General features: G+C 29.6%; 60 protein-coding genes and 1 riboswitch (1 of these 61 running past the window's edge). Of the genes, 31 read left to right on the forward strand and 29 right to left on the reverse strand.

What is annotated here, in order from left to right; genetic code table 11:
• Positions 1 to 6 precede the first annotated feature (6 nt).
• From AMN95_RS04255 to AMN95_RS04300, 10 genes are all read left to right on the forward strand, one after another.
• Positions 7 to 792 (forward strand): ABC transporter ATP-binding protein, encoded by a 786-nt coding sequence (locus tag AMN95_RS04255; RefSeq protein ID WP_075522886.1) that lies wholly within the window; start codon positions 7 to 9, stop codon positions 790 to 792.
• Positions 792 to 1,496, forward strand: a complete 705-nt coding sequence (locus tag AMN95_RS04260; RefSeq protein WP_075522726.1) for an AzlC family ABC transporter permease — start codon at positions 792 to 794, stop codon at positions 1,494 to 1,496. Before AMN95_RS04255 ends, AMN95_RS04260 begins: the two co-directional genes overlap by 1 nt.
• The gene (locus AMN95_RS04265; RefSeq protein ID WP_075522727.1) at positions 1,486 to 1,809 is read left to right on the forward strand and encodes an AzlD domain-containing protein; all 324 of its coding nucleotides are present in this window, start codon (positions 1,486 to 1,488) and stop codon (positions 1,807 to 1,809) included. Before AMN95_RS04260 ends, AMN95_RS04265 begins: the two co-directional genes overlap by 11 nt.
• Complete coding sequence (gene glaH, locus AMN95_RS04270; RefSeq protein ID WP_075522728.1) at positions 1,806 to 2,720, forward strand: glutarate dioxygenase GlaH; 915 nt, start codon at positions 1,806 to 1,808, stop codon at positions 2,718 to 2,720. The genes AMN95_RS04265 and glaH overlap by 4 nt, the downstream gene beginning before the upstream one ends.
• Before the next feature lie 167 nt (positions 2,721 to 2,887).
• A complete protein-coding gene (locus AMN95_RS04275) occupies positions 2,888 to 3,568 on the forward strand; it encodes a hypothetical protein (protein ID WP_075522729.1) in 681 nt (226 codons plus the stop codon).
• 92 nt (positions 3,569 to 3,660) lie between these two features.
• Positions 3,661 to 4,428, forward strand: a complete 768-nt coding sequence (locus AMN95_RS04280; RefSeq protein ID WP_075522730.1) for a pyrroline-5-carboxylate reductase — start codon at positions 3,661 to 3,663, stop codon at positions 4,426 to 4,428.
• A gap of 3 nt (positions 4,429 to 4,431) precedes the next feature.
• Positions 4,432 to 5,217: an ABC transporter ATP-binding protein gene (locus AMN95_RS04285; RefSeq protein WP_075522731.1), complete on the forward strand. Its 786-nt coding sequence runs from the start codon at positions 4,432 to 4,434 to the stop codon at positions 5,215 to 5,217.
• Between the two features lie 2 nt (positions 5,218 to 5,219).
• Complete coding sequence (locus tag AMN95_RS04290) at positions 5,220 to 5,927, forward strand: ABC transporter ATP-binding protein (RefSeq protein ID WP_075522732.1); 708 nt, start codon at positions 5,220 to 5,222, stop codon at positions 5,925 to 5,927.
• Between the two features lies 1 nt (position 5,928).
• Positions 5,929 to 6,939, forward strand: a complete 1,011-nt coding sequence (locus AMN95_RS04295) for a branched-chain amino acid ABC transporter permease (protein ID WP_075522733.1) — start codon at positions 5,929 to 5,931, stop codon at positions 6,937 to 6,939.
• A gap of 35 nt (positions 6,940 to 6,974) precedes the next feature.
• A complete protein-coding gene (locus AMN95_RS04300) occupies positions 6,975 to 8,306 on the forward strand; it encodes a branched-chain amino acid ABC transporter permease (protein ID WP_075522887.1) in 1,332 nt (443 codons plus the stop codon).
• Between the two features lie 121 nt (positions 8,307 to 8,427).
• Here the strand turns inward: AMN95_RS04300 and AMN95_RS04305 are convergent, their stop codons facing one another.
• The 4 genes from AMN95_RS04305 to AMN95_RS04320 form a co-directional block, all read right to left on the reverse strand.
• The gene (locus AMN95_RS04305; RefSeq protein ID WP_075522734.1) at positions 8,428 to 9,618 is read right to left on the reverse strand and encodes an ABC transporter substrate-binding protein; all 1,191 of its coding nucleotides are present in this window, start codon (positions 9,616 to 9,618) and stop codon (positions 8,428 to 8,430) included.
• Between the two features lie 121 nt (positions 9,619 to 9,739).
• Positions 9,740 to 10,351, reverse strand: coding sequence for a YjbE family putative metal transport protein (locus AMN95_RS04310; RefSeq protein WP_075522735.1), 612 nt, complete (start codon positions 10,349 to 10,351; stop codon positions 9,740 to 9,742).
• Positions 10,352 to 10,436: 85 nt separating this feature from the next.
• Positions 10,437 to 10,928: a tetratricopeptide repeat protein gene (locus tag AMN95_RS04315; RefSeq protein WP_075522736.1), complete on the reverse strand. Its 492-nt coding sequence runs from the start codon at positions 10,926 to 10,928 to the stop codon at positions 10,437 to 10,439.
• Positions 10,925 to 11,701, reverse strand: coding sequence for a 5-oxoprolinase subunit PxpA (locus AMN95_RS04320; RefSeq protein ID WP_179850352.1), 777 nt, complete (start codon positions 11,699 to 11,701; stop codon positions 10,925 to 10,927). Before AMN95_RS04320 ends, AMN95_RS04315 begins: the two co-directional genes overlap by 4 nt.
• Positions 11,702 to 11,728: 27 nt before the next feature.
• Between AMN95_RS04320 and AMN95_RS04325 the strand changes: the two genes are divergently transcribed.
• The 10 genes from AMN95_RS04325 to AMN95_RS04370 all read left to right on the forward strand — a co-directional run bounded on the left by AMN95_RS04325 (position 11,729) and on the right by AMN95_RS04370 (position 22,509).
• Entirely contained in the window at positions 11,729 to 12,403 is a 675-nt protein-coding gene (locus tag AMN95_RS04325) for a carboxyltransferase domain-containing protein (RefSeq protein ID WP_075522738.1), read from the forward strand.
• Positions 12,396 to 13,340: a 5-oxoprolinase subunit C family protein gene (locus AMN95_RS04330; RefSeq protein WP_075522739.1), complete on the forward strand. Its 945-nt coding sequence runs from the start codon at positions 12,396 to 12,398 to the stop codon at positions 13,338 to 13,340. Before AMN95_RS04325 ends, AMN95_RS04330 begins: the two co-directional genes overlap by 8 nt.
• Complete coding sequence (locus AMN95_RS04335; protein ID WP_075522740.1) at positions 13,340 to 14,218, forward strand: DMT family transporter; 879 nt, start codon at positions 13,340 to 13,342, stop codon at positions 14,216 to 14,218. The genes AMN95_RS04330 and AMN95_RS04335 overlap by 1 nt, the downstream gene beginning before the upstream one ends.
• 22 nt (positions 14,219 to 14,240) lie before the next feature.
• Positions 14,241 to 14,331, forward strand: a riboswitch (glycine riboswitch).
• Positions 14,332 to 14,408: 77 nt separating this feature from the next.
• Positions 14,409 to 15,512, forward strand: coding sequence for a glycine cleavage system aminomethyltransferase GcvT (gene gcvT / locus AMN95_RS04340; RefSeq protein ID WP_075522741.1), 1,104 nt, complete (start codon positions 14,409 to 14,411; stop codon positions 15,510 to 15,512).
• Complete coding sequence (gene gcvH, locus AMN95_RS04345) at positions 15,512 to 15,892, forward strand: glycine cleavage system protein GcvH (RefSeq protein WP_075522742.1); 381 nt, start codon at positions 15,512 to 15,514, stop codon at positions 15,890 to 15,892. The genes gcvT and gcvH overlap by 1 nt, the downstream gene beginning before the upstream one ends.
• The gene (gene gcvP / locus AMN95_RS04350; RefSeq protein WP_075522743.1) at positions 15,892 to 18,762 is read left to right on the forward strand and encodes an aminomethyl-transferring glycine dehydrogenase; all 2,871 of its coding nucleotides are present in this window, start codon (positions 15,892 to 15,894) and stop codon (positions 18,760 to 18,762) included. Before gcvH ends, gcvP begins: the two co-directional genes overlap by 1 nt.
• A 6-nt stretch (positions 18,763 to 18,768) precedes the next feature.
• Positions 18,769 to 20,007: an NAD(P)/FAD-dependent oxidoreductase gene (locus AMN95_RS04355; protein WP_075522744.1), complete on the forward strand. Its 1,239-nt coding sequence runs from the start codon at positions 18,769 to 18,771 to the stop codon at positions 20,005 to 20,007.
• Entirely contained in the window at positions 20,000 to 20,764 is a 765-nt protein-coding gene (locus AMN95_RS04360) for a DUF1365 domain-containing protein (protein WP_075522745.1), read from the forward strand. The genes AMN95_RS04355 and AMN95_RS04360 overlap by 8 nt, the downstream gene beginning before the upstream one ends.
• Positions 20,764 to 21,942 carry an SAM-dependent methyltransferase gene (locus AMN95_RS04365; protein WP_075522746.1) on the forward strand — a complete coding sequence of 393 codons (1,179 nt, stop codon included), beginning with the start codon at positions 20,764 to 20,766 and terminating at the stop codon, positions 21,940 to 21,942. Before AMN95_RS04360 ends, AMN95_RS04365 begins: the two co-directional genes overlap by 1 nt.
• Positions 21,943 to 22,041: 99 nt before the next feature.
• Positions 22,042 to 22,509: a DUF3833 domain-containing protein gene (locus AMN95_RS04370; protein ID WP_256997947.1), complete on the forward strand. Its 468-nt coding sequence runs from the start codon at positions 22,042 to 22,044 to the stop codon at positions 22,507 to 22,509.
• On the opposite strand, the gene AMN95_RS04375 is transcribed toward AMN95_RS04370, so the two are convergent.
• From AMN95_RS04375 to AMN95_RS04395, 5 genes are read right to left on the reverse strand one after another with little or no spacing between them, the layout of a single operon-like run.
• Positions 22,499 to 23,803: a hypothetical protein gene (locus tag AMN95_RS04375; RefSeq protein ID WP_075522748.1), complete on the reverse strand. Its 1,305-nt coding sequence runs from the start codon at positions 23,801 to 23,803 to the stop codon at positions 22,499 to 22,501. The two genes, AMN95_RS04370 and AMN95_RS04375, sit on opposite strands and share 11 nt — an antisense overlap.
• A complete protein-coding gene (locus AMN95_RS04380; protein ID WP_143323766.1) occupies positions 23,796 to 24,236 on the reverse strand; it encodes a hypothetical protein in 441 nt (146 codons plus the stop codon). The genes AMN95_RS04375 and AMN95_RS04380 overlap by 8 nt, the downstream gene beginning before the upstream one ends.
• Before the next feature lie 20 nt (positions 24,237 to 24,256).
• Complete coding sequence (locus tag AMN95_RS04385; RefSeq protein ID WP_075522750.1) at positions 24,257 to 24,943, reverse strand: glycosyltransferase family 2 protein; 687 nt, start codon at positions 24,941 to 24,943, stop codon at positions 24,257 to 24,259.
• Positions 24,943 to 26,262, reverse strand: a complete 1,320-nt coding sequence (locus AMN95_RS04390) for a B12-binding domain-containing radical SAM protein (RefSeq protein ID WP_075522751.1) — start codon at positions 26,260 to 26,262, stop codon at positions 24,943 to 24,945. The genes AMN95_RS04385 and AMN95_RS04390 overlap by 1 nt, the downstream gene beginning before the upstream one ends.
• A 15-nt stretch (positions 26,263 to 26,277) precedes the next feature.
• The gene (locus tag AMN95_RS04395; RefSeq protein ID WP_075522752.1) at positions 26,278 to 27,042 is read right to left on the reverse strand and encodes an SDR family NAD(P)-dependent oxidoreductase; all 765 of its coding nucleotides are present in this window, start codon (positions 27,040 to 27,042) and stop codon (positions 26,278 to 26,280) included.
• Between the two features lie 21 nt (positions 27,043 to 27,063).
• Here AMN95_RS04395 and AMN95_RS04400 point away from each other — a divergent pair, with 21 nt between their 5' ends.
• On the forward strand, positions 27,064 to 27,531 hold the full coding sequence (locus AMN95_RS04400; RefSeq protein ID WP_075522753.1) for a TspO/MBR family protein: 468 nt from the start codon (positions 27,064 to 27,066) through the stop codon (positions 27,529 to 27,531).
• Positions 27,531 to 28,634: an NAD(P)/FAD-dependent oxidoreductase gene (locus AMN95_RS04405; RefSeq protein WP_075522754.1), complete on the forward strand. Its 1,104-nt coding sequence runs from the start codon at positions 27,531 to 27,533 to the stop codon at positions 28,632 to 28,634. Before AMN95_RS04400 ends, AMN95_RS04405 begins: the two co-directional genes overlap by 1 nt.
• On the opposite strand, the gene AMN95_RS04410 is transcribed toward AMN95_RS04405, so the two are convergent.
• The 7 genes from AMN95_RS04410 to AMN95_RS04440 are packed head-to-tail and all read right to left on the reverse strand — an operon-like array spanning position 28,631 to position 37,058.
• Positions 28,631 to 29,437, reverse strand: coding sequence for an FkbM family methyltransferase (locus AMN95_RS04410; RefSeq protein WP_075522755.1), 807 nt, complete (start codon positions 29,435 to 29,437; stop codon positions 28,631 to 28,633). The genes AMN95_RS04405 and AMN95_RS04410 overlap by 4 nt on opposite strands.
• 9 nt (positions 29,438 to 29,446) lie before the next feature.
• Positions 29,447 to 30,895: a protein adenylyltransferase SelO gene (locus tag AMN95_RS04415; protein WP_075522756.1), complete on the reverse strand. Its 1,449-nt coding sequence runs from the start codon at positions 30,893 to 30,895 to the stop codon at positions 29,447 to 29,449.
• A 5-nt stretch (positions 30,896 to 30,900) separates the two neighbouring features.
• A complete protein-coding gene (fdhF, locus tag AMN95_RS04420; RefSeq protein ID WP_075522757.1) occupies positions 30,901 to 33,669 on the reverse strand; it encodes a formate dehydrogenase subunit alpha in 2,769 nt (922 codons plus the stop codon).
• On the reverse strand, positions 33,669 to 35,324 hold the full coding sequence (locus AMN95_RS04425; RefSeq protein WP_075522758.1) for an NADH-ubiquinone oxidoreductase-F iron-sulfur binding region domain-containing protein: 1,656 nt from the start codon (positions 35,322 to 35,324) through the stop codon (positions 33,669 to 33,671). Before AMN95_RS04425 ends, fdhF begins: the two co-directional genes overlap by 1 nt.
• Before the next feature lie 15 nt (positions 35,325 to 35,339).
• Positions 35,340 to 36,179 (reverse strand): formate dehydrogenase accessory sulfurtransferase FdhD, encoded by an 840-nt coding sequence (gene fdhD, locus AMN95_RS04430; RefSeq protein WP_075522759.1) that lies wholly within the window; start codon positions 36,177 to 36,179, stop codon positions 35,340 to 35,342.
• A 3-nt stretch (positions 36,180 to 36,182) separates the two neighbouring features.
• A complete protein-coding gene (locus AMN95_RS04435; RefSeq protein WP_075522760.1) occupies positions 36,183 to 36,659 on the reverse strand; it encodes an HPP family protein in 477 nt (158 codons plus the stop codon).
• Positions 36,660 to 37,058, reverse strand: coding sequence for an iron-sulfur cluster assembly scaffold protein (locus AMN95_RS04440; protein WP_075522761.1), 399 nt, complete (start codon positions 37,056 to 37,058; stop codon positions 36,660 to 36,662). It abuts the gene before it with no gap.
• A gap of 42 nt (positions 37,059 to 37,100) precedes the next feature.
• On the opposite strand from AMN95_RS04440, the gene AMN95_RS04445 reads away from it, so the two are divergent.
• Genes AMN95_RS04445 through AMN95_RS04470 form a run of 6 tightly spaced genes read left to right on the forward strand, consistent with a single transcriptional unit; the run spans position 37,101 to position 42,692 of the window.
• Positions 37,101 to 37,712, forward strand: coding sequence for a molybdenum cofactor guanylyltransferase (locus tag AMN95_RS04445; protein ID WP_075522888.1), 612 nt, complete (start codon positions 37,101 to 37,103; stop codon positions 37,710 to 37,712).
• Entirely contained in the window at positions 37,699 to 38,946 is a 1,248-nt protein-coding gene (locus tag AMN95_RS04450; RefSeq protein ID WP_075522762.1) for a molybdopterin molybdotransferase MoeA, read from the forward strand. The genes AMN95_RS04445 and AMN95_RS04450 overlap by 14 nt, the downstream gene beginning before the upstream one ends.
• A gap of 50 nt (positions 38,947 to 38,996) precedes the next feature.
• Positions 38,997 to 39,902 (forward strand): DMT family transporter, encoded by a 906-nt coding sequence (locus AMN95_RS04455; protein WP_075522763.1) that lies wholly within the window; start codon positions 38,997 to 38,999, stop codon positions 39,900 to 39,902.
• 15 nt (positions 39,903 to 39,917) lie between these two features.
• Positions 39,918 to 41,135, forward strand: coding sequence for an aminopeptidase P family protein (locus tag AMN95_RS04460; RefSeq protein ID WP_075522764.1), 1,218 nt, complete (start codon positions 39,918 to 39,920; stop codon positions 41,133 to 41,135).
• A complete protein-coding gene (locus AMN95_RS04465; protein WP_075522765.1) occupies positions 41,136 to 42,248 on the forward strand; it encodes a serine/threonine protein kinase in 1,113 nt (370 codons plus the stop codon). It abuts the gene before it with no gap.
• Between the two features lie 3 nt (positions 42,249 to 42,251).
• Positions 42,252 to 42,692 carry an MOSC domain-containing protein gene (locus tag AMN95_RS04470; protein ID WP_075522766.1) on the forward strand — a complete coding sequence of 147 codons (441 nt, stop codon included), beginning with the start codon at positions 42,252 to 42,254 and terminating at the stop codon, positions 42,690 to 42,692.
• On the opposite strand, the gene AMN95_RS04475 is transcribed toward AMN95_RS04470, so the two are convergent.
• Positions 42,689 to 42,916 carry a hypothetical protein gene (locus tag AMN95_RS04475; protein ID WP_075522767.1) on the reverse strand — a complete coding sequence of 76 codons (228 nt, stop codon included), beginning with the start codon at positions 42,914 to 42,916 and terminating at the stop codon, positions 42,689 to 42,691. The genes AMN95_RS04470 and AMN95_RS04475 overlap by 4 nt on opposite strands.
• A 100-nt stretch (positions 42,917 to 43,016) precedes the next feature.
• Positions 43,017 to 43,580, reverse strand: coding sequence for a TetR/AcrR family transcriptional regulator (locus AMN95_RS04480; protein WP_072090165.1), 564 nt, complete (start codon positions 43,578 to 43,580; stop codon positions 43,017 to 43,019).
• Positions 43,581 to 43,663: 83 nt separating this feature from the next.
• Here AMN95_RS04480 and AMN95_RS04485 point away from each other — a divergent pair, with 83 nt between their 5' ends.
• The gene (locus AMN95_RS04485; RefSeq protein WP_218836524.1) at positions 43,664 to 44,230 is read left to right on the forward strand and encodes an ABA4-like family protein; all 567 of its coding nucleotides are present in this window, start codon (positions 43,664 to 43,666) and stop codon (positions 44,228 to 44,230) included.
• On the forward strand, positions 44,227 to 45,033 hold the full coding sequence (locus AMN95_RS04490) for a hypothetical protein (protein ID WP_075522768.1): 807 nt from the start codon (positions 44,227 to 44,229) through the stop codon (positions 45,031 to 45,033). Before AMN95_RS04485 ends, AMN95_RS04490 begins: the two co-directional genes overlap by 4 nt.
• Before the next feature lie 261 nt (positions 45,034 to 45,294).
• Here the strand turns inward: AMN95_RS04490 and AMN95_RS04495 are convergent, their stop codons facing one another.
• Positions 45,295 to 46,779, reverse strand: coding sequence for a hypothetical protein (locus AMN95_RS04495; RefSeq protein WP_075522769.1), 1,485 nt, complete (start codon positions 46,777 to 46,779; stop codon positions 45,295 to 45,297).
• A gap of 96 nt (positions 46,780 to 46,875) precedes the next feature.
• On the reverse strand, positions 46,876 to 47,622 hold the full coding sequence (locus AMN95_RS04500; RefSeq protein WP_179850353.1) for a hypothetical protein: 747 nt from the start codon (positions 47,620 to 47,622) through the stop codon (positions 46,876 to 46,878).
• A 145-nt stretch (positions 47,623 to 47,767) separates the two neighbouring features.
• Between AMN95_RS04500 and AMN95_RS04505 the strand changes: the two genes are divergently transcribed.
• Positions 47,768 to 48,409, forward strand: a complete 642-nt coding sequence (locus AMN95_RS04505) for a (d)CMP kinase (RefSeq protein ID WP_075522771.1) — start codon at positions 47,768 to 47,770, stop codon at positions 48,407 to 48,409.
• On the opposite strand, the gene AMN95_RS04510 is transcribed toward AMN95_RS04505, so the two are convergent.
• The 9 genes in view from AMN95_RS04510 to AMN95_RS04545 are tightly spaced (at most 37 nt apart) and all read right to left on the reverse strand, a layout consistent with a single transcriptional unit that may run on beyond the window.
• Positions 48,406 to 49,731 carry an MFS transporter gene (locus tag AMN95_RS04510; protein WP_075522772.1) on the reverse strand — a complete coding sequence of 442 codons (1,326 nt, stop codon included), beginning with the start codon at positions 49,729 to 49,731 and terminating at the stop codon, positions 48,406 to 48,408. The genes AMN95_RS04505 and AMN95_RS04510 overlap by 4 nt on opposite strands.
• A 37-nt stretch (positions 49,732 to 49,768) precedes the next feature.
• A complete protein-coding gene (locus tag AMN95_RS05730) occupies positions 49,769 to 50,257 on the reverse strand; it encodes a DMT family transporter (protein ID WP_256997948.1) in 489 nt (162 codons plus the stop codon).
• 2 nt (positions 50,258 to 50,259) lie between these two features.
• Positions 50,260 to 50,649 (reverse strand): DMT family transporter, encoded by a 390-nt coding sequence (locus AMN95_RS05735; RefSeq protein WP_256997949.1) that lies wholly within the window; start codon positions 50,647 to 50,649, stop codon positions 50,260 to 50,262.
• Complete coding sequence (gene gshB / locus AMN95_RS04520) at positions 50,646 to 51,572, reverse strand: glutathione synthase (RefSeq protein WP_075522773.1); 927 nt, start codon at positions 51,570 to 51,572, stop codon at positions 50,646 to 50,648. Before gshB ends, AMN95_RS05735 begins: the two co-directional genes overlap by 4 nt.
• The gene (locus AMN95_RS04525) at positions 51,562 to 52,857 is read right to left on the reverse strand and encodes a glutamate--cysteine ligase (protein ID WP_075522774.1); all 1,296 of its coding nucleotides are present in this window, start codon (positions 52,855 to 52,857) and stop codon (positions 51,562 to 51,564) included. The genes gshB and AMN95_RS04525 overlap by 11 nt, the downstream gene beginning before the upstream one ends.
• 30 nt (positions 52,858 to 52,887) lie before the next feature.
• On the reverse strand, positions 52,888 to 53,445 hold the full coding sequence (locus AMN95_RS04530) for an HD domain-containing protein (protein WP_075522775.1): 558 nt from the start codon (positions 53,443 to 53,445) through the stop codon (positions 52,888 to 52,890).
• Positions 53,445 to 54,926 (reverse strand): amidophosphoribosyltransferase, encoded by a 1,482-nt coding sequence (gene purF, locus AMN95_RS04535; protein WP_075522776.1) that lies wholly within the window; start codon positions 54,924 to 54,926, stop codon positions 53,445 to 53,447. The genes AMN95_RS04530 and purF overlap by 1 nt, the downstream gene beginning before the upstream one ends.
• Positions 54,880 to 55,425 carry a CvpA family protein gene (locus AMN95_RS04540; RefSeq protein ID WP_075522777.1) on the reverse strand — a complete coding sequence of 182 codons (546 nt, stop codon included), beginning with the start codon at positions 55,423 to 55,425 and terminating at the stop codon, positions 54,880 to 54,882. The genes purF and AMN95_RS04540 overlap by 47 nt, the downstream gene beginning before the upstream one ends.
• Positions 55,425 to 57,671 carry the 3' portion of an efflux RND transporter permease subunit gene (locus tag AMN95_RS04545; RefSeq protein ID WP_075522778.1) on the reverse strand. 141 nt of this gene lie beyond the right edge of the window, so the window shows 2,247 of its 2,388 coding nt (coding positions 142-2,388); its start codon lies beyond the right edge, outside the window — the gene reads right to left on this strand; the stop codon is at positions 55,425 to 55,427. Before AMN95_RS04545 ends, AMN95_RS04540 begins: the two co-directional genes overlap by 1 nt.

The following is a 57,671-nucleotide window of genomic DNA, read 5'->3' on the forward strand; positions in this document are numbered from 1 at the left end:
TCAATAATGTCTAATCAATATGAAGTTTTAGGAAAAGCTCCAGGTGCTGAGGATTTAAAAAAACTTTCACCGAATAATGTCCATTTAACAATAAAAAATATGAATGCAGGTTACGGAAAAATGGAAATACTCCATAATTTTGATCTTTTTGTAAGTAAGGCTCAATCACTTTGTTTAATTGGCCCTAATGGAGCTGGTAAATCTACAATACTTCATTCTATTTATGGTTTTACAAATATATTTTCTGGTCAAATAGAAATTGATGGGAAAGAAATTACTGAACTTAGTCCAGCTGAAAAATTAAAATCTGTTGGAATTGCTTATATACTTCAAGATAATTCAGTTTTTCCAGATATGACAGTTGAAGAAAATTTATTGATGGGTGGTTTTATTAAAGAAAAAACAGAGGAATCTTATAAGGAAGCAGAGAGAATTTTCGAAAAATATGAAAGATTAAGAAATAGAAGAAATCAACCTGCTAAGGTTCTATCTGGGGGTGAGAGAAGATTGTTAGAAATTTCACGAGCATTAGTTATGAAACCTTCAGTTTTGTTAGTTGATGAACCTTCAATTGGTTTAGAACCAAAATATATTGATATGGTATTTGAAATTTTAAAAGACCTTCAACATAATGAAAAAAAAACAATTATTTTGGTAGAGCAAAATGCAAAAAAAGGTCTAGAGTTTGCGGATATAGGCTACGTTCTTGTTTCTGGTGAAACAGCAATTGCTGGAAAAGGAGATGATCTATTAAATAATCCAGATGTTGGTCGCCTATTTTTAGGTGGTTAATGATAGACACCAAATATTTTTATAAAGGATTTAAATCTATTAAAGGTGTTGGAAGTCCTGCAATAGCATTAGGTGCAAGTTTTATAGCTATAGGCGCCTTACTTAAAAATTTAGGTTTTACAATTCAAGAAAGCATTTTTTCCACTTTTTTAACTTATGCATTACCAGGCTCACTAGTGATGGCAGAGTCAATGCTGATTGGTGCATCTTTAATAAATATTTTTATAGCAGTATGGTTGGTTAATGCCAGATTATATCCAATGACTGTAGCATTAATGCCATTATTGATGCATGAAAATCAACCAAGGTGGAAATATTATTTATCATGTCACTTTATAGCAGTTTCATCATGGCTAATTATGAAAGATAATTACGAGCAAATAGAAAAAGAAAATAGAATAGATTTTTGGATTGGAATTGGAACAGCAACTTGGACAGTTGCAATTTTTTCTACAGTTATTGGTTATATTGCATCTGACTTTTTAAATAATGATATTATGATCGGACTTGCAATTGTAAATCCAATTTACTTTATATGTATGATGATAGGCGCAATGAAGACAATGCAAATAATTCTATCTGTAATTTTTGGTGCAGTTTTAGGTCCTGCTTTTTATTTCCTGTCTCCTGAATGGTCGATTTTATTTGGTGGTTTTTTCGCTGGGACAATTGCATTTTTCATAGGAGAAAAAAATGACAAGTAATATTGTAATAATTATAATTGTTACATCATTAGCAACATACCTCTCAAGATTTTTAGGAGTTGTAAGTGCTGAAAAAATAAAAGAGACATCTAAAATGTTTAGATGGTTTAATTGTCTTGCATATTCTACTTTAGCAGCTTTAATTTCAAGAATAGTAATTTTCCCTTCAGGATCATTACAAGAAACAGATTATTCAGTGAGATTTATTATAGTTTTTCTGTCTATTTTAGTTTTTTATTTAACAAAAAAAAATTTAGTTTACCCTACTATTTTCTCTGCTATCATGTTGTCAATTTTTAGTAGTGCTTTATGAAAAAAAAAATTGAAGGTTTTGATATTTATACCAATGAACACTCTTCAAGAATAGTAAATATTGACATTACCAATGAAGTCTTAAATAAATTAATTTTTCAATTCAATAAGTTTGATATTACTGCATTAGAGTATAAACCATTTACTAGATTTAGTGTTTCTAAAAGTTTGGATGATTTGAGTAAAAACGAATTATCAAAGTTTTTAAATCAAATTTTAAATAACCGTGATTATGGATGTTTCATAATAAAACCAAAAAAAATAAGTTTAAAAATTGATAAGATTTTTTTAGTCAAATTATCAACTGCTATAGCACATCTAATTGGATTACCAAACCATGATGCGATGGCTGGAAAGTATTATGCTAGGTTTCATGTAAAACATGAGGATAAAAGTGACTCTTACCTTAGAAAAGCATATAAAAATATGGATCTTCATACTGATGGCACATATGTTAAAGAAAAAACTGATTGGCTATTAATGTCTAAGCTAGAGGAAAGAAATGCCGAAGGTGGTGAAACTGCGATGTTACATCTTGATGATTGGGAGCATTGTAGTGAACTTTTTAATGATCCTATTGCAAAAGAAAATTTTATATGGGGATCGCCAAAAAGCAAAAACATTAGTTATAAAGTTGAGCATCCAGTGTTTTCTGCAGACAAAGAAGGAAGAGCACAAATTTCTTACATTGATCAATTTCCTGAGCCAAAAAATATGAAACAAGGTGTTTTTTTACAAAAATTATCTGATTGTTTGGAAGAGAGTGAGAAAAAAATTATTACAAAACTTCCTGTAGGCTCCTCAATTGTTGCAAACAACTATTTTTGGCTTCATGGAAGAAAACCTTTTAAGGAGAATCGCCATTTATCAAGGGAACTGTTACGAATTAGAGGCACTTTTTTTGAGGAATAATTTAAACTAAAAGTGGTATAAATTCGTGATTTATTGAGTATTTGTTGCAAATTTACAACATATTAAAACTATTTTTTCAATATAATAGTGTTCAGTGCTTTTTTTTTGATTTTTTCAAAGTCAAATAGTACTTTACGACAATTAACTTTTAAAAAATAGGAATAATTATGAAGAAATTAATATTAGCATTAGCTATCTCTTTATTTACCTTTGCTACGGCACAGGCCGAAAGAGGAGTTAATATGGGAATATCAGTATTAGGCGGAGTATTTGAAGCCGATGGTGGTAGTGAGAAAATTACGGGTGCGCACTCTTCTGGTGCTAGCCCAGGAAACGTAACAAAAAATTCTGTGCAGGAAGCTGCAGCGCAGTTTGTTATCGGATCAGTTTTTGTAGAAAAAACTCTAGGTGACAGATTAGCAATAGGAGTTGATTACGTTCCAATGTCAATGGAGTCAGAGACATCTGAAAACGTTCAAACATCGTCAGATTCTTCTGGTGCTGGAACTAACACAGTTCAAGTAGACTTCGAAGACTTAACAACTATTTATGCAACGTTAGCAATGACAGACAACTTATACTTAAAGGTTGGATACGTTGAGGTTGACGTTATAACAAACGAATCTTTGGCAACTGGTGGTTCTTACGGGAACACTTCACTAGACGGTCACGTTGTTGGTATAGGATATCATAGAGACTTAGACACAGGAGCTTTTGTTAGATTAGAAGCAAACTTTATGGATTTAGATGGAGCAACTCTAACCAACACAGCAGACTCTACAAAATCTGTTACTGCAGATGGAGCTGATGGATACGGAGCTAAGCTGTCAATTGGTAAATCGTTTTAAGTATTAAAGAAATTTTAAAAGTTAATTTAACCCCTCTGTAATTAATTTTACAGAGGGGTTTTTTTTTAAACTAAATAAATTATTATTAAAAAATGAATTTAGGTTTTATTGGAACTGGAAAAATAACTTCATCAGTAATAGCTGGAATATGTAAATCATCAATTAAGTATAAAAAGATTTTGATATCTTCAAGAAATAAAATTATTGCAAATAAATTAAAAAAAAAATTTAAGAGAATTGTAATTGAAAAAGAAAATCAAAAAATAGTTGATTCCAGTAATTGGGTTTTTTTAGCAGTTACCCCATCAGTTGGTGAAAAAATACTTAAAAACTTACAATTTAAATCAAGTCAAACGATTGTGAGTTTTATCTCAACAATTACGATTCCTGAATTAAAAAAAATAATTAAAGTAAAAGCTGATATTGTAAGAGCCATACCATTACCACCAATTTCTTTAAAAAAAGGGCCAGTGCCAATTTGCCCCCCAAATAGAAAAGTAAAAATTTTTTTTGATAAAATTGGATCAACAATTGAAATAAAAAATGAAAAGCTATCAATTAATTTTTGGTCAACATCAGGAATGATGGCTTCTTATTATGAGATATTAAAAATTATGAGTGATTGGTTGGTTAGGAAAGGTATCAAAAGATTAGATGCTCAAAAATATATTACTACATTATTTTTAGCTTTATCTGAAGATGCAGTGGCAAATTCTAAAAAAGAATTAAAATATTTAGTAAAAGAATCTCAAACTCCTAAAGGATTGAATGAACAAGGTTTGAAAGAAATGAATAAAAAAGGTGTTTATAAATCTGTAATTAGTACTTTAAATAGTATTCATAAAAGATTAAACAAGTAATTAATGTCTGAAAACATCTTAGAAATTAGTAATTTATCAAAATTTTTTGGAGGGCTCGCAGCAGTTTCTGATTGTTCACTTAAAGTTAAAAGAGGAACGATTACTGGTATTATTGGTCCTAATGGATCAGGCAAAACAACTTTGTTTAATTTGGTTGCTGGTAATTTAAAATCATCAGCAGGTAGTGTTATGTTTAATAATGAAAATATAACCGATGTTCCTTCATATGAACTGTTTTCAAAAGGATTACTTAGAACTTTCCAGATAGCACATGAGTTTACAAATTTATCTGTTTTAGAAAATTTAATGATGGTTCCGGGTAATCAATCAGGAGAAAAACTAATGAATGCTTTATTAAAACCTTCATTGGTTGCAAAAGAAGAAAGTCAAATTAAAGAAAAAGCTATGGAAGTTGTAGATTTTCTTAATTTAAGCCATTTAAAAAATGAGCTTGCAGGAAATTTATCAGGAGGCCAGAAAAAATTATTGGAACTTGGTAGAACGATGATGGTAGATGCTAAATTAGTTTTATTGGATGAAGTAGGTGCTGGTGTAAATAGAACCTTACTAAAAGATCTAGGAACAGCTATTGAAAAACTCAATAAAGAAAAAGGTTATACTTTTTGCATGATCGAACATGATATGGATTTTATTGGAAGACTATGTGATCCAGTAATTGTTATGGCTGAGGGATCAGTTCTTTTTGAAGGTTCTGTCGAAGATGCAAAGAAAGATGAAAAAGTAATTGAAAGTTATTTGGGTAGAGGCTCAAAATTAAAAGATAATTAATTATGGCATTTTTTGAAGGTAACAACATGACAGGTGGATATGGAAATGGTCCAGATATAATTAATTCATGTTCTGTCAATGTAGAAAAGGGAGAAATAGTCTCAATCCTTGGACCTAATGGAGCTGGAAAGTCTACAGCAATGAAGGCAATGCTAGGTTTACTAAATTTGAAATCAGGATCTGTAATTATTAATGGAAAAGATATTTCAGATCTTTCTCCTCAAGACAGAGTAAAAGAGGGAATTTCGTTTGTGCCTCAAACCAAAAATGTTTTTGCAGGCATGACTGTTGAAGAAAATTTGGAAATGGGAGCTTTTTTAATTAACAGTGACTACAAAACAGTCATAGATGAAATTTATGATTTATTTCCAATTCTTAATGAAAAAAGAAATCAGTTAGTTGGAGAGTTATCTGGAGGGCAAAGACAACAAGTTGCACTTGGTAGAGCTTTAATGATTAAACCATCAGTCTTAATGTTGGATGAACCAACAGCAGGTGTTTCACCGATAGTAATGGACGAATTGTTTGATCATATAGTTAAAGTAAAGAGAACTAATGTTGCAATATTAATGGTTGAGCAAAATGCAAAACAAGCATTAAATATTTCTGATAGGGGCTATGTTTTGGTGACAGGTGAGAACCGGCACTCAGGTACTGGTAAAGAATTACTAGAAGATCCAAGTGTAAGAAGTTCTTTTTTAGGTGGTTAAAATGGATTTGATCAACGCGATTATTCTGTTGTTAAATTATATTTTTGTTCCGGCTTTAGCATATGGATCTCAGTTAGCACTTGGTGCGATTTTTGTTACTTTAATTTATGGAATTTTACGATTTGCAAATTTTGCAACTGGAGACATGATGTCTTTTGGAACAATGTTTGTAATTCTATTCACTTTGTATTTTAAGTCTGTCGGAATTAGTCTTGGAGTTTTACCTACAGCTCTTTTAGCAATTCCTTTTGCAATTATTTTAATGGTTGGTTACATGTTAGTAATTGATAAATTTGTCTTTAAGTATTACCGAACAAAAAAAAGCCCTCCTGTGCAATTAGCCATGGTAAGCATTGGAGTAATGTTTGTTACTCAAGCAGTGGTTCGTATAATCATTGGTCCCTCTGATAGAAGATTTTTTGATGGAGAAAAATTTTTAATTAAAGCAGGAGAATTTAAAGAAATGACAGGATTAAATGAGGGTCTTGCGATTAAATCTACTCAAGTTATTACAATTATTGTTACATTAATTTTAGTTTCAACTCTTTTTTGGTTTTTAAATAAAACTAAGACTGGAAAAAGTATGAGAGCATACTCTGATAATGAAGATTTAGCATTGTTATCAGGTATTGATCCTAAAAAAATTGTTATGATAACATGGGTAATAGCAGGTATCCTTGCTACAATTGGTGGTGCTTTGTACGGTTTAGATAAAAGTTTCAAACCATTTACCTATTTTAATAATATGCTGCCTATATTTGCAGCAGCAATAGTTGGTGGTATTGGCAACCCGTTTGGAGCCTTTCTTGGAGGATATGTAATTGCTTTTTCTGAAATATTATTAACATATGCTTATAGAAAATTTTTCATGTATGTTTTACCTGAAAGTATGGAACCAGATGGGTTAGTTCAATTACTCTCTACGGATTACAAATTTGCAGTATCTTTTTCAATACTGGTCATTGTATTACTTTATCGTCCATCAGGTATATTTAAAGGGAAGGTATTGTGAGAAAAAATTTAAATGTAATTGCTGCATACAGTATAATGATGGGTTTAATTATCCTTGTGGGTACATTCCAGTCTTGGAACATTGCTCTTTCAATATTTAACCTTTGTCTTATTTCAGCAGTGATGACAATGGGTGCTAATATTCAATGGGGTTATGCTGGTTTAATTAATTTTGGAATAATGGGCTTTACTGCATTAGGTGGTCTAGCTGCGGTCTTAATTTCTGTTAACCCAGTTCAAGAGGCATGGAGTGCAGGGGGCGCCAACATTCTATTTAGTTTATTTCTTATTATTGGAATTGTTTTAGCTGTTAGACTTGTTCTCAAAAAATATCAAAAATCTAAAATCAGAAGTTACGTAATCGCTGCAATTATTATTACAGGAATAATTATTATAAGATTTGTCTCTGAGCCTGGTATTGAGGCAATTGAGGAAGTAAATCCAGCAAGAACTGGATTTTTAGGTGGTTTAGGGCTTCCAATAATTTTTTCTTGGATTGTGGGCGCTTTCTTTGCAGGAGGATTAGCTTTTATAATTGGAAAAGTAGCATTGGGCTTAAGAGCTGATTATTTGGCAATTGCCACATTATTGATATCAGAAATAGTAATCGCAATTATCAAACATGAAGACTGGTTAACAAGAGGCGTTAAAAACGTAATTGGTTTAAAACGTCCTGCGCCTTATGAAGTAAATCTACAACAAACAGATTGGTTTATAAATTTAGTTGAAAAATTTAACTCTGGTAAATTGAACTTAATTTCTGATTTAACTGAGAGACAAACAGCTTTAAATCAACTTGTAATAGAAGGATCATCAGTTTTTGTGAAACTTTGTTACTCAGGATTATTTTTAGTGGTAGTAATTATTTTATTAATCTTAACTCAAAAAGCTCTTTATTCTCCTTGGGGAAGAATGATGAGAGCTATTAGAGATAACGAAGAAGCAGCAAACGCTATGGGTAAAAATGTAGTTAAACAACACTTGTTAATTTTTGTTTTAGGCTCAGCTATTGTTGGTATTGCAGGTGCAATGTTAGTTACACAAGATGGATTGTTTACTCCAGGAAGTTATAGACCTTTGAGATATACTTTTTTGATTTGGGTAATGGTTATTATTGGTGGAAGTGGAAATAACTTTGGTGCAATTCTTGGAGGTTTTGTTGTTTGGTTCTTATGGATTGAGGCAGCACCAATTGGTCTTTACCTGGTCAATTTAACTACTGCTGGGCTAGATGATACACACTTTCTAAAAGTGCACTTAATTGAAAGCGTTCCGTATTTTAGATTTTTAATGATGGGAGTAGGTCTTTTGGTAATAATGAGATATAGACCAAAAGGTATACTTCCTGAAAAAATAGAAATAAAATAACCTTATGAAATATATTATTTTAGGTGCTGCGATAGCTTGGTTTATGTATATGGCAGATAAATATATGTTTTAATAAAAAAACCCCAGCGAATTTCTTCGCTAGGGTTTAAAATATAAAATATTATCTTTGTTTTTTAGTTTTGAATTTTCCGCCTTTAACTTCTTGTTCTAAGAAAGAACCTTCAGCTTCACCGACGCTAGTAAAAGTAACTCCAGTTGCACCTTCGTAGTCAACTTTCTTACCTTTAGCTAATAAATCTAAACCTTTTTTAAGCTCACCCGGATAAATCTTTGTTCCAGGACCGTTAGCAACATCCATTACATTTTTTGCAATTGATGCTCTATCAGCTGAATTACCTGCTTGAATTGCTAAAACAATTAAAGCAGCTGCATCGTACGACTCTCCAGTATAAGGACCAGAGCTATCAATACCAGCTGCACTCGCAACTTTAGCAAATACTCCTGAACCTTTACCAGTTGATCCTGGCATAGAACCAAAAGATTTCTTTAAGTCTTTTCCAAATGCGTCAACTAGTGATTGACCAATCATACCATCTGATAAAACAAATTTATCAAATGCACCTGAGTCCAAAGAAGCTTGTATAATTCCTTTACCACCTTGGTCTAGGTAACCGATAACAGCAACTGCATCACCACCTGCTGAAGCAAGTGTTGCTACTTCAGATGAGTAGTCTGCTTTTCCATCTTCGTGAGCATTAACAGTTGTTACTTTAATACCATGAGCTTCAACAGCCGCTTTGTAAACATCTGCTAAACCTTTTCCATAGTCATTGTTTGTATAAGTAATTGCAACACTTTTAACTTTTCTATCTTTAGTAATATCAGCTAAAATCTGACCACCTCTTGCATCTGATGGGGCAGTTCTAAAGAAATAACCTTTGTCATCAAGAGTTGTTAATCCTGGTGATGTTGCTGATGGTGATATCATAACTACACCATTTGGTACTGCAACATTTGAGGCAATTGCTCCGGTTACACCTGAACAGTCAGCACCCATAATAGCTGCAACTCCCTGTGCGATCACTCCTTCTGCAGCCGCAGTTGCTGCTGCTGAGTCAACGCATGTTGAGTCTGCTCTAATTACTTCAATACTTTTTCCACCTAATAGTGAGCCAGAGTCTGATGCTTCTTTAAAAGCAAGCTCAGCTGAAGCTGCCATAGCTGGTGTTAGAGATTCAATAGGACCAGTAAATCCTAAAATAATTCCCATTTTTAGTCCATGTCCATCTGCAGATGCGTTTGATGTGAAAGAAAACACAAACATAAATGCAGCGATAAATAGTTTTTTCATTATCTTCCTCTTTATTGTTAACAATTTATAAAAGATAAATTAAAACCTATTTAAATAATATTTCAATAAACAATTTATTTAATTTTAAAGAAAAACTGTGTAGAAATTCACATTTTACAAGTTAAAAGTACCGTTTAAATGTTTCATTGATGGACAAAACGCCATAGTCATTTAATCCACCAATAATTAATTGTAATGCAACTAATAAAATAAATCCTAACCCAACGTAAACTATCCACAAATGTTTTTGGATATAATGAGCCAAATATGTTGCTAAAGCTCCAGTCAATACAACTGATAACATCAAACCAAAAATCATAAATCCAAAATATCCTTTTGCAGCAGCTACAACACCAATGACATTATCAAAACTGATCATGATATCTGCAAATAAAACTTTACCAATACTATTGATATATGAAGGCTCTTTAGTCTTATTTGTTTGAGATCTTACTTTTTTTATATCAACTAAATCTTTTCTAAGGTCATTAACTATCCAAATTAATAAAATGCCACCTAAAATTTTAACGAAATAAAATTCAAATAAATATGTAGCAAATATTGCAAAAAAAATTTTGAAAGCAAATGCTCCTATAACTCCCCACAGAATAATTTGTTTTCTGTTTTTTGGCACAAAATTCGCAGCTATCGAGCCAACTATAACAGCGTTATCTGCTGTAAGTATTAACGTGATAAAAATAATTTTCGTTAAAATTATAAGTTCTTCAATCAAAGTAATAACTTATAATAAATAAATTAAATAAATTCAATTTATTCAATCTTATATTTCAAATTTAAGTGTAATTTCCTTAAAACAATTAGTATTTTGAAACTTTTTTTCCAGCAATTATATCTTTTAGCTCCTGATATTCTTGACAATTGCAACTACTCAGAACTTCTAGTCTTTCAACTGCAAGATTATGTCTGTTAGTTGCAACATAAAGTTCACCAAGATATTCATTTATACCTACATGACTAGGATCAATAGCCAGACCTTGTAAATAATATTTTTCGCCATTTTCATAGTCGCCAAGCTTACGAGTAGTGAAACCCAAATAATTTAAAGTATTTGGTTTATTTGGAAATTTTTTGTTAGATTGAAGTAATAATTTTTGAGCCTTTTCATATCTTTTTTTTGCTTTATCCAAATTATTTTTTTCTTCGAATTTTTTTGCTGCTTTTATATGTGTAACAGCCATATCATATTGTGTTTTGGTCTTAGAGGAACCAGTATCACTTGATCCTGCAGAAAAAGAATTTGCAGTCAAAAGTAATGAGACAAATAAAGAAATTATTAAATTTTTTTTCATTTTGTAAATTTTTCCATTTTGTTAAGTTTTGTTAATTTAAGTCCATTATTTAACAAATTATCTCTGATAGACTTTGCTGTTGCTAATGAACTCATATTATCGCCATGTATACATACAGAGTCGATTTCACAAGGTATTTGCTTTCCACTGTGACAATTAAGCGACTGATTTTTTACCATACTTAATACATGTTTTTTTGCAATTTCTGGATCAGTAATTAATGCGTGGGGTTTTTTTCTAGATACTAAATTTCCATCATCCTCGTAATTTCTATCTGCAAATATTTCACAAGCAATTTTCATGTCTAATTTTTTTGCCGCCTCTTGCATTTTAGATCCAGTAGGGACCAGATAAATTAAATCTTTGCTAATTCCTTTAATTGTTTTTGCTAAGGTTGTAGCTAATTCAATATCTTCACACGCCATGTTATTTAGTGCACCATGAGGTTTTATATGAGATACATTTTCACCGTGTTTTGCAGCTATTCTTTGTAATACTTCAAACTGATCTATAATTAATTTTTTTATTTCAGAAGATGATAAATTCATTCTTTCTCTTCCAAAATTTTCTGGATCGTTAAATGATGGATGCGCACCAATACTCACATTATTCTTTTTTGAAATTTCGATTACTTGATTCATGGTTTGTTCATCACCTGCATGATACCCACATGCGACATTAGCTGAATTTACTATTTTTAATAAATCAGGATCATTTATATTCGAGTGATGTTTTGATTTTTCACCTAAATCACAATTTATATTAATTTCCATAGTTATAATAGTTAAGTATAACATGACATGATAAAAAATATATCAAATCTTGGTGACTCAGCTGTGTATTGTGATTTTGGCAAAGATGTAAACAGAGAAATAAATACTCAAGTAATTAAATATTTTAAAACTATTCAAAATAAAAATATTGAAGGAATAAATAATCTAACTCCTTCTTACAATAAATTGATTATATCGTTTGATCTTAAAAAAATTAATTTTAATAAACTTAAAAAGGTAATTGATAATATAGAAATTATTAAAGGCGATAGCATGCAAAACAAAAAATTTGAAATTCCTGTTTGTTGCGAAAAAGAATTTTCTTTGGATATAAAAAGATTAGAAGAAAAACTTAAGATGAAAGAAGAAAAAATATACGAGAGTTTTTTTGAAAAAGAATTTTTTTGTTATATGACAGGTTTTATCGCAGGAATGCCATTTCTTGGAGATTTGGATGAAAACCTCAGAGCAAAACGTCTTGATACTCCTAGGGTTAAGGTTCCAAAAGGTTCAATTGGTTTGACTGAGCAATTTGCCAATATCTATACTTTTGAAAGCCCTGGAGGATGGAATATTATTGGAAATACTCCATTAAATATTTTTGATAGCACTAAAGAAAAAGAACCCAATTTAATTAATCCGGGCGATTTAGTTACATTCAAAAGAATTAGTAAAGAAAAATATCAAAATTATCATGAATAAAAATTATATTGAAATTATAAGGGCAGGTATTAATTCAACTTTCCAAGATCTTGGAAGAAACAATCTCTATCATATAGGTGTCCCATTCAGTGGAGCTATGGATAACAGAAATTATTTATTGGCTAATAAACTTGTTGGAAATGATCATAATGATCCAGTGATAGAATTTGCTTATCAGGGACCTCATTTGAAATATTACGGAGACAAATTAAATATCGCTATAACTGGTGATGTAACTTTTAAAATTAAAAAAGGTGATAATTTTGTTGATGGAGAATGTTATCAATCTTTTATTTTAGAAAATAATGATGAGCTAGATATTATATCAACTAATAAATCCGTTTATGGATATCTAGCAATCAGTGGTAAATTTGATTTAAAATTTCAATGGTCTAGTTGTTCAACTAATACTAAAGCAAAGATAGGATCTAACAATGGAGAAAAGTTGTCTGATAATCAAAAAATTACAATCAAAGAAATTAATAATAACTTTGTTAATAAGAAATTAAATTATGTTAATACAAAAATAGAAAATATTAGAGTAATTAAAGGAACAAATTTTAATTATTTTTCTGAAGAGGGTAAGAAAATTTTTTTTAAAAATGAATTTAAAGTCTCTAAATTATCTGACCGTATGGGCATGAGATTAGAGGGGAAAAAAATAGAAAATATAGTTGATACTAATATTAGATCTGAGGGCTTAATTAAGGGCGTGATACAAGTGCCGGCTGATGGCAATCCAATAATAATGCTCTCAGATCATGGTACTATAGGGGGGTATCCTAAAATCGGCGTCGTTGTGAGTGCTGATTATGATAAGTTAGTTCAATTAACTCCTGGCTCAACTATCAAATTTCAAGAGATCGATTTAATTAGTGCAGAAACTCTTTTTAAACTGTATGACTTAGAGACTCAAAATTTAATTTCACAAATTTAATGAATATTTTAAAAAGTTTACCTGGCCCATTACTGATATTTTTTGGTGCACTTAGTTTAAGCTTTGGTGGACTAATAGTAAAATCTTTTGAGGGAGCAACATTATGGCAGATATTATTTTGGAGATCCTTATTTTTCTCTCTTACCGTTTTAACTTTTTTGATAATCACTTATAAAAGCAAAGTTTTAAAATCGTTTCATGACTCTGGATTACCAGGTTTTATTGGTGGATTAATATTATCTATTGGTTTTTGTGGTTATGTTTTTGCTATGTATAATACTACTGTTGCCAATACTAATTTCATCATATCACTTCAAATCTTATTTTTGGCTATATTTGGTTTCTTTTTCTTAAAAGAAAAAATTAATTTAATTACGTTAATCTCAATTATTTTAGCAATGTCTGGAGTGCTGTTAATGGTTGGAAATTCATTATCTCCAGGAGAATTATCTGGAAATTTAGCAGCTTTCACAATGCCAATTACTTTTGCAGTTTTGATAATGATCGTTAGAAAATTTCCATCAGTTGATATGGTCCCAGCACAGTTTGTTGCAGGGATAAGTTCATGTCTTATTGGTTTATCCCTTTCACCTACTATAATGATTTCACCTCATGATATTTTTTTAGGTTTTCTAGCTGGATTTTTTCAAATAGGTTTTGGTTTTATATTTATAACAATTGGTGCTAGAACAACCCCGTCTGCAGTGGTTGGAGTTATCATGTTATCCGAATCTGTCCTTGGTCCTATCTGGGCTTTTCTTTTTGTGAGCGAAATACCATCATTTTATGGGTTGATAGGAGGAGCAATAATATTTTTTGCTGTATTATTACAGTTTTACACACTTTTAAAAAAGCCAAAGACAATTGTTTCCAATTGACATTTTAAGTCACATATAGGACTATTGGTCTACGGGAGAGACTACAGATTATTGTAGCGCCGAAGGAGCAACCACCCAGGAATCTCTCAGGCAAAAAGGACCGTAGCATATTAACTCTGGAAAGAGATTTAATTCTCGCCGAAGGAGCAAAACTCTCAGGCAAATATACAGATGGGTACAAAGAGTTAATATGGAAACAAAAAAAACATCGCTGTACCAGTTACATCAAGATTGTAATGCAAAATTTGTTGAATTTGCAGGTTATCAAATGCCGATACAATATTCGGAAGGTATTGTTGAAGAACATAAATTCACTAGAAATCACTCTGGTATTTTTGATGTTTCACATATGGGTCAATTATTTATCTATGGTGGTGATGAATTAATTAGAGATTTAGAAAAAATTTTTCCATTAGATTTGAAAAATTTGAAATTAAATCATTCTAAATACAGTTTCTTAATGGATAAAGATGCCGGGATACATGATGATTTAATTATCACAAAAACAAGTGAGGGTTTTTTGATAATTCTTAATGCAGCATGCAAAGATAATGACTTCAAAATTTTAAAAGAACTCCTTAAAGATAAGTACAAAATGATTATGGATGAAAATAGATCTTTAATTGCCATTCAAGGTCCTAAATCATCAGAAATTCTCAACGATGTTATTAATGGTGTAAAAGATCTTAATTTTATGTCTGGAAACTGGTTTACATTTGAAAATCAGAGAGTTTATATTACGCGATCTGGTTATACAGGTGAAGATGGTTTTGAGATATCAATTGTAAATGATTTTGTAGATAAATTAACCAGGGAATTAATCAACAAAGGATCTAAATTAATAGGCCTAGGAGCAAGAGATACACTAAGATTGGAAGCTGGTTTATGTTTATATGGTCATGATCTAGATAAAGATAAAACTCCAGTGGAAGCAAATTTAAAGTGGGCTATTTCAAAAGAAAGAATATCTAAGGGAGATTTTATAGGCTCTGACATAATTATTAAACAATTAAATGATGGTGTCAGTAAAATTAGAGTTGGAATTAAACCTGAGGGAAGAATTATTGCTAGAGAAAAAACAAAAATATTTAATCAATCAGATGTTCATATTGGAGAAATCACTAGTGGTACATTTGGACCAAGTGTTAATGGTCCTGTAGCAATGGGATATGTGGAAAATGAATTTTCAAAAAAAAATACCAAAGTATTTTTAGAGGTAAGAGGAAAAAAACATCCTGCAAGTATTTGCAGTTTACCATTTTATAAAAAAAGTTATGTCAAAGGAGTAAATTAATGAGTGAAGTAAAATATTCAAAAGAGCACGAGTGGATTAAATTAGATGGAGATGTAGCAACAATTGGTATTACAAAACATGCCACAGAAATGTTAGGTGATATAGTTTTTGCAGAACTTCCAGAAAAAGGTTCTAATGTAGAGAAAGACGGGACAGCAGGTGTTGTGGAATCAACCAAAGCAGCTAGCGATGTATATACTCCTGTGAGTGGTGAAGTAGTTGATACAAATCAAGCTATAGTAGATGATCCATCAAAGATTAATCAAGATCCAGAAGATTCAGCTTGGTTCTTTAAACTTAAAATAAAAGATCCATCAGAAATGGATGCATTAATGAATAAAGATGATTACGATAAATTTGCAAAGGAGACTTCAGCATAATGTTACCAAATTCAGAAAAAGATTTTTTAAAAAGACACATTGGACCTTCTAAAGAAGACCAATCAAAAATGTTAAAAGAATTAAATTATAAATCACTAGATGATCTGATTGACAACACTGTGCCAGAAAAAATAAAGTTTAAGGGTGAACTTAATATTGGCGATTCAAATTCAGAGTACGAAGCATTAAGAAAATTAAGAGCAATTTCTAAAAAAAATCAAGTTTACTCAAATTTCATTGGTATGGGTTATTATGGAACTTACACACCCTATGTAATTTTGAGAAATATACTGGAAAATCCTGGTTGGTATACTTCATATACGCCTTATCAGCCTGAGGTAGCTCAAGGAAGACTTGAGATGTTATTGAACTTTCAACAAATGATTGTTGACTTTACAGGAATGGATATTGCCAATGCCTCTTTATTAGATGAAGGTACAGCAGCAGCAGAGGCTATGGGTCTAAGTCACAGATTAAATAAAAAAGATAGTAATTTAGTTTTTGTTTCTGAAGATTGTCATCCTCAAACAATAGATGTAATTCAAACAAGAGCTGAGCCAATGGGTTTAAAGGTTTTAGTTGGTAAAGAAGATGAAGTTTTAGACCAGCTAAAAGAGGATTTAGTTTGTGGAATTTTACAATATCCAGGAACTTTAGGGGATATTAAAGACCCAAGTGAAGCAATTAGCAAAATTCACAAAAAAAATGGGAAGGCTATATTAGCTTGTGATCTGTTAGCTCTAGCAAAATTAAAAACACCTAGAGAACTTGGTGCCGACATTGCGGTTGGAAGCTCCCAAAGATTTGGTATTCCAATGGGATATGGAGGTCCGCATGCAGCTTTTTTTGCAACCAAAGATGAATATAAGAGATCAATGCCAGGAAGGATTGTTGGTGTATCAGTCGATAGACATGGTAATAAGGCATATAGATTATCTTTACAAACAAGAGAGCAACACATCAGAAGAGATAAAGCGACTAGTAATATTTGTACTGCACAAGCTTTATTAGCGATTGTGTCAGCAGCATACGCTATTTATCATGGTCCGGATGGAATTAAAAATATTTCTGAAAGAGTGTCTCAATTAGCAAAAAGTTTTGCTGATAAAATAAAACAGTCTGGATATGAACTTTATTCTAATCGTTTTTTTGATACGGTTACAATTATTACAAAAGAAAAAACTGATCAAATTTACAAGAACGCTCTTAACCAAAAAGTTAATATACGAAAAGTAAATTCTGAAATGCTAGCTGTTTCTTTTGATGAAAGAAAAAATGTTTATAGAGTAAATCAATTATTAAAAATTTTTAATGCAGCAGAGTCAATTAAAAAAGAGGATCCTTCAGTAAGTTTACCTAATTTGCCAAAAAATTTATTAAGAACTTCAAAATATTTAGAACATCCAGTTTTCAACTTATATCATTCAGAAACTGAAATGCTTAGATATTTAAAAAGATTAGAAGATAAAGATATAGCATTGAATAGAACTATGATTGCACTTGGCTCATGCACAATGAAGTTAAACGCTGCTGCCGAAATGATACCAATATCATGGAAAGAATTTGCAGAACCTCATCCGTTTGTTCCAATTGAACAAATGGAAGGATTTAGAGATTTATTTACTGATTTAAAAAATTGGTTACGGTCTATAACTGGTTTTTCAGGTGTTTCTTTACAACCTAATGCAGGTGCTCAAGGTGAGTATGCAGGCTTAATGGTTATTAGAAAATATCATCTAGATAGAGGTGAGCCTAATCGTAATATATGTTTAATTCCAAGTTCGGCACATGGTACTAACCCAGCAAGTGCACAAATGGTTGGCATGAAAGTGGTTGTTGTTAATTGTGATAAAGATGGAAATGTTGATTTTGACGATTTAAAGAAAAAAGCAGAGCAACATTCTGAAAACCTTGGAGCATTAATGGTAACTTATCCATCTACCCATGGAGTATTTGAGGAAAAAATAACTGATATTTGTGAATTAGTTCATAAACATGGTGGTCAGGTATATATGGATGGAGCAAATTTAAATGCTTTAGTTGGAATTGCAAAGCCTGGGAATTTTGGACCTGATGTTTGTCATATTAATTTACATAAAACATTTTGTATTCCTCATGGTGGAGGAGGACCTGGAATGGGGCCCATTGCCTGTAAAAAACATTTACAAGTTTATCTACCTAACCATCCAGTAATAAAAGATTGTGGACCAACAACTGGAATTGGTGCAGTGTCGGCAGCTCCTTGGGGTAGCTCAAGTATTTTGTCAATTTCTTGGATGTACATTAAAATGATGGGGTCTGCAGGATTAAAGCTTGCTTCTCAAGTTGCGATATTAAACGCAAATTATATTGCTCATAGATTAAAAGATCACTTTCCGATTTTATATAAAGGATCTAATGGGAATGTTGCACACGAGTGTATTATAGATATTAGAACGATAAAATCTGAAACAGGCATAACAGAAGAAGATATAGCTAAAAGATTAATAGATTTTGGTTTTCATGCACCAACTATGTCTTGGCCTGTAGCTGGAACTATGATGATAGAGCCAACTGAAAGTGAAGGCTTGTCGGAGCTCGATAGATTCTGCGACACTTTAATAAAGATAAAACAAGAAATAGACCAGATTAAATCAGGTAAGTTTGATAAAATTGACAATCCAATTAAGAATGCTCCTCACACTGATAGTGAACTAGCATCTGATAACTGGACACATAAATACACTAGAGAAGAGGCAGCTTATCCAGCTAAATTTTTAAAAGCAAATAAGTTTTGGCCTCCAGTAGCAAGAGTAGATAATGTATATGGAGATAAAAACATTTTTTGTACATGTCCAAGTATGGATGAGTTTAAAGAAGATGCAGCATAGTTGTTAATGAAAATTGCTGTTATTGGTTCAGGAATTTCAGGGTTAAGCGCAGCATATTATTTATCAAAAAAACACAATGTAGATCTTTTTGAGAGAGAAGACCATTTTGGAGGACATTCTCATACAATTGATTTAGTTTTTGATAAAAAAAAAGTTTCTGTAGATATTGGCTTTATTGTGTTTAATTTCAAAACTTATCCAAATCTAATAAATTTTTTTAGAGAAAATGATATTCAAATTGAAAAAAGCGACATGTCTTTCTCCGTTTCAGTAGATAATACAAAATTTGAATATTGCGGAAAAGGTTTAAATGGAATTTTTTCAAATAAATCGAATTTATTTAATATTGAATTTTTAAAAATGTTTTTTGATATTTTAAAATTTTATAAAAAAAGCGATCAAGAAACTATTTCGGATGAAAAAATTACTTTAGGAGAATATTTAAAAAGAAACAAATTATCTAAAACATTCGTAGATTATCATATCATACCTATGGTATCTGCAATCTGGTCTATGCCTCCTTATGAGGCAAGTAAAATGCCAATAAGCTTTTTTCTAAAATTTTTTCAAAATCATGGTTTGTTTAAATTAAAAAATAGACCTAAGTGGTATACAGTATCTAACAGAAGTAGAACTTATGTGAGTAAAATAATTTCCCAAATAAGTGGAGAACATTATAAAAATTATAATGTTACAAAAATAAAAAGAAAATCAGTAGGTTTAGATTTGTACTATGGTGGAGAAAACGAATTCTTTGGTTATGATAAAGCAATATTAGCCACTCATGCAGATGAGGCCTTAAAATTAATTGAAAATCCTACTGAAGATGAAAAAAATATTCTTTCAAATTTCAGTTATAAGGAAAATACAGCTTATATACATACAGATCATCGAGCAATGCCAAAAAATAAAAAAGCTTGGTCTTCATGGAACTCCTCAATAGATGATAAAGATTTAAGTAAAAATTCAATAACATATTGGTTGAATTTATTACAAAACTTAAAATGTAATCAAAATATTTTTTTGACTTTAAATCCCTATTTTGAGATTGATGAGTCAAAAGTATTAAAAAAAGTCAGATTTACTCATCCTTATTATGATCAGACAGCTTTAGATGCGCAATCAGGGCTTGTTAATTTACAAAATCGTAAAGATTTACTTTTTTGTGGAAGTTATTTTGGTTACGGATTTCATGAAGATGGCTTAAAATCATCTATTGAAATGTTGAAATACCTTAATGATTAATTCTTGTATATATAATGGAACTGTAATTCACAAAAGATTTAAACCAAAAGAACATTTCTTCAAATATAAAGTTTTTTCACTTTTAATTGACCTATCAGAAATACAAAAATTATGTGAACAAATAAAATTTTTCTCTCTAAATAAATTTAATTTGATAAGTTTTTATGAAAGAGATCATGGAGCTAGAGATGGCACGTCATTAGAAAAGTGGGTAAAAAATAATCTTGAAAATACTGATATAGATATAGAAGGAATTAAAATAAAACTTTTGTGCTATCCTCGTATACTCGGCTATGTTTTTAATCCACTAAGTATTTTTTTTATTTATAATAAAAATGATAAACTTGTTTCAATTTTATATGAAGTAAAAAACACATTTGGGGAACAACATACATATATTTTTAAAGTTGAAAATCAAAATAATTTAATTCAAAATAATTGCTCTAAGAAATTTCATGTTTCACCGTTTATTGACATGGACTGTAATTATTTTTTTAGGATTTTGAATCCAACCAAAAAATTATCAGTTGTAATTGATCAATATGATAAAGAAGGTAAAATACTTTTTGCGTCTCAAGAGGGAAAACGATCTGATTTAACTGGTAAAAATTTAATGAATTCCTACTTAAAACACCCTTTTATGACATTTAAAATTATCTCAGCGATACATTTTGAAGCGTTCAAATTATGGATCAAAGGAATTAAGTTTGTAAAAAAAAAACTTAAAATAAGAAATAATGTAACTACAGAAAACTAATGTTTTTATATAGAGCATCAGATAAATTGGTTTTTAAATTTTTAGAAAAAATTAATTATGGTTATTTAGAATTAACAACGTTTGAAGGCGATCTTTTGAAATTTGGAAATCCTGATCAAAAATTAAAAGCAAATATTTTCATCAAAAAAAATAATTTTAATTACAATTTAATAAGAGGAGGTAGTATTGGATTTGCCGAAAGTTATATGAGGGGTGAGTTTCAAACTGATAATTTATCGAACTTAATTGAGTTGACAGCAAGAAATATCAATATCATATATAAATTTTCAGGCCTTCTTGATATGCCTGTGATAAATTATGTTAAAAATAAAATAATTAAAAATACAAAAAAAAGAAGTAAAGCAAATATTGCTAAACATTATGATTTGGGAAATGACTTTTTTTCACTTTGGTTAGATGAAACCTTAACTTACTCAGGTGCTATTTTTGATGATAATTCCAAAAATCTTTCTGAGGCTCAAAATAACAAATATCAAAAATTAATAGATTTAATTAAACCTGGTAATGGTGACAAAATTTTAGAAATTGGTTGTGGCTGGGGCGGATTTGCAGAGTATTTAGGTAAAAAATATGATGTCAAACTTGACTGTATTACAATATCACAAAAACAGTTTGAGTTTGCAAAAGAAAGAATTTTTAAATGTGGATTAAACGAAAAAGTCAATATTGAAATAAAAGATTATCGAGATCTCCAAGGAAAATACAATTCAATAGCTTCAATTGAGATGATAGAAGCAGTTGGTCAAAATTATCTAAAGGGTTATTTCAACACTATTAAAAAAAATTTGTCTGAAGGTGGAAAGGTAGCTATTCAAGCTATCACGATAGATGATAGGTTGTTTAATAGATATAAAAACAAACAAGATTTTATACAAAAGTATATTTTTCCAGGAGGTTTTTTACCAAATAAGAACACTATAAATCGTTATGTTTCAGAAAATGATCTGACCATAAATTCATATATTTCTTATGCTGATCATTATGCCAACACCTTAGCTTTGTGGAGAAATGAATTCATTAAGAAATGGGAAATAATCAGGAAACAAGGCTTTGACATAACATTTAAAAGAATGTGGGAATTTTATCTTTCGTATTGCGAGGCTGGTTTTAAGTCGAAAAATATCGATTTGATACAATTTTCAATGCAAAACAAATAGAAAATTAATGGAGTATTTATGCGACATTTAAAAATATATAAATCAATTTTATTGATAATTTCATTATTCTTAATTACAAGTTGCGCAAAAAATAGCGCTATGAAACCAGAAGATTTTATAAATAAAGAGCCAAAATTAATTATTGAAGAGTATTTAACTGGTAATGTTAAGGCTTGGGGAATTTTACAAAATAGATCTGGAAAAGTTACGAGGCAATTTTCTGCTGATTTAGATGGTACTTGGGATGGCAAACAGTTAATCCTTAAAGAGAAATTTAATTGGGATGATGGAGAAGTTCAGTATAGAGAATGGACTATATTAAAGATAGATGAAAATTATTATGAGGGTACAGCTGGAGATGTCGTAGGTAAAGCAAAAGGATATCAATACGGATCAGCATTTAAATTTGAGTATGATTTAATTGTTCCTTTTAAGGGTAAAGAAATTAAAGTTACCTTTGATGATTGGATTTTTAAACAGGATGATCAAGTGGCAATAAACAGGGCAACTTTATCAAAATTTGGATTTAAGGTAGGAGAACTCACTGTTTTTTTCTTTAAGTCTTAATTTTTAAACTATTATTAAAATATTCTAAATATAACATTATTATTAGTGGTGTAATATTGAAAATTAGTCTATTTATTCCATGTTTAATATTAAATTCTTGATTATCCACTAGCAAATATACACCTAAGAGAAAAAGTAAATTTAATAAAATACAAATTTCTAAATACTGAATTTTAATTTTTACTAATTTTATCAAAGTATAAATTAATAGCCCAGAAAGTAATAACAAACTTTGAAAATGTGCATATACTAAATATTCAACAATTATAAATATTCTTTCAATTGTTATTTTTGATAATAAACTTGTTAAAGATAAATCTGTTATTACAGATTTATTTAAGGAAATTTCTAAATTGTAAATATAGAATACTAAAATTTTAACTCCAATTAAACTCATTGTAATTAAAAGATATAAAGTGTTTAATTTAGTATTTTTTCTATCTAAAAAAAATAATGTTACAATTAAAAAAATTACATAAAACATACCCTCTTGTTTTGTCCAAATAATTAAATTACAGCACAAAATTATTGAAAATATATTTAAAAAATAATTACTATTTATTTTTTTTATAAATTTTATTTTGTAATAATTATTCATTATAATCGCAATAAATGAAAAAATTAATATTTCTTGATTCCCTGAGAATAATAAATCGTAGTCATATATAATTATTAAAAAAAGTAAGAAAAATAAAACTTTTTTATTATCATTGATCTTAAAATTATCTATTAAAGTAATTAAAGAATAGCAAAATATAAAAACAAGTATTAATCTACTAGCATATTCGTAATCAATAAAACTTATTTTCCAATTTATAGATGTAATAAGTGCACCCAAATATGGATAATGAGGATTTCCTGCATCACTAAGATTTTCAATTTTGTAGCCATTATAGAAATTTAATACTTTACTAGTCCAAAATTTTTCTGAGTCCCATGATATAAATATTTTATTAGCAACATCAATCGATAATACAAATGATATAAATAATACAAATAATATTAATACTTTGTGATTTAAAATAATTTTCTGATATTTAACTATTTCTTTTTTAATATTTATTAAAAGAACAATTAAAAATATTAAAAATATAATTTTTAAGATTTGTGATAGATTTAAATTTAAGAAAGAGAGAAACAAAATGATATTAAAATATATTAAAAAATTAGTTGTTGTGTTTTCAAAAAAATTTAAATTTAAAAGATTATATTTTTTAAAAAAAACTAATGGGCTTATTGAAAAAAAAACAGTCAATAAAATTAAATTTAAAAATATAAAAAATAATTCAGTCATTTTTCCTTAAAAACAAACATTTATTTTGATGATTATCTAAAATTTCATATTTTTTTAAATCAAAGTTTGAAAGGGACTGATCGTAATTTAATAAAATTATTTCATCCTGATTTATTTTTGGGTCATGAAATAAAAATATCCAATAAGGTTTTTTTCTTTTAATAGGATCTAAATTAATTATTTTGGGTACAGAATTCTGATTCATTGTTTTACTAAATTTTTTATAAATATGATAAATGTAACCATGAGAAGATTTATTACAAAAACCAGAATAAAAAACATTATTATATGATGATATAAACCTTTCTTCATAATTATCTTTAAGCAAATCATAAACATTTTTTGGAAAATTTGTTAATTTCAAAAAGAAAAAAATTAATAAAACTAAGAAAATAATACTAGTCTTTTTGTTTTTAATAAATTTACGATTCAAAATCATTTGATTTAATATAATTAGTCAAAAAATGAATAATAGATAATACAGTAAATAGCTCGAAAACCATCTTTCCATGTAATTTTTTTTCCTTCAGAATATTTTCTACCAAAATATTTAATTCCTACTTCATAAACTCTTATATCCTTTTTTGCAATTTTTGCAGTTATTTCAGGCTCAAATCCAAAACGATTTTCTTTTAAATCTACACCTTTAATGATTTCTGCTTTAAATGCCTTATAACAACATTCCATATCTGTTAAACTTAAATTAGTAAACATATTAGATAGAATTGTAAGAAATTTATTTCCTAAAGAGTGCCAAAAAAATAATACTCTTTTTTGGTCTGAGCCAATAAATCTAGAGCCATAAACAACATCTGCATAATTTTCTTTAATTGGGTTTATCAACTTTTCATAATCATAGGGGTCATATTCTAAATCAGCATCTTGAATCAATATTATATCCCCAGACGCTATTTGAATCCCTTTTTTTATACAATAACCTTTACCATAATTTTTATCATTTAAACTAATTGAACTAACTTGGTCTTTAATATTTTCTAATTTTTTTCTTGTTCCATCTGTTGAGTAATCGTCAACTACAATTATTTCTTTATCAAAATTTTTTTGTTTATTTACTTTTTCTATTATCTTTTCAATTGTTCTATGTTCATTATAACATGGTACAATTATACTTATTTTCATTAGACTGTTATAAATGACTTTATATATTTTATTAACCAATTAATTCTCAAATAATAAGCTGTATAAGCTTTTGATAGGTAATTTCTTATTTCATATTTATTAAATAAATTGTGATTATAGACTAATTGGTATTGATCAAAATTTTCATATTTTTCAGCATTAATCTTGTCTTTAAATTCAGAATATACAGGGGTTCCTGGATAAGGAGTCCAAACACTAAACTGAGCGTAAGTAGTATTTAATTTTTTAGAATAATTAATTGTCTTATTAATTGTTTCATCAGTGTCTGTTGGAAAACCAAGAATATACATTGCAGAAACTTGTATCTTTTTTTTCTCTAATTCTCTTATTTTTTCTAGTTGTTGATCTTTTGAGACAGAAAATCTTCCAGATTCTTTAAGGACTTTTTCATCAAAACTTTCAACTCCAACTTTTACAGCTTTAAGCCCTGCTTTTTTAAGCAAATCTATTAAATCAGTATCTAAAATTCTGAGATGTGTCTCTATTACAAATTTTAAATTTAATTTTCTATTAATCAAAAAATTACAAAATTCTATGGTATGCTTTTTATTTATCGAAAAAACAGGATCTCTAAAAATAAACATCTTTACTTTAAATTTTAAGTTCCAGTATTCTAATTCATCGACGATTGATTTTGGGTCTCTTTGACGTGGTTTTCTGCCTTGTTGTAAAGGGTATACACAATATTTGAAACAAGAATAAGGACATCCTCTAGTTGCAAGAATTGGCAAAGATTTATCAGTTCCGAATAATAAACTTGTTTTATTACTTTTTACTACATTATTCCAATCCGGATATGGTAAGTCATCAAGTGCATAATCGTGATTAAAAGATATTGATTTTCCATTTTCTAATTTATTGAGATCTTGATCTTTTAAAAAAAAGAATTCTGGCTCTCCCATGATAACAGTTCCACCTGCATTAATATATTTTTGAGGCATATTGGTAGCGTATGGTCCAATAACAAATATCTTTTTTTTGGATTTAGATAATTCTTTTATATATTCACATTCAGTCTCACAACAGACAATAGATGAAACAACAATAAAAAAATCATATTGATTAAAATTTTCTGGCAGATTTTTCTGATAATCTACTTTATGTCCATTTTTTTTTAAAGCTGACATTGTATATACTGCAAACATTGGTGGCCAATCATGAACTTTTTTTAGTGTCTTTTTCAAAAACATGGGCACAATTGTATCACCAAAATTATTCCCTGTTCCATATCCACCACTTGTATCTTTAGAAATTCTGTATGAAACTTTTTTTTCAGGATCTAAAATTAATATATTCATTAATTATAAGTATTATTAATTTCTTTTCATATATTTATTGCTAAATTTTATAAAACCAAAGTATATCCAATTTGGTAAAAGTTGTATAATTTTCATTAAAAATGTAAAAGCTTTAGGAAAATGTATTTCAAAATTATTTTTTTTTACTAAACCATTATAGATTTCATTTGCTGCAAATTCAGGGGATTTTATCATAGGCATTGGAAAATCATTTTTATCAGTCATTGGAGTTTTGATAAATCCTGGACTAATTAAATTTACATGGACATTTTTTTTCATCATATCAAAATTTAGGCTTTCAGTAAAACTTGTGAGTGCTGCCTTTGATGCACAATATGCACCTGCAGCTGGTAGTCCTCTGTAACCTGCAACAGATGATATAATAGAAATTTTACCCTCTTTTTTTTCAGAGAAATATTCGTAAATTGAATTTATAGAATTCATAGTTCCAAAATAATTAACTTCCATTATTTCTCTAATCTTATTAAGGTTGAATTGTTTTTCAGATTTGGGGTCATGAATACCAGTTCCAAAAACACAAATGTCAATCTTACCTAATTTATTAATGATTGAATTAGCAATTAATTTACACTGACCCATATCAGTTACGTCCAATACAAAAGGATGTATATTTTCATTTGAATTTTGAAGTTCCTTTAATAAGTTTTCACGTCTTGCTGATACCGCAACTATCCAACCATTTTCAGCAAATTTTAAGGCTAAAGCTTTTCCGATACCGCTGCTAGCTCCAGTAATCCAAATTACTTTTTTATCTTGCATAACCTGATGTATATTATGTTTATGTTAAAAAACAAAATTTTATCTTTTTTCATCTTTTTTATTATCACTTTTTCTGCATCATTTACTGGGGGTTTGGTCTCAATCAGCTTCAAGGAGCCGTGGTACTCAAGCCTGGTGAAATCAAGTATTAATCCACCAGATTGGATTTTTGCCCCTGTTTGGTCGGCTCTTTATATTATGATGGTATTAGCTATTTGGTTTTTTTGGCATAGTAAAAAAAAAGATTTAAACACAGTTTACATCTATTTTATTCATATATTTTTTAATACAACTTGGAGTATTGTTTTTTTTGGGCTACACCAAATATTTTTTGCTCTAATTATTTTAATCATTTTAATTATTTTAATAATCATCTTAATTATTAGGTTTAAACGTGTCAATTTTGTAAGTTATTTCCTTATGATTCCATATTTACTTTGGTGTTTCTATGCATTATTTCTTAACTATAACTTATTGGTTTTAAATTAATGGACGATGTTGTAATAGTTGGCGGTGGAATAATAGGCGCATCAACTGCATATTTTTTATCTAAAGAGGGAAGAAAAGTTAAAGTAATAGAGCGAGATCCAACATATAAAACAGCTTCTTTTCCGCTGTCACTTGGAGGCTTTAGAAGACAATTTTTTCAGAAAGAAAATATATTGTTAGGAAAATTCGCCAGAGAATTTATTTTTCAAATTCCAAATTTACTAAAAACTAATAAAAATCCCCATCCTACAGCGAGTATGGTGCCAAACGGATATTTGTTGATGTTCGGTCCTGAGCATGCTGAGGAGCAATATAAAGCTCTAGAAAATCATAAAGCATGCGATGCAGGAACTAAAAACATAAAAGGATTCGATTTAAATAAATTTTTTCCATATATAAATAAAGAAGGAATTGAAACTGCTACTTTCACAGACAACAAAAGTGAGGGTTGGATAGATCCTTTTTTATTTCATTCAGCTTTAAAAAGTAAGGCAGTTGAACAAGGAGCAGAATTTGTTAAAGGTGAAGTAAAATCATTATCAGAGATAAAAGCCAAAACAATAGTTTCTGCTGCAGGATGTTGGACAAAAGAATTATTAGAAGATATTCCAGTTGAACCTCAGAAACATACTGTTTTTAGAGTAAAGTGTCCAAAGCATATACCTGAAATGCCATTAACAGGAGATTTAACTACAGGAGTATATTGGAGGCCAGAGGGTAAAGAATATTTGGCTGGATCTCCAAAGTCCGTTTTCGACACTAAAGATCTTGAACCAGCATGGGATGATTTTGAGGAATTAGTTTGGCCTGCTTTAGCCAAAAGAATTCCAGCATTTGAGGAATTAAAATTAACAGGAGGATGGGCAGGATTTTATGATTGCAATAGATTAGATAATAATGCGGTCGTTGGAAAACATCCAAAATTTGAAAATGTTTATTTAGCTACAGGATTTACAGGCAGAGGTTTGATGCAAGCTCCAGGGATAGGACGTGCTCTTACAGAGTTAATTACTACTGGCTCTTATCAGTCAATTGATATTTCAAATATGGCAGTTGAAAGAGTTCTTGGAAAAAAAGCTAGACCTGAACCTTATGTGCTTTAGTATAGAAAATAATTTTTACTTGATCCAAATTTAATATTCTTTATCTCTAATTCTGTATCTTTTATTTTTTTTAAATTGTCATCGTGAAAATCGTATCCAATATTTTTGATATAACCAATTAATTCACTGACATTATATCCAAATTCAGGATATAAATAAGGTGCAATTTCTATAAAAATAATAGGCTTATTTTCTTTTAAATATTCAAACCCACTTTTAAGCACATCTAGTTCGTATCCATCAACATCGATTTTTATAAAGTCTACTTTTTCAATTCCTTTCATATTTATAAAATCATTAAGGGCAATATATGAATTCTCTCTCACTTCCATCAATTTTCCTTTATGTGTTTTGTGAACATCATCTTTGTCGTTCAGATTCCAACTTGACCAAACTTTTTTTGGTTTTTTTTGATTAGAAATAAACACTTGATTTAAATCAACTCTAGCTTTTATGTCAGAATTTAAAGATAAATTTTTCTCTAATTTTCTAAACGCATAATCTGTTGGTTCAATTGCGAAAATCTTACAATTTTTAAATGATTTTGCTAAGGGTAGGCTAACTGATCCTATGTTTGCTCCAATATCTAAAAAACAGAAATTAGATTGTTTTTTTAATATTTTTTCTAATTTGAGAATTTTTTTTTCAAATGTTCCAAATAGGAATATTGATAAATCTATTCCCTCATTTAGATCCAATAACCAAAAAATTTTATTACGTTTTACTTCTTGTATATTTGAAATAAAAAATCTTAAAAAAGAGGATAAAATTTTAGCAACAAATATCTTATATTTTGTCTTCATATCTAATTATCATGTGCCACAAAAAGTTTTATAGTTTTTATTTGATAGAGATGCAGCTTGATAATTGATAATATCCTTTTGTTCAAGATAAGGATTACTGAGAATTCCGATAATTTTTTTAGTTGAATCAAAATTACCTTTGTCAGCATCTTTTAAAGCATTTTCGACCATAATATTTCTAGGAATAACTAAAGGATTTACACTTCTCATTAGTTTTACACATTTTTCATAATTTTTGTTATTTAAAGAGTGTCTTTTCTGCCATCTTTCTTTCCAACTTTGAAAATCATCATCTTGAAATTTATCATTTTGATCAATTTCAAGACCCATTAAATGACAAAAAGTATTTGTATAATCTGTTTTTTTTTGATGCATCCAAGTAAGTAAATCTAGGATTAAAATTTTGTCATTATCCTCAGAACCAAATAAACCTAATTTATCTCTCATCATATTGAGCCATTTTTCCTCATATTTTTTTTCAAAAGAATTTAAAGTTTCAGTTGCTATTTCGATAGATTTATTTTGATCATTGTGTATTAACGGAATTAAACATTCTGCAAATCTTGTTAAATTCCATTTTGTAATTAAAGGTTGGTTACAGTAAGCATATCTTCCTAAATGATCAATTGAACTAAATACCGTTTTTGGATCATATGTATCCATAAAAGCACACGGACCATAATCAATAGTTTCACCTGATATACTCATATTATCAGTATTCATAACTCCATGAATAAAACCAACTCTCATCCAATTAACCACAAGATTGATTTGTTTTTCCATTACCACTTTTAAAAGATCTATAGCTTTGTTTTTGGAATTTTGAATATTAGGATAATGTCTTTGAATTACATAATTAAGTAAAATTTCTAATTCATTTTTTTTATCTCTTGCAGCAATATATTGAAAAGTTCCAACTCTTATATGACTTAAGGCTACTCTTGTAAGTATTGCTCCTTGCAAAGGTTTTTCTCTAACCACATCTTCACCTGTTTTGACAACAGCCAAACTTCTTGTTGTTGGAATATTTAGATTATGCATTGCTTCACTGATAATATATTCTCTTAACATTGGACCTAGTGCAGCTCTTCCATCACCATTTCTTGAGAATGTAGTTTTTCCTGAACCCTTAAATTGAATATCGTATCTATCCTTTTTTTTGGATAAATGTTCTCCAATTAAAACTGCTCTTCCATCCCCAAGCATAGTAAAGTGACCAAATTGATGACCCGCATAAGCTTGAGCAATACTATTACTTCCAGGTGGAAGAGAATTACCTGAAAACAATTCAGCGATTTTATTATTATCTATATTTGAAAAATCAAGATTCAATTCTTTAGAGAGATTTTTATTCAAAATAACTAATTCAGGATTTTTTACTGGGACAGGATCTATTTTTTCCCTAAATGGATCTGGTAATTTAGAATAAGTATTGTCAAAGCACCATCCAATGGTCATTAGATTTAACTTACTTCAGCTTGGTGTTCTTTTGGTTTTACTTTAGTTTTAAATTGATTTGAAATTTTTTGAACTTGGACTGATGAAACTTTATATTCTGCACACATAGTTTCCTCATCTTTTCCATGTCCTGTTACCATATTCACCATATGTTCTGGAAAATGGAATGTTGTAAAGACTATTCCCTCTTTTACTTTATCTGTAACTTCTACCTTAAGAGCAACTTCACCTCTACCTGAATATAATCTTCCAATATCTCCTGTATTTAAATCTCTGTCAGCTGCATCTTTAGGGTGGACTAACAAAATATCTTCATCAACAATATTAATGTTATTGGTTCTTCTTGTCATTGTTGCTGCATTATAATGTTGTAAAACACGGCTAGTTGTTAATATCAGTGGATAATCTTTTTGGTTATTGGTTATTTCAGTTGATTCTTTCCAATCAAAGCTCTTTAGACGACCTTTTCCTAATTTAAATTCATCCTTATGTAAAATTTGGGTATCTGTCCCATCTTCTTTGACTGGCCATTGTAATCCAAATTTCCCTAACCTTTCTCTTGTTATACCCTTGAAAAAAGGAACTATATCAGCAATTTCTGCAAGCATTTGATCAGCATCATAATCTGGTTGACTAAATCCAAGTTTTTGCATCATATCAGTTACAATTACACCATCAGGTTTTGTTCCTGGCAGTGGAGGAACAGCTCTATTAACTCTTTGTACTCTTCTTTCAGTGTTGGTAAAGGTTCCATCTTTTTCTAAAAATGTTGTTCCTGGTAAAACAACAGTTGCAAGTTTTGCTGTTTCACTCATAAATATTTCTTGTACCACTAATAATTCTAATGAATTCATTGCATCCACAACATGAGCGCTATTAGGATCAGTTTGAACAATATCCTCACCAATAATCCAAATTCCTTTAATTTCTTTTCTGATTGCTGCATCAAACATTTGAGGAATTTTTAATCCTGCTTTTGTTGGATGAGTAACACCATATTTTTCTGAATAAAATTTTTGATTTTTTTTATCTGATACTTCAAAATAACCAGCACCTTGATGTGGTTGACAACCCATATCAGCAGCTCCTTGAACATTGTTTTGACCTCTTAAAGGATTTACGCCAACACCTTTTCTTCCTATATTGCCAGTAATCATTGCGAGGTCAGCAATTAACATTACAGTTTTAGACCCTTGTTCATGCTCTGTTACTCCTAGACCATGAAACTCCATTGAATTTTTAGCAGTTGCATAAGCAATAGCTGCTTCTTTAACTAATTGTTTATCTACACCCGCAACTTTTGCTAAATGATCAACATCTTGTTTTTCAATTTCTTTCAAAAAATTATCAAAGCCTTCTGTTCTATCTCTTACAAAATCAGCGTTATATAATTTTGTTTTAATAATAAAGTGTAACATCATATTGAGCACTGCAACATTTGTTCCGGGTCTTAATTTAATATGATAGTCAGCTAATTTTGCTAATTCAGTTGTAATAGGATCTAAAACAATAAGCTTTTTACCTTTCATAACTTGCTGTTTAATCTTTGCTCCTGTAACAGGGTGTGCATTAGTTGGATTTGCTCCAATAACCAAAAATAAATCTGCATGGTAAATATCTTCAGTAGAATTAGTTGCAGCACCAGTCCCAAAAGTTTGCTGCATTCCCCACGCAGTGGGTGAATGACAAATTCTTGCGCAACAATCTACACTATTTGTTCCTACAGCTGCTCTTATCATTTTTTGAAAAACGTAATTTTCTTCGTTTGTGCATCTAGCTGATGAAATTCCAGCAAATGCATCTGGCCCATGATCTTTAATAATTCTTTGCATTTCTTTCTTAATAAAATCATAAGCTTCATCCCAGCTTGCTTCCTCAAATTTTCCATTTCTTTTTATTAGTGGCGTTTTTAACCTGTCAGGATGATCATAAAAACCAAAAGCATATCTTCCTTTAATACAAGTATGTCCGGCATTCACTTCCGTTTGTTTCGGAGTATCTATAGCTACAACTTTGTCGTTTTTAATTGATGCTTCTAAGTTGCAACCTACACCGCAATAAGAACAAGTAGTTCTTACTTTTTTATCTACAGCCGCAGATTTTGATTGAAACACATCAGATATTGCATCAGTTGGACATGTATGTGCACAAGCTCCACACGATACACATGATGAGTCTCCAAACATCATGTCATTATCAGTTGTTATTCTAGACTCAAACCCTCTTCCAGACATTGTAAGTACAAATGAACCTTGTATTTCATCACAAGCTCTTACACATCTTCCACAATTGATACAATTATCTAAATTCATTCTCATATAATCATGAGAAGTATCTCTTGGAATTCCTTTATGTTGTTTAGGATTATTATATCTGTGATCAGAAATACCTAAATCATTAGCCACAGTTTGAAGTTCACAGTTATTGTTAACTTCACAAGTACTACACTCCATCGGATGGTCAGTCAGAACTAATTCTACAATGTTTTTTCTCAAATTTTGGAGGTTTTCATTAGATGTAAAAATGTGTTGATTTTCAGCTACTGGAGTATGACAAGATGCAACTACTTTAGTTGGACCATCTTTTTCTAATGCCACCTCTACAGAGCAAACTCTACATGCACCATAGGGTGCAAGATTTGGATCATCACATAATGTTGGTACTTTTTTTTCCCCAACATAACTCTTTACAAATTTTAAAATAGATGAGTGGTTGGCACCAATTTCATATGGTTTGCCATCTATGTAGGCAATTTTTCTTTTTTCTGAACTCATTAATTATCTTTCACCATATCACTTTTCATTTCATCACCAAAATACTTTAAGATGTTCATAATGGGAGTTGGTATAGCTCCACAAAGGGCACATAAACAGCCTTTTTGCATGGTAATCAATAATTCATTGAGTAATTTAAGTGGAATTTTTGATGTTTTTTTCTTAGCTTGATCAAACATTTCCTTACCCCTATAAGAACCAAGCCTACCAGGAAAACATTTACCACATGATTCTTCCGCAGAAAATTCAAATAAATGATGAATATATTCTGTCATTGGAAAATCTTTAGGAATACTTACAACACTAGCGTGTCCTAACATAAATCCTTTTGAAGTGAATTCTTGAAAGTCTAAGTTTAAGCTTTCGATTTCAGTTATAGGCACCACACCTCCCAAAGGACCACCAATTTGAAATGCTTTTATTTCTTCTTTATAGCCACCACCAATTTCATTAAATATTTTTTTCATTGGCGTTCCCATGTCTATTTCATAAACCCCAGGTTTTTTAAAAAAACTATCCAAACAAACTAATTTTGTACCTGCAGATTTTTTATTCCCAATTGAAGAGAATTTTTCTGAGCCATTAATTAAAATACCAGTTGCGGCTGCTAAAGTTTCTACATTGTTTACTACTGTTGGTTTCTTATAAAGTCCTTCTGTAACAGGGAACGGTGGTCGAACATCTACTTCAGCTCTTCTTCCTTCGATTGATGCAATTAGAGCTGTTTCTTCTCCACAAATATATGCGCCCTGTCCAATACAAATTCCTAAATCAAATGAAAAATTTGTTCCTAAAATATTTTCACCTAACAAACCTAATTTTTTAAGTTCATTAATACTTCCATTTATAGCTTCAATAGATTTAGGATATTCACCTCTGATATATAAAACACCCTCATTACTTCCTATTACGTGCCCACATATGACCATTCCAAAAATTACTTTAAGAGGCTGATCCTCTAGTAAATATCTATCTGAGAAAGCTCCAGAATCTCCTTCATCAGCATTACAAATAACATATTTTTTATCTCCTTTTGCTTTGCTGCAAAAGTCCCATTTCATTCCTGTAGGAAAACCAGCACCACCTCGACCAGTTAAATTTGAATCTAGTAATGATTTGATAATTTCTTTTTTATCTACCTTAAGAAATTTACTTAATTGATCTTTAAATTGATTTGTAGTTGATAGTTTATCATCCATTAAGAAACTAGTTGTTGCGTAACTTTTTGAAAAAAATTTTTCTTGTTTAATATTTTCACCTTTTAAAATTTGATCTATTTTTTCTATATCTTTTCCCGCATAGTTTTCTCCGTCATAGTGAAATGCATGATTTTCATAACAGTGACCTAAACAGAACATTTCTCCAACTTTATCATCTCCTAATTTTTCTTTTAATTTATCTTTCAGCTTTTCTTGTGTTCCTGCACACATACACGCACTTCCGTTACAGACAAATGCTTTTTTTTCTCTATGAGAAGGTCTTAGAAATTCATAAAAACTCTCAGCACCATGTATAGTTGAAACACCTAAATTGTATTCTTTTGCTATATCTTTAATATTCTTAGGTGAGTCATTAAGAACATTTTCGGACATTTTTTTAAATAAATTGTCCTTTAATCCAATTCTTCCTGATAAGTTACTTATATTTTTTGACACCGCAAAATCCTTTATTTAATTTACAATAACTTTTTTGTTGTTTGTGTAAATATTAAAACTGTCTCTCTTTACGAAACCTATGAGGGTAATGTCAAATTTATTCGCTAAATCAACAGCTAGACTTGTTGGCGCACCAACCCCGATCATAATTCCAATATCTGTCATCAAAACCTTTTGAACTAACTCAAAATTTAATCTTCCTGAACAGGTAATAAATTGATTTTTAGGGTCGAATTGCTGATTAGTTAGCGCACAACCAACAAGTTTATCTAAAGCATTATGCCTACCAACATCCTCTCGAAGTGCCACCAATTCTCCGTTACTTTTAAAAAGCCCACTTGCATGAATTCCGCCAGTTTTACTAAACTCTGATTGGTTTTGTCTTAAGATATTCGGAGATTGAACAATAACCTCCTTGCTTATTTTTGGTTCTGAGGGATGAATTTTATTTTTTTTAATTATTTCTAATGCATCAAGGGAGGATTTTCCACAAACACCACAAGAGGAGTTGGTTAAAAAATCTCTCTTTATTTTTGAGATATTAACATTTTCTGCATTATCTAAAGTTGCTAATATTTTGTTTTGAATATTATATTGCCCAACTTTTTCTCCAAAACTTTTAATAGAATTTATTTCATTTAAATTTTGTATAATTTGCTCATTAAACAAAAAACCTTTGACAAGATCTTGATCATCTCCTGGGGTTCTCATTGTTATAGAGAGATTTTGATTTACCCATTTGTTATTTTCTTTAAATTTAAGAGAAATTTCTAATGGTTCCTCAACTGAAATTAAATCTTCAATATCTTCAAATTTGTTTGAGTTAAATTTTATAACTTTATATTTAGAATTCATAATTTATTTTAAAGGATAATTTTTTTTTAAAATATATTTGTTAATAATTATTGCTAAAAGCAAAATTATAATACACCCAAAAATAATGGGATTAATTAAATAATCATAAGATGCACTCCCAATGATAACTAATATAGGATTTCCACCTGCAGGTGGGTGAACAACATTAAAAAGTATCATTACAAAAACTCCTACACCAACAGCGATAGCAATATTTATATAAATTGGGAGTGGAATTAAATGCACAAAAATTACTCCTACTAGAGCCGTTGATAAATGTCCAAAGAAAACATTTTTGGGTTGAGCAAATGGACTTTCTGGAAAACCAAATAATAAGACCATTGATGATCCAAAAGATCCCGCTATAAAATATCCAAGTGTACTTTTATAAGTTAGTATTGTTAGGACACCTATAGTTAACGCAGAAAAAAAACCTGCTATTATAGCTTTTTGTAAAATTGATTTAGTAATTTTTATCATTTAAATATTTAACGCTTTCGCAATTGTTTTAAGAGGTAATAATAAACACTCTTTTCTAGATAAATTTTTTTTATTAAGAATTTCTTTAAAATCTTGCCATTGTTTTTCTAAACTTATTGCAACACCATCGAACAGGTATTCCCCAACAGAAATAAACTTTTTTATTTCGTCAATTTTTTTTTCTTTAATTTTTCTTGAAAGTAAACTTACTGAAGCTTGGCAATAAATACACGATTTACATTGATAGCCCATGTCTTTCACAATTTGATCTTTAACTACTAGGCTGATTTCCATTTCATCACCACATAATGGATTTTTATGTTTAGACTTATGTGTATAATTGTTAAGAACTTTACTATTTTCAGTATGTGATGCAATTTCTAAAATTTTTAAATCCATTTAATTTCTTTATTTCATTAATTAATGTTTTATATTTTAATAATGAATTTTAACAAAATTTTATCTGTAGTTCTAGCAGGAGGTAAGTCTAAACGCTTTGGTGAGGACAAATCACAAGCAAAATTAGCTGGAAAACTACTTATTGATTATATTTTATCTGAGTTAATTGATGAATTTAATGAAGTTTTGATTGTGACAAATAATTCAATCAAACATATGTACTCTGACAAAATAACTAAGATCACTGATGTAAAACAAAATCACGGACCTTTAGGTGGTATTTTTAGCGCAATGAAATGGGTAAAAGATAATAAAAAATCTTATAAATGGATTGCATCTTTTCCAGCAGATACACCTTTATTTAAAATAGATATTTTTAAAAATTTTTTAAATAAAATTAATGAGAAAGAAAGCGAGTTATTTTTTATGAAAACAGATAAAAAAAGACATAATATTTTTGGTTTATGGTCAATTGATTTGATTGATCAGTTAGAGAAGGACTTAGAAAATGGATCAAGAAAGGTTGAAAAATGGGCAAATAATATTGGAGTTAAAACAATAAATATGTCTTTTGAAAAAGATGACTCATTTTTTAATATAAATACAAAGGAAGAATTAGAGAAAGCAAAAAAAATTTTAGATGATCAGTTATAAATCTGCAAAAAAAATTTTAAAAAATACAAAGATTAGTATTAAAGATGAAGTCATTTCATTATCAAAATCACTAAATAGAGTTACATCAAAAGATATCTATTCCCAATCTGACCATCCCTCTGCTAATAATGCAGCCTTTGATGGTTTTGCTATAAATTCAAAAGATACAATCAGTTTAAAAAAAAAAATTCAAAAAAAATTTAAAATTATAGGATTAATTTCAGCTGGAAAAAAACCACTCAAAAGAAAAATCAAAAAGTTTCAAACAGTCGAAATAATGACTGGAGGAATTATTCCCAAACCTTTTAATACTATAATTCCAATTGAACAAATTAAATTTTATCCTAATAGAACAAATCCAAAATCGATTATTATTGATAAAAGAATTAACAAATATGATTATGTTCGTTTTCAAGGTTCTGATTACAAAAAAAAACAATTAGTTATAAAAAAAGGAACGATTATTCAATCCAACCATATTCTAGCTTTAAAAACATTAGGTATCGCAAATATAAAAGTAAAAAAAAAATTAAATATCGTTTTTTTTGCTACTGGCAATGAAATTTCGAATCTTAGCAAGATTCCAAAATGGAAGGTCAGAAATTCAAATACTTATTTTATTGAAAGTTTAAAAAAAAACTTTTTATTTGATTTTAAAAAAGGTCAGATTTTAAGAGACCACCATCAAAATAAATTTAAATCTAAACTTTACAAAATATTAAAATCAAAATTTGATATTATTATTACATCAGGTGCTGTTTCTGCAGGAAAATTTGATTACATTCCAGAGGTGGTTAAACTTTTTAAAACTTCTAGTTATTTTAAAGGTGTTAAGATAAGGCCAGGGAAACCAATTCTGTTTGCCAAGATAAATAATAAAGCAATATTTGGTTTACCAGGAAACCCAATATCATCAGCAGCTTGTTTTAGATTTTTTGTTTATCCTTACATAGAAAATTTATTAAATTTATCTAGGGAAAAACCAGTAAAAGCTGTTTTGAGTAATAACTTCAAAAAAAAGAAAAATTTTACACGTTTTATAAAAAGCAAGCTTAGTACAACTAATAATGGTAAAATCAATGTCAAGTTATTACCTGGCCAAGAGTCCTTCAGAGTAAGATCTTTTGTTGAGTCTAATGCTTGGGCAATTCTCCCAAGTGGGAAATCAAAATTTAAAAAAGGTCAAATTATTGATTGTTTTTTCCCCAATCATTCAAATAAATTTTTAGATTAAAGAGCTCTAATTTTGTTGTAGTTATAATTTTTTGAATTAATCTTCTTAAGATGATTGAATTAAAAAATCCAAAAATTGCAATTCCTGTTGTTATGTTCGCGGGTATTTTATGGTCATTTGGACCTTTAGTTGTGAGGTACATGGATAACCCAAATTTAGTTCCATGGCAGTATATTTTTGGAAGAGGACTAACAATATTTATTATTCTAAATCTTTATTTGTATTTTGAAGAAGGTCTAAAATTTTGGAAAAACTATCTTAAGATAGGTAAATCAGGAATTTTAGGCGGTTGTGGTTTAGGTATTGCTATGATTTCTTTTATCTATTCAATAACAAACACCACTGCGGCAGTAACTTTGTTATGTCTAGCCGCTATGCCTTTTTTTACAGCACTTTTAGCATTTATTTTTCTAAAAGAACAAATATCTTTAAATGTTTGGATTTCTATTATCGTCGCTACTATAGGAATTGTGATAATGGCTTTTGGAAACAAAGAAGAAAATTCACTTGTTGGATTAATTTTTGGAATTACATCTTCAATAGGATTTTCTATTTTTTCCGTAACTTTGAGATGGAAAAAAGATACTCCTAAATTCACAACTGTTGCTTTTGCAGGATTATTTTGTCTTGTAACTGCTACAATTATAATTTTTTTGAAAGGACAAGTTTTTTTTTCATCCAGTTATAACGGAACTCTATTTTCTATACATGGAACTTTAGTTTGTCTTGGATTAATTTTGTATTCTATAGGTTCAAAAGCAATACCAGCTGCAGAACTTACTTTGCTTTCACTGACTGAGGTAATTGGGGGGATTTTTTGGGTATGGTTACCTTTATTCGGAATAAATGAAATACCAGATACTAATACAATAATTGGGGGCTTCTTTTTGTTTATATCATTATTTTATTATAGCTTGATAATGAAATGGAATAAAAGATATATCGGTTTAAATTAATTATTGGAGAAGTAAATGGAAAGACCAGATTTTTTTACATTAAAAAATGGTGAAAAAGTAAAACTTCCTTTCTCAGATGCGGAATATAAAAATAGGGTTTTTAAATTAAGAAAAGTTATGTCTGATAATGATATAGATATGATAATTCTAACTTCCATTCATAATATTGCTTATTATACAGGATTTATTTATTGTTCATTTGGTAGACCCTATGGTTGTTTAATAACTCAAACTAAGATGGTTACAATATCTGCAAATATTGATGCAAGCCAACCATGGAGAAGATCACATTGTGAAAATATTATATATACAGATTGGAAAAGAGATAACTTTTTAAGAGCAATAGTGTCAATAATTGGAAGAAACGATCCACCAAAATCTATTGGTATAGAAAATGATCATGTGACTTTGGATGCAAAAGATAAACTAAATACTATTTTTGGTGAGTCAATTTTTAAAGATATCTCAAAACATTTAATGAAACAAAGAATGATAAAATCTGATGAGGAAATAAAGATAATTAAAAATGGTGCAAGAATTGCAGATTTAGGAGCAGAGGAAATCATAAAACATATTCAACCTGGTGAAACAGAGTTAGAAATTGCGATTGCAGGAAGAGATCGAATGGAGAGGGAGATTGCTAAAGTATATCCAGAGGCAGAATATATGGATACTTGGGTTTGGTTTCAGTCAGGGATAAATACTGACGGAGCTCATAATCCAAAAACCAATAGAGTTTTACAAAATGGAGATATTTTATCTTTAAATACATTTCCAATGATTTCAGGATATTATACAGCTCTTGAAAGAACATTATTTGTTAATGAGGTAGATGAAGCTTCTCTGAAAGCCTGGGAAGCTAATGTTAAAGTTCATAAACGTGGTCTAGAATTGATAAAACCAGGTATAAAATGTTCTCAGATATGTGAAGAGTTGAACAATCTTTTTGCTGAGCTTGGATATTTACAGTATAGAACTTTTGGGTACGGACATTCTTTTGGGATGTTATCTCACTTTTATGGAAGAGAAGCAGGATTAGAATTAAGAGAGGACATTGACACTACATTAGAGAAAAACATGGTAGTATCAATGGAACCAATGATAATGATTCCTGAGGGAAAACCGGGCGCAGGAGGATATCGGGAACATGATATTTTGGTTATAAAAGAAAATACTTCCGAAAATATAACTAAATTTCCATTTGGACCTGAAAATAATATTGTAAAGAATTAAATGAAAAATAAAACAATCGTAAATAGCTGGAACGAGTGGGATCCATTAAAACATGTAATAGTTGGTCGTGCGGATGGTACCTGTATACCTGCACCTGAACCAGCGTTAGACGCAAAAGTTCCTGAAGATAGTGATATGAGGGGTCAATTTGGACCAAGAACAAAAGATACAGTGGATAAAGCTAATGAGCTTTTGGATAATTTTTCATTGATGTTGGAAAAACGAGGAATTAAGGTTGATAGACCAACTCCTTTAGATTTCAATCAACCAACTTCGACACCAGACTGGAAGACTGAAACTATGTTTGGTTGCATGCCTCCAAGAGATGTTTTGCTTACAGTTGGAAATGAAATACTAGAGGCAACAATGAGTTATAGATGTAGGTGGTTTGAGTATCTTAGTTATAGACCCCTTTTAAAACAATACTATAACGAAGATCCAAACATGAGACATGAGTCAGCACCAAAACCTAGATTAACTGATGTTGATTACAGAAAAGATTATTTATCTGAAAAAATTGGTATTCAAAAAAGACTTGAATGGACTGAAAAAAAATATTTTGTAACTACTGAAGAAGAGCCATTATTTGATGCTGCAGATGTTTTAAGATTTGGAAAGGATTTAGTCGTTCAACATGGATTTACTACTAATCTGAAAGGAATTGATTGGTTGAGAAGACACTATAGAAATCACAGAGTTCATGCTGTGAATTTTCCAGGTGATCCTTATCCAATTCATATTGATGCAACATTTACTCCAATCAAAGAGGGCCTTATCATTAACAATCCACAAAGAAGATTACCAAAAGAACAGAGAAAATTATTTGAGAATAATGGTTGGCAGATTCTTGATAGTGCTCAACCTGCACATAATGAACCTCCTGCACTTTGCTATTCGTCTGTCTGGCTATCAATGAATGTTCTCGTGCTTGATCCTAAAACTGTTTGTGTAGAAAAAAGTGAGGTTTTTCAAGCTGATCAATTAGATAGAATAGGGATGGAAGTTATTCCAGTTGAATTAAGAGATGCGTACGCTTTTGGTGGAGGTTTACACTGTTGTACCGCTGATGTTTATAGAGAGGGTGAATTAAAAGATTATTTTCCAAATCAATGATTTATGTCAAAGGTTTTTAAATTAGGAATATCTAGTGAAAATAATAAAAAAATTACTGAGGTAGACCATATAGAGGTATTAGCAAATAAAGGTATTATTGGGGACAGACATTTTAGTGATTATAATGATCCATATTGTCAATTATCGCTAATCGAATCAGAAAATATTGATTTTTATAACTTAAAATATAGTTTGGATATCCCTTATGTAAATTTTAGAAGAAATATAGTTACAAAAGGTATTAGGCTCAATCAATTAGTTGGAAAAAAATTTAAAATTGGAAGTGTTGAATTAGAGGGAATTGATCTATGTCGACCATGCAGGCACTTAACTGAGATTCTAGGTCAAGATAATATTTTAAAAGAATTTTTAAGAAAAGGTGGTTTAAGATGTCAAATTTTATCATCATCTAGAATAAGAGTAGGTGATAAAATTATTTGTTAATCAGGATTTTTTTTTAAATAATCTAAATATTGAACAATTTCATTATATTTTTCATCAGGAATATCTTTGTAACTCATTTTAAATTTGTTTTTAATACATATTGCTACATGAGCATACGGATTTCTTCCTTTTGGATGGTTCGGACTTTCGGGAAGTTTTCCAACCAAATAATCGCCAGCTTCCTGAATAATTTTCCACAGTTTACTTGCGTTTTCTTTGTTCACACACTCACTTTTCTTATTTTATCTCTTTTGTATCTAGTTTGTATCTAGTTATCCTATAAAATCCTATAAATTGTAACCAGTATCAATAGAGATTTTTTAATTATTTAAATGTAGTCATCTTCAAATATTCTTCTAAGTTATTCTTAATCCATTTGAGACGCTTATCTTTATTTGCCTGCAAATCCGAACGTCTCAATATTCCAACTAATCCATGAACAGATGCCCAAATATTGACTGCTTTTATCATAACATCTTTATCAGATGCATTGGGCATAAAATTTTTAACTCCTTGAATTACTCCATCAAAAGCTTCATCAAATAGAGCTTCTATATCGGGATAAAGAGATATATCTAAATCCGTATTCCCAAACATTAAATCGTAAATATATGGATACTTTAATCCAAATCTTATGTAATGAGCTCCGTAACCAGAAAAATTATTGGTTAAATTTTTCTTGCCCTTATTTATTATTTCAAAACCTCTTCGAACCAACTCTGCTTTAAGATCATTTTTGTTTTTTAAATGTCTATAAAAAGCAGTATTTGAAACTCTAGCTTTCTTAGCAACTTCTCGCATATTAACTTTTTCCCAAGACTCAGCGACACAAATATTCCATGCAACCTCAACGAGTTTTTCTTTTAGATTTTTTTTGTGATAGCTCATATCAAATTAATGTTTACAAAGTAAACATTTTCCTATAGTAATCATGTTATCTTAGTAAACATAATAACAGGATTTTAAATATAATGAAAGAAGGTTGGATCATGAAGAAAAATTTGTATCTTAGCGCCGTTTGGTTGATCATAACACTTTTGGCAACTGGCTTAGTCCTGTATTTCTTGCGAAATTTCCTACCCAATGATCTTGAATCTTGGTTCTCCTATAGTGGACTGATTGCGATGATTGGCTGGGTGATCTTGATTTTTGGGCCACGACGTTGGCCGTTATTATCGATCTTGCCGGCGTATGTTTTCCCAGCAGTTCTATCGTTGGGTTACGTGATTTTGATACTGCGCCACTTCGGTCCCGCTGAAGGTGGTTACAATACACTAGCGGATGTAGCGAAATTATTATCCAACGATCATATTTTGCTAGCAGGTTGGGTGCACTATTTGGCGTTCGACCTTTTCATTGGTGCATGGATTTCACGGCAATCAGATGATGCTGGTATTTCACGAGTAGTTCAGGCTCCGATCCTAGCCTCAACTTTCATGTTTGGCCCACTTGGGTTGCTCCTGTTCCTGATGTTATGGAAGGCCCGTAAACTGATACTAGATATCCCTCAATCGATAACAAAAGGAGCTGGACAATGACGACACTGACACTATCACCAAAGGTTTCTGTGACTTCCCGTGTGGAGGATTTGCTCTGGCAGGGTGGTTTAATTATCATCGCGTTCTTGCCAGTCACGTTCCTGGTTTCACTTTATGATCCACGTCAGCTGAACGAAATAAATATTTGGTCGAAACCAATGAAGTTCTATGCGTCGGTTGGACTGCACATGATAACCATCGCCTTCATTGCACGTTTTATTGATTACGATGTTCGGAGAAAATTTTCGGTTTATGTCCTGGGCTGGGTACTGACATTCACTGCGATTTTTGAGTTGGCCTACCTTACTATGCAGGCTGCACGCGGACGTCACTCGCACTGGAACTTCGAGACCACGTTCGAATCCTTGATGTACGCTACAATGGGCATTGGAGCTGTCATATTGATTCTGATTCCTGTAGTAATCGGTCTGCTGGTTTACCGCTACCCTGTTCGTGAGATGCGTCAGGGTCTACGACTTGGTATTTTGTTAGGCATGATCCTCGGATTTTTCACAACTTTAATTGTCGCCGGTTATATGTCGCAAACATACGGCCACTGGGTCGGTGGAGTCAAAAGTGATGCCGATGGCCTGCCAATCGTCGGTTGGGTGCGTAGTGGTGGTGACCTACGTGTGCCTCACTTCTTCGCGACGCACTTGATGCAGATCATCCCTGTGATTGGATTTATCGCTGATCGTTTCTTCCAAAGACCAAGACTTATTGTTGTCATCGCATCTACTATAGGTGTAGGTATGGTCGCTTTCACATTCTTGCAGGCTTTAAGAGGTCAACCATTCATCTGATCAGCAATTTGCTTTAAAAATAGTTATTTGATTTATCTTTTTTGTATCTAGTTTGTAATGTAGTTTTTTTATTAAATAGATGAGTCTTTAAGCGATTTACTTAATATAAATTTTTGATTATCCGCATAAGTACTGTAGTTTGATGTAGCTTAATGTGGAATAATGTGTCCCTCTATTCCCTTAAATAATCTCCAGCTTCTTGAATTAATTTCCATAATCTACTTGTGTTTTCTTTATTCAAATTTTGTATCTAAAGATAATTTAAAAAGAGTGTTCACCTGATGCATTTCCGCTTGCCATATGGTAATGAAATGACATTGCTTGCAAGTCAAATCTCTTAGATTTTGCGATATACCAAATAAATTCGTTTGAAGTTCCAAGCTCATCAAAAAATTTATTATCAAATATTAATGCTTTATTAGGACTTAAATTTTGTTTTATAGATTTTAATAATCCTGATTTTCCATAAAAATCAATAGAAACTTGATCTTCAGAACCTGAATTATTACTAAAACAAATGCCAAGTTTATTTTTATAGGATCTATTAATTAAAACCTGTCCCCAAGATACACCCGTTTTTGATGACGGATTATAAATACTTTCATTAATTAAAGCTGTGCCAATAGAACTATTTAATTCCGATGATGATTTTTTATCTCCATATATTAATTGATGAGCTATCCTAGTAGGAATTTTATCTGAAGAAGATTTGGCTACGACTTTAAATAAACTTACATCAATAAAACCTGAATCTTTCACTAATTTATCAATATCAAAAGAAATTGAATTTTTTGAGGGTGATTTTATTAACTTAACATCACTTTTAAATATCTTATCTCCATTATAAATTTCTATAAAAATCTCAAGTTCTGACGGACTCATTATTGGATACATTATCACTTTATTTAGGCAGTCTTTGAAGTAGGGGTATGTTCTCCTACTAGTTTGATTATTGAAATATTCCTTTACTGTGGAATTATCGTAATAAGAATGATTAGCAGAAAATGCGTTGGTTCTTTTATTAATCTTTCCTGCAAGCAATCGTCCATAGAACAGTTTTTGTTTAGGTTGTAAAATTTTTAATATAGATTTATTTTCATCTTTATTTTTGTAATAATCTGATAAAAAAATATTTTTGTTATTGAGTCTTTCCATTTCAATTGGAATTTTCTTTTTTATTTTACTGTCCTCTTCAAAAAATATTTCTATATTTTCTTTTAGTTTAAATGGACCTGTAGCAAAATTAAAAAAAGTATCATATTCTTTATTTATTAGCACATCCACTGATGACTCATATACATGCACTTGATTAACTTTATCATCCTCAAAAATGTCATTTAATACTCTGTTAAATGAATGAACACTATTAACAAAATCACTTCCAATATGGTTTACCATTACAGCGGGAAATGGAATAAAAAGATTTTTGTCAGAAAAAAATTCAATTATATATTCATTGATCTTTGATGTCTCACTGAATAGATTATCTAAATTAAAGGAGTAAACTCTAGGTTCATTAATTTCAAAAGATAAAGAGTCAATTATAATACCGGCATCATTTATCGCAGTAATTTTAAGAGTTACATCTTTATTATTTCTTTTTAAAAGAAAGTGATTAAGGAAAGATATGTTCGAGGATGCTTGATCAAATCTTGGAACAATTAATGAGCTTCTGTGAACAGTATTTTTATTTTTAAACTTATGATAGTTTTTCCTATCAGCTTCAACATGTAAAAATGGCTTCATATAATATCTAATAATTGATTATGTATATTTATCAAGCATGAAATTAAATATACACTAAGTAAAAATCAAAATTAATAATTTTTAATTTCAGGAAAATTAATTTTTCTGAGTTTTATCAATATCAAAATTCTCCAAACCTGAAGACACTGGAGACTCTAAACTTTCATTTTCCTCATGAAGTTTTAATTTTTCTAATTCTTTTTCTTTAATTCTTTGTTCACGCATTAGTTCTTTTTGCTCTTTAATTTTTTGTTCTCTATCAAATTTCTCTTCCCACTCTTTAATCTTAATATATTCAAGATTTTTTTGACGCTCTTCTTCTTCTTTCATTAATTTTAAAGCTTTATCTTTTCGTCTTTTTTCTTTAATCTCTTTTGCAAGCTGTTCTTCTTCTCGAGCCTTAAGATCAATATCTTTTCTATTTTGCTCTTCCTCTCTTAATTTAAGCTCTTTTTCTTTTGTTCTTAAATCTTTGTCGATAATACCTAAATCTTCGTCTTTTTTAATTAATCTTTTGCTCTCAATTTTTTGAGCCTCTTCTTTAGTTTTGATTTCTTTTTCTTTTATTTTAAGCTCATCTTCTTTTTGTTTAAGTTTATTATTTTCTTTTTGTAATTTTTCCTCCCAAATTTTTAATTCTTTTCTTTCTTTTATAATTTCATTATTTTCTTGAAGTTTTTTAAGTTTGATTTCTTTTATTTTTTTTATTTCTTGGTTCTTTTTGTATTTTGAATATGCTTTACTGATTGATCCAGTTGTTAATGTTGCAAATTTTGAAAAACCTGTAGAGGAATTTCTTTTAAAATTTTGTCTAACTTTTTTTTTCTTTTTTTTAATTGTCATTTTTTTTAAAAACAAAATTTGATCAGACAATTTGTTTTTTTTCAAGAATATGTTTGATTTTTTTTTAGAAAATGTGGCTATATTGGGCACAACTAAAAATTGTTTTTTATTATTTAATATCTATTAAAATAGTCTATTAAACATTATGGTAAAAATAAAAAAGCTGATAATCGCGTGTGACGGAGAGTCTGCAAGTGGCAAAAGTACTGCGGCAAAACTTGTTTCAAATAAATATAAACTTTTACTAATAAATTCTGGTTTATTATATCGATACTGCAGTAAGCTTGTTTTAACAAATAAACCAAAAAACTTATTAGCTTTTCTAAAAAAAAGATTTAGCAATATAACCTACAAATCTATCTCAAATAAAAATCTCCATTCAGAGGAAATTTCAAATCATGTAGCGGTCCTTGCAAAAAATAAGAAAGTTAGAGAAATTGTAAATAAATTTCAATTAAAAATTATAAAAGAAAATAATAAAATTTGTGTAGAGGGAAGGGATATTGCAAGTAAGATTTTATCAAAAAAGCCAAAATATGATGTGGCTTTTTATTTCAAGTGTAATTTAAAAGTTGCATCTTATAGACGTTGGTTAGATTTAAAAAAAACTATTTCATTAGATGATGTTAAAAAATCTCTTCGAAGAAGAACAAATTTAGATAAAAAAAGAAAAAATAGTCCATTAATTAAAGTAAGAGACGCTATACTGATAAGAACTGATAAATTAAATAAACAAGAAGTTCTCTCAAAAATGTCTAAGGCAATTGATAAAGTTATCAGAAGCTAGTTATCTTTCTTATCACTTGTTTCATTAATTAAAACTTTTCCATTTTCAGTTTTTACCTCAGGTTCATCAATTGGTTCAGTTATAGGGTTAAGTTCTATACCTGCTGGCGTAATGGTTTGAGGCATAGCTACAAATTGAGAGTCAGGATTATCAATAGTTTGTCTGACTTTCATTCTATAAATACCAAAAACTCCAATTATAGAGTGAAAGAAAAATAAAAATATAAAAAAACCATTAGGTCCAACGATATCCATAAACAGCGAACATAAAAAAGGTCCACTAATGGCTCCAAGACCAAATGCAAATTGAAGTCCAGCTCCAGCAGCTACAAATTTATCTTTTGAAATATAATCATTTGTATGTGCCAGAATTAATGAAAACATTGGTAAACTAAAAAAAGAAAAAAGAATAAAAAAAATATAAAACCAAGTTTTGCTTGTAGCAAGACCCTCAGGTAAATACATTTGTCTCGAAACTAATATAGCTAATAATGAAAATACAGCAGCACTAAAAGTACTTAATACAATTACTTTTCTTCTATCGTAAATATCCGAAATTTTTCCGATTGGAAATTGTGCAACCGCACCAGAAACTGCCAATAAAAAAGTCACAATTGATATTTCTAGTATCGAAAAATTCATTGATGTTGCATAAACTGCTAATAACGTAAATAGAGCTGATTGTATTGTCCCATAAAAAAGAGAGCTAACCATCCCAAATGGTGATGCCTCATATAAATTTTTTAATGACATAGCTTTTATTTTTTTAAATTTTGGTGGTTTTTTTTTTGTCAATAAAATAGGAATTAGAGCTGCAGATGTAATTACTGAAATTAAAATAAAGGGTTGAAAATTTTGAGGTTTACTAAAATTTAGTAAAAACATTCCTATACCCATACTGCCATAAAGTATAACCATATAAACTGATAGGATACTTCCTCTATTTTTGTTGCTTGATCTATCATTTAACCAACTCTCAGCAACCGTATAAATGCAGACCATACTTATTCCAGTTAACACCCTCAAAACAAACCAAACAAATGGATTGATTAAAACAGAATGTATTAAAATTACTAACGATGCTAAAGATGCGAAAGCTGCAAAAACTCTTATATGACCAACTCTAGAAATAATCTGAGGAATTGTTGCAGCACCAATAAAATATCCAACAAAATACCCTGACATCATAAAGCCTGTAGAAGTTAAACTGAAATCTTCTCTAACAGCTCTCACGCCGAGGAGAGATCCTTGAAAGCCATAGGCCATCATTATAAATCCCATCCCTAAAAAAAGTGCCCAAGAATTTTTTAAAACTTTATCCATAGAAAACTGCCGTAAATATTCGCGATGTATAAATAAATCAAGTCTTAATTGTGACAGTTTTTGTTTTTCTCAGCTTTAAAAATGAGTGGATTGCAATTGTAATTACTATTATAGCTCCACCTTGAAGAGTTTCTATAGTTGGTTGCTCTTTTATGATAAACCATACCCAAATAGGACCAATAATTGTTTCTAATAGAAAAAAGAGGTTAACTTCAGCAGCTTGTATATATCTTGGGGCTATTGTGACTAATACAAAAGGTATAGCAACACACAGAATACACATTAAAGGCACTATTAGCAGATCTTTGCCGATTAAATTAAAAGTTTCTATAAAAAATAAAGCAAAAGTAGCAACAAATAACTTACCAACAACTGCAGCTGGAACTAAATTTTTTGATTTTCCTGATCTGATAGTAACAGCTCCTACAGCTAAGCCTAAAGCCGTTATAAATCCTAGAATATCTCCATAAAAATTTCCTACTTTAAGAGAGTCGAAGAAAATGTAGATTATGCATATAAAAGTCACGATTATTGAAATCCATGTTTTTTGTCAGGAGGCTCTTTTAAAAAAATTGCGCTTAATATAGCTGATAACATTGGTGCGGTTGCAATCATGACAAGTGTATTAGCTACATTAGTATTTTGAATAGATACAACAAATGTGATGTTAGTTATGCTAAAGGTAATAATGTAAATTAGACCATGATACCCACTGCTTGCAAGTATTTTAAAAAAACTTAATCTGTAAATAATAAGCATTCCTAAAAATACTGTTAAGAATGGAATTATTCCTCTATAAAAAACCAATCCCCAAGTATCAACATTTGAAAGTCTTATAAATAATGAGTCGGGAGTTATGAACAATACTGCCAAAAAAGCCATTAAAGAGCCTTTTTGTTGGTCAGTAAGATTTTTCATGCTTTAAGTTCTTTCCAAAATGTTTTTGCAAGGTTTATTTTCGAAATATCAAATAATGTTTTTAATCCTGTTGGAGAAGTTACATTGATATCACCATTGAGTTTTTGATCAATAAAATCAATACCAGCCAAAAATATCTTATCTTTTTTTAAGTCTTTACCTACTAATTTTGATATTTTTTTCTCTTTTTGAGTTAAACTTGTTATTTTAGGTTTAGCACCTTTACTCATATTACTCAAAAAAGAGCCTTTTTTTGGAATTCTTGTAATAGCTCCACAAACTTTACCATTAATTAAAAAAACCCTCTTATCCCCAAAACTTATCTTTGGTAAATAAGTTTGGCATACAATATGATTATGTTTTTTTATAAATTTGTTTATAAATTTAAGTTTGAACTTAGTCATTAAGCAAATATCATTACCTCCATGTCCATGTATAGGTTTTAAAATTATCTTTTTATTTTTTTTTAAAAATCTTTTAACTTCGTAAGTATCTTGAGTAAATATAGTTTTAGGCATAAATTTAAGATATTTAGCAGAGTAAAGTTTTTCAGAAACATTTCTAATTGAGGTTGGATCATTTATTATTTTTACTTTATCTTTTATGGTATCTAAAATAAAAGTTGTGGAAATATACTCTGAATTGAAAGGAGGGTCTTGTCTAATGATAATGAAATTACATTTAGATAATTCTAAATTTTGTTTAGTCAATATTTCATAGAATTTTTTTTTGTTATAATCAATTTTGATAAAATAACCTTTGGCAATTACTTTGGAATTTATAATTGATAGATCTTTAGGATTATAATAAAATATTCTATATTTTTTTTTTTGAATTTCATTAGCTAAAAAAATAGTTGTATCAGTTAAAGGGTTAAGAGAGGAAAGATAATCACCTTGAATTGCTACAATTTTACTTATCATAAAGTTCGTTTAAATCTCTATTTTTATAGAATTTATTAATCATATGATCAGCATTTGTTTTTTTATTATTAACTAATTTTTTTAAATGATTAAGAAATATAGTTTCATTTTTTTTATTTTTATTGAGCACATCTCTTTTTTCTAATCCTTTTTGAGATATATCTAAAAAAGTTGAGGCCCAATAAAGCAGGTCTTTTCCCATTAATTGAGTATTAAATCCTTTTTGTGGTGATTCGATATAAGCATTAATTATTTTATTTTTATCCCATTTTGAAACTATATCATAAATTTCGTCTAGATTTCCGTAAAGCATTCCAATATAAAAAGCTGGTCCTGCACATAAACAATCCCAACCACAGGTATCCATAGATCTTAATTCAATATATTTCTTTAATCTATTTTCTGTAAAGATTGTACCAAGATGATTTGATAAGTCATACTCTGTTGGTAAACGATTTGAAATTTCACTGATTTTTCCATTCATAAAATCACTAAAACTATATTTCTTTCCCGATATATATTTTTCTTTTTCTTGTATAAATAAAATTGGAAAATTCATTACAAAATCTGCGTATTTTTCAAAATCAATTTCTTCAAAGAATAATTTCGGTAATCCACCCCGAGAAGTATTTTGCCATACCTTTGATCTGTATGATAAATATTTACTTTTCTTTTTCTCAACAATTGATGAATTTGCAAATAGAGCAATAGAAATTGGAACAATTGAATTCACAACTTTAAATTTTTTTATAAAATCTTTTTCAGAGCTATAATCTAAATTTAATTGGGTTCCACAAGTTCGATACATCATATCGAGACTTAATTTTCCTCCTAAAGGCATATCCTTACTCATTAATTTGTATCTTTCTTTAGGATTGTTAGGGATTTCATTGAGTTTGGAAATTGGATCAAAACCAGCACTAACAATACTTAAATTTAGCTTTTTTGTAACTTGTTTAAGCTCAAATAAATAATCATGAGACTCAGCACAAGCTTCATGAATATTATTAAGTTTTTCTCCTGATAATTCTAATTGGTTTCCTGGTTCAAGAGTAATGTTTTTGTCACCTTTATTTAATCCAATTACATCTTTTTTTTCAAAAATCGGATTCCAACCAAATTCAAACAAGGCTGAAAACATTTCTTTAATCTTTAAGTAATCAATTCTTTTATTGTCTGCATTATTAAACAGAAATTTTTCATGCTCTATTCCAATTTTAAAGTTTTTTTCATTCTTAATACCAGAATTAAAATATTTGATAATTTGCTCTTTAGAATTAATCATAAATTCTTAAATAGTATTTAATTTATTATTTTAAAGAAAAGAATAAGGCTTTCTTGAAAATATTCTTTTTACCATAGGTGAAAAATCTTCTAGTGTCATGCTTTTAAAATTAGGATCAAAAGAGGCTTGGTCCCATTTTTCACAAAAATTTAATGCATCATTATAAAATTCGTGATCTTTATATTTATCTCTTAGATTTTTATTTTTTCCTAAATGATGAGCATAGTAATACATTTGAAATTCACCATGTTTTTCAATTATCCAATGTGTTTTTTTTGTCACATAAGGTTTAAGAATAGCAGCAGCATATTCCGAGTGGTTTAATGGAGCTAATTCATCACCTATGTCATGAAGTAAAGCTGCAACAACCATTTCTTCTTCCGCTTTATCATTAAAAGCACGTGTTGCTGTTTGAAGTGAATGTTCTAGTCTTGAAATTTTGTAACCTTCCAAAGTTTTTGTTAATCCTTTTAAATAGACCAATATTCTTTCAGCAGTTTTATTGATGTATTCTTTTTCATATCTGTCTAATAAAAGATATTCATCTTTATTTCCATCCTTCATCTGAGTAAAGTTAACTGTTTTCATCAATTATTAGAGTTTGTATTTAATAAAGAAAGTTGAGTAATTTTGCTGTCACCTAATTCATCAATTGGTTTAACAGGATATTCTCCAGTAAAATAGTGATCTGTTAACTGAGGATAACCTCTATCTCTTTTCTCAAAACCAATTGCCCTGTACATTCCTTCAATAGATAAAAATTTTAAAGATCTTGCCCCAATATACTTACAAATTTCATCATTAGTTTTGTTTGCAGCTAGAAGTTCTTTTCTTGTAGGAGTATCAACACCGTAAAAATCAGGATATCGAATCTCAGGACAAGCAATTTTAACATGCACTGCTTTAGCTCCAGCATCGTAAAGCATTTTTACAATTTTAAGAGACGTCGTACCCCTGACTAAAGAGTCATCAATTAAAATTATATTTTTATTTTTTATAGTTGTTTCATTTGCATTCAATTTAAGCTTTACTCCTAAACTTCTTATTTGCTGACTTGGTTCAATAAAAGTTCTTCCAACATAATGATTTCTAATTAAACCGTGCTCAAAATTTTTCCCTAAATGTTGAGCAAATCCTAACGCGGCAGCGTTTCCACTATCTGGTACTGGAACAATAATGTCTGCATCAATATCATTTTCTTTAGCAAGCTCTTTTCCTAAATTTTTTCTGTGTTCGTAAGCTGTTCTACCATTTAAAATACTGTCAGGTCTTGCAAAATATATATATTCAAAAACGCAAGGTCTAACTTTTTTTGGAGAAAAAGGCTTAATGCTTTTTAGTTTGTTATCTTCAATAATTACTATCTCTCCATTTTCAACTTCTCTTAAAAATTTCGCACCAATAATATCTAATGCACATGTTTCAGATGCAAGCACATAACTATTTTTTAGTTTTCCAATTACTAATGGTCTAATACCATAGGGATCTCTTACGCCAATTAGAGATTTTTGAGTAAGCATCACTAAAGCATAACCACCTTGAATTTGAAATATTGCATCTACAACTTTATCTATTGTTTTAACTCTTTTAGATTTGGCGATTAATTGTACAATCGTTTCAGTGTCTGATGTTGTATAAAAAATAGCACCTTCCTCTACAAGCTTATTTCTTAAGTATATTGAATTTGTTAAATTCCCATTGTGTGCAACTCCGATACCACCCGCATTGGTATCTGCAAAAAAGGGCTGAATATTCCTTAAAGTATTACTTCCTGTAGTGCTATATCTATTATGACCTATTGCATAATTTCCTTTTAGTCTTTTAAGAATTTTTTCTTTATTAAAATTATCTCCAACTAACCCGAATCTTTTTTCTGAGTAATATTGTTCGCCATCAAATGTCACAATACCACAACCCTCTTGACCTCTGTGTTGTAAGGCATGTAAGCCTAACGCAGTCATCGCTGACGCATCCTCTATATTGCTGATACCAAATACACCACACTCCTCATTAAATTTTGGATTATAGATCTTCAATTTTTTCTTTGGAATCTTGATAAGTTTTTTCATCTGGAAATTCTTTCAGTAAATAATTACTACCTTTCACTAAATATGAAAAGACATAAGATTTATCTGAATTTATCGGCCATTTTTCATGATTATAAACAACATGTGCGCCTGAAAATATACATACTGAAATTATATATGCTCTTAAAAATCCAAAAAAGAATCCAAAAATAGTGTCTAAACTTCCAATACCAGTATAACTAATAACTTTACTAATTCCTTTATTAACCATTAAAACAAAAAAAATAACAATAATAAATATACTAATACCTAGAACTACGTCTAAAACATATTCGTTATCTAATATATCTGAAAAGTAAGGTTTTATTTTTGGAAATATGATTAATGTTATTATATAAGCCAACAACCATTTAGCCATAGAAAGAACACTTAGAACAAAACCTTTTTTATAGCAACTGATTAAAGATAAGATTGTAATAACTAAATAAATTAGATCAATCAAAGAAATTACCTTATAAATTTTAACAAAAAAATCTAACATTATTTTTTAAAAGGTTTCAAAACTAAAATTAAAGAAGGTAATAAAGTTAAAACTGAAACCATAGCCAACAACATTGCTAAACCTGTGAATATCCCAAAATAAATTGTGGGAATAAACTTTGAAAGTATCAAAATAGAAAACCCAAAAACAATTGTTATTGATGTATTTAAAATTGCTACACCAACAGTAGAGTGACAAGTTTGTAATGTAGTTTTGTAATCTCCTATCTTGTTAAATTCCTCCTTAAATCTATAAATGTAATGAATACTGTTATCTACTGCAATACCTATAGTAATTGCAGCAATTGTAATAGTCATCATGTCTAGAGGAATGCCTAGAATTCCAATTATGCCAAGAATAAAAAAAGCAGCGATGAAATTTGGCACTATACCAATCAAAGATAATTTGATATTTTTAAATAATACCAGAAACATTGTGAAAATTCCAATCATGACTAATCCCAAAGTTAAAATTTGAGATTTGAATAAACTTTGTAAGAGATTGTTAAATAAAATTAATACACCAGCTAATTTAAATCTGTTTTTATCTAAATTAAGTTTACTCTGAAGATCATCTTCTATTCTGTTGATTAAATCATTTCTTCTTAAATCCTCTTGTGAGTCGATTATTCTTAAACTTATTCGAGCCTCGTTATCTTTTATTGAAATATAAGGGTCTACTATTTCTGTTTTTATACTTTGGGGAATTTTAGTATATAAAACCCCCATTTCTAAAGTACCTAGAGGCTTATCATTGTTTAGTTGCGTAGCAACATCAATAATAGAGGAAAATGATAAGACTTTACCAGTCTCTGGTAGACTATCTAGATAATTATGAACATTAGCAATTGTGTCAATTTTATCTTTCGTGAACCAATATTTTTCATTATCGTTTTCATCTTCATTTTCCCAATCTTCGAATTCATCATCATCTTTTAATTGCTCGTTATTTAAATTAGGAAATTTTAAAATAACCTCTAATGGGGTTGTTCCTCCTAATTTATCATCAATTAATTTCATTCCTTTATATATTTCAGTTTTTTTACTGAAGTAATTTATAAAACTATTTTCCACCTCTAATTTGCTAACACCAAAAATACTTATAAGTAAGATAACGCTAGTTATCATAAAAATTGGAATTTTAAATTTTAGAGATATCTCTCCAAGAAGCTTTGTTATTTTTGAACCGTTATCTTTTTTAATAGATATATTTTTGGTAGAAGTGAAACTTAATAAAGTCGGAAGTAAAGTAAAAGTAATTATAAATGATGTGATTAATCCAAAGGTCATCATCCAGCCAAAATCAATAATTGGTTTTATTTCACTAAAAATTAAGGACAAAAAAGCTATAATAGTTGTCAAAACTGTATACAGAATTGGCCAAAACATTTTACTAGTCGTCAAAATTAATATTTCCAAATTAGATTTAGCTGAATTTGATTTTCGAAATTGTAAAAATCTTGTGCTCATATGAATATTCATTGCCATTGTTAAAATTAACATTAATGCAATAAAATTAGAGGAGATTACTGTTACTTTCCAACCAAGTAAGCCAAGTAACCCCATCATTATAATTACAGAAAAAAAACAACTACTTATAGGAACTATTATCCAAATTAACTTTTTAAAGACAAACCAGAGAGTTGCTATTATAAATATTAAAACCCCAAGACCAAAAACAATAATATCACTTTTGATAAATGTCATCATATCATCAGCAATCATTGGAATACCACCTAAATAAATTTTTCCAATATCTTCATAACTTTTTATTACATCTCTAATTTCTGAAATATTGTTATGATTTTGTTTTTTTATTAAATCTTTATATTCTTCAATTTCTCTTCGTGATAAATTTTCAATATTTTCTAAAACTGGCCTTTGCTTGATATTAACTATTATTCCACTTGTCTTTCCATCCTCACTTATAACAAAGTTTCTAAATACTGGACTATTTAGAATTTCTTTAAAGCCTCTCTCTCTATCAATATCTTCATCCTTAAGTGTTTTAAAGGACACTAATCTTTCCTGAAGAGGTGCATCTGAATTATTTAACAAGGGTATATCTAATAATGTGATTACACTGTGAACCCAATCCAAACTTTGAATTTTATATTTTAAGCTTAATAAATTATTTATGGAAGCATTTGTAACCATACCCTCATTTGGAGTATATGTTAGTATCAAAAATTCTTTTGATCCGTATCGATTAGTTATTTCTCTCAAATACTCTAGGTCAGGATCTCC

Origin of the sequence: Candidatus Pelagibacter communis (assembly GCF_001180185.1) — a bacterium.
Taxonomy (GTDB): Bacteria; Pseudomonadota; Alphaproteobacteria; order Pelagibacterales; family Pelagibacteraceae; genus Pelagibacter; species Pelagibacter ubique_F.

Excerpts from the sequence above, each read along its gene's own strand:
- AMN95_RS04505 (WP_075522771.1), top strand. The coding sequence starts at position 47,768 with ATGGTAAAAATAAAAAAGCTGATAATCGCGTGTGACGGAGAGTCTGCA.
- AMN95_RS04290 (WP_075522732.1), top strand. The coding sequence starts at position 5,220 with ATGGCATTTTTTGAAGGTAACAACATGACAGGTGGATATGGAAATGGT.
- AMN95_RS04405 (WP_075522754.1), top strand. The coding sequence starts at position 27,531 with ATGGACGATGTTGTAATAGTTGGCGGTGGAATAATAGGCGCATCAACT.
- AMN95_RS04335 (WP_075522740.1), top strand. The coding sequence starts at position 13,340 with ATGAATATTTTAAAAAGTTTACCTGGCCCATTACTGATATTTTTTGGT.
- AMN95_RS04500 (WP_179850353.1), bottom strand. The coding sequence starts at position 47,622 with ATGACAATTAAAAAAAAGAAAAAAAAAGTTAGACAAAATTTTAAAAGA.
- glaH (WP_075522728.1), top strand. The coding sequence starts at position 1,806 with ATGAAAAAAAAAATTGAAGGTTTTGATATTTATACCAATGAACACTCT.
- AMN95_RS04265 (WP_075522727.1), top strand. The coding sequence starts at position 1,486 with ATGACAAGTAATATTGTAATAATTATAATTGTTACATCATTAGCAACA.
- gcvH (WP_075522742.1), top strand. The coding sequence starts at position 15,512 with ATGAGTGAAGTAAAATATTCAAAAGAGCACGAGTGGATTAAATTAGAT.
- AMN95_RS04455 (WP_075522763.1), top strand. The coding sequence starts at position 38,997 with ATGATTGAATTAAAAAATCCAAAAATTGCAATTCCTGTTGTTATGTTC.
- AMN95_RS04355 (WP_075522744.1), top strand. The coding sequence starts at position 18,769 with ATGAAAATTGCTGTTATTGGTTCAGGAATTTCAGGGTTAAGCGCAGCA.
- AMN95_RS04480 (WP_072090165.1), bottom strand. The coding sequence starts at position 43,580 with ATGAGCTATCACAAAAAAAATCTAAAAGAAAAACTCGTTGAGGTTGCA.
- AMN95_RS04400 (WP_075522753.1), top strand. The coding sequence starts at position 27,064 with ATGTTAAAAAACAAAATTTTATCTTTTTTCATCTTTTTTATTATCACT.
- AMN95_RS04440 (WP_075522761.1), bottom strand. The coding sequence starts at position 37,058 with ATGGATTTAAAAATTTTAGAAATTGCATCACATACTGAAAATAGTAAA.
- AMN95_RS04360 (WP_075522745.1), top strand. The coding sequence starts at position 20,000 with ATGATTAATTCTTGTATATATAATGGAACTGTAATTCACAAAAGATTT.
- AMN95_RS04365 (WP_075522746.1), top strand. The coding sequence starts at position 20,764 with ATGTTTTTATATAGAGCATCAGATAAATTGGTTTTTAAATTTTTAGAA.
- AMN95_RS04285 (WP_075522731.1), top strand. The coding sequence starts at position 4,432 with ATGTCTGAAAACATCTTAGAAATTAGTAATTTATCAAAATTTTTTGGA.
- AMN95_RS04295 (WP_075522733.1), top strand. The coding sequence starts at position 5,929 with ATGGATTTGATCAACGCGATTATTCTGTTGTTAAATTATATTTTTGTT.
- AMN95_RS04485 (WP_218836524.1), top strand. The coding sequence starts at position 43,664 with ATGAAAGAAGGTTGGATCATGAAGAAAAATTTGTATCTTAGCGCCGTT.
- fdhF (WP_075522757.1), bottom strand. The coding sequence starts at position 33,669 with ATGAGTTCAGAAAAAAGAAAAATTGCCTACATAGATGGCAAACCATAT.
- AMN95_RS04275 (WP_075522729.1), top strand. The coding sequence starts at position 2,888 with ATGAAGAAATTAATATTAGCATTAGCTATCTCTTTATTTACCTTTGCT.
- fdhD (WP_075522759.1), bottom strand. The coding sequence starts at position 36,179 with ATGAATTCTAAATATAAAGTTATAAAATTTAACTCAAACAAATTTGAA.
- AMN95_RS04470 (WP_075522766.1), top strand. The coding sequence starts at position 42,252 with ATGTCAAAGGTTTTTAAATTAGGAATATCTAGTGAAAATAATAAAAAA.
- AMN95_RS04435 (WP_075522760.1), bottom strand. The coding sequence starts at position 36,659 with ATGATAAAAATTACTAAATCAATTTTACAAAAAGCTATAATAGCAGGT.
- AMN95_RS04415 (WP_075522756.1), bottom strand. The coding sequence starts at position 30,895 with ATGACCATTGGATGGTGCTTTGACAATACTTATTCTAAATTACCAGAT.
- purF (WP_075522776.1), bottom strand. The coding sequence starts at position 54,926 with ATGAAAAAACTTATCAAGATTCCAAAGAAAAAATTGAAGATCTATAAT.
- AMN95_RS04390 (WP_075522751.1), bottom strand. The coding sequence starts at position 26,262 with ATGAATATATTAATTTTAGATCCTGAAAAAAAAGTTTCATACAGAATT.
- AMN95_RS04465 (WP_075522765.1), top strand. The coding sequence starts at position 41,136 with ATGAAAAATAAAACAATCGTAAATAGCTGGAACGAGTGGGATCCATTA.
- AMN95_RS04315 (WP_075522736.1), bottom strand. The coding sequence starts at position 10,928 with ATGAAAAAAAATTTAATAATTTCTTTATTTGTCTCATTACTTTTGACT.
- AMN95_RS04280 (WP_075522730.1), top strand. The coding sequence starts at position 3,661 with ATGAATTTAGGTTTTATTGGAACTGGAAAAATAACTTCATCAGTAATA.
- AMN95_RS04410 (WP_075522755.1), bottom strand. The coding sequence starts at position 29,437 with ATGAAGACAAAATATAAGATATTTGTTGCTAAAATTTTATCCTCTTTT.
- AMN95_RS04325 (WP_075522738.1), top strand. The coding sequence starts at position 11,729 with ATGATAAAAAATATATCAAATCTTGGTGACTCAGCTGTGTATTGTGAT.
- gcvP (WP_075522743.1), top strand. The coding sequence starts at position 15,892 with ATGTTACCAAATTCAGAAAAAGATTTTTTAAAAAGACACATTGGACCT.
- AMN95_RS04375 (WP_075522748.1), bottom strand. The coding sequence starts at position 23,803 with ATGACTGAATTATTTTTTATATTTTTAAATTTAATTTTATTGACTGTT.
- AMN95_RS04460 (WP_075522764.1), top strand. The coding sequence starts at position 39,918 with ATGGAAAGACCAGATTTTTTTACATTAAAAAATGGTGAAAAAGTAAAA.
- AMN95_RS05735 (WP_256997949.1), bottom strand. The coding sequence starts at position 50,649 with ATGAAAAATCTTACTGACCAACAAAAAGGCTCTTTAATGGCTTTTTTG.
- AMN95_RS04495 (WP_075522769.1), bottom strand. The coding sequence starts at position 46,779 with ATGAAGCCATTTTTACATGTTGAAGCTGATAGGAAAAACTATCATAAG.
- AMN95_RS04330 (WP_075522739.1), top strand. The coding sequence starts at position 12,396 with ATGAATAAAAATTATATTGAAATTATAAGGGCAGGTATTAATTCAACT.
- AMN95_RS04540 (WP_075522777.1), bottom strand. The coding sequence starts at position 55,425 with ATGTTAGATTTTTTTGTTAAAATTTATAAGGTAATTTCTTTGATTGAT.
- AMN95_RS04260 (WP_075522726.1), top strand. The coding sequence starts at position 792 with ATGATAGACACCAAATATTTTTATAAAGGATTTAAATCTATTAAAGGT.
- AMN95_RS04320 (WP_179850352.1), bottom strand. The coding sequence starts at position 11,701 with ATGGAAATTAATATAAATTGTGATTTAGGTGAAAAATCAAAACATCAC.
- AMN95_RS04525 (WP_075522774.1), bottom strand. The coding sequence starts at position 52,857 with ATGATTAATTCTAAAGAGCAAATTATCAAATATTTTAATTCTGGTATT.
- AMN95_RS04370 (WP_256997947.1), top strand. The coding sequence starts at position 22,042 with ATGAAACCAGAAGATTTTATAAATAAAGAGCCAAAATTAATTATTGAA.
- AMN95_RS04530 (WP_075522775.1), bottom strand. The coding sequence starts at position 53,445 with ATGAAAACAGTTAACTTTACTCAGATGAAGGATGGAAATAAAGATGAA.
- AMN95_RS04305 (WP_075522734.1), bottom strand. The coding sequence starts at position 9,618 with ATGAAAAAACTATTTATCGCTGCATTTATGTTTGTGTTTTCTTTCACA.
- gshB (WP_075522773.1), bottom strand. The coding sequence starts at position 51,572 with ATGATAAGTAAAATTGTAGCAATTCAAGGTGATTATCTTTCCTCTCTT.
- AMN95_RS04510 (WP_075522772.1), bottom strand. The coding sequence starts at position 49,731 with ATGGATAAAGTTTTAAAAAATTCTTGGGCACTTTTTTTAGGGATGGGA.
- AMN95_RS04385 (WP_075522750.1), bottom strand. The coding sequence starts at position 24,943 with ATGAAAATAAGTATAATTGTACCATGTTATAATGAACATAGAACAATT.
- AMN95_RS04450 (WP_075522762.1), top strand. The coding sequence starts at position 37,699 with ATGATCAGTTATAAATCTGCAAAAAAAATTTTAAAAAATACAAAGATT.
- gcvT (WP_075522741.1), top strand. The coding sequence starts at position 14,409 with ATGGAAACAAAAAAAACATCGCTGTACCAGTTACATCAAGATTGTAAT.
- AMN95_RS04490 (WP_075522768.1), top strand. The coding sequence starts at position 44,227 with ATGACGACACTGACACTATCACCAAAGGTTTCTGTGACTTCCCGTGTG.
- AMN95_RS04255 (WP_075522886.1), top strand. The coding sequence starts at position 7 with ATGTCTAATCAATATGAAGTTTTAGGAAAAGCTCCAGGTGCTGAGGAT.
- AMN95_RS04445 (WP_075522888.1), top strand. The coding sequence starts at position 37,101 with ATGAATTTTAACAAAATTTTATCTGTAGTTCTAGCAGGAGGTAAGTCT.
- AMN95_RS04300 (WP_075522887.1), top strand. The coding sequence starts at position 6,975 with ATGATGGGTTTAATTATCCTTGTGGGTACATTCCAGTCTTGGAACATT.
- AMN95_RS04395 (WP_075522752.1), bottom strand. The coding sequence starts at position 27,042 with ATGCAAGATAAAAAAGTAATTTGGATTACTGGAGCTAGCAGCGGTATC.